The following is a 57,671-nucleotide window of genomic DNA, read 5'->3' as shown; positions in this document are numbered from 1 at the left end:
GCAGGCTCTTTCTCTTACTCTTACTCTTCCTCTTACTCTCCCAAACTCCGTCTCCGTCCGCCCGTCCGCTCCTCCATCGCCTCTGCGCCATGGCCCTCGCGTACGCTCTGCGAACCGCGGGTTGAGAGAACGAGATCGATTCCGAGAGAACGAGAACGTCCTTCGGAGTGAAAGTGAGCGTGAAGGTGAAAGTGAAGGTGGCGAGCCGCTGAGTGGCACGCCCCTCAATCCCTCAATCCCTCAATCCCTCAATCCCTCAATCCCTCAATCCCTCAATCCCTCAATCCCTCAATCCCTCGATCCTTCCGGGCAGGACACGAAGGCCACAGAGATCGGAGGAGGGGCACGGAGCGAATCCCCGGCCGGTTTTCCTCCGTGTCCTCCTCCGGTCTCCGTGTGCTCTGTGACGAGAACGATTCGCCCCGTCGGCGCTGGCGGGAGCGGGTAGGGTGCCGCGCTCCTATGGGGGCCACGGCGTACCGTTGATTTCTGCCTCGAACTCGGCGGGGTTGTCGCCGAAGTTGCTGTCGCCTGCACCCGATGAGCAACGACACGCCTGAAGAACTTCCCGATGACAGCGGTGGTCCGCGCCAGTCGTTCTGGTCGCACCTGGAGGAACTGCGGAAGGCGATCGTCCGGTCGCTGATCGCCATCGGGATCGCGGTCGTGCTGTGCATGGTCTTCACGCACAAGATCGTCGGTGTGCTCGAGCAGCCGCTGCGGCGGATCGACATCTTTCAGAAGCCGGAGCCGACGGTCACACTGCACATCGGCACGACGAAGCTTGGGCCGTACAAGGTGACGCGGGAGCAGTTTGCGGGATTGCCGGGCGGCGATGCGCCGCAGGTGGAGTACGAACTGGGCACGGCCGTCATCGGCGACCAGCAGGTGGCGACGTTGAAGACGCTCCCGCCGCGAACGGATCCGTCGGCCGGCCCGCTGCAGGTGCGGCTGCACAATTTCAGTCCGGCGGAGGGCTTCATCCTGGCGTTCCGGGTGGCGCTGTACGCGGCGCTAATCATTTCGTCGCCCTTCTGGATCTACTTCATGGCAAGTTTCATCCTGCCGGCGCTGCACCGGCGGGAGCGGCAGGCGCTCCTGCCGTGGGTGGGCTGGAGCTTCCTCCTGTTCATCCTGGGCGTGCTGTCGACGTACTACCTGCTCCTGCCGATCGCGCTGCGGGCGTCCGTGGCGTACTCGAACTTGCTCGGCTTTGAGGGCCTGGACTGGCGGGCGAACGAGTACATCAGCTTCGTCACACATTTCATCTTTGGCATGGGCCTCGGCTTCCAGCTCCCGGTGGTGGTGCTGTTCCTGGTGAAGCTCGGGATCCTGACGCACACGCAGCTGGCGAAGTACCGCCGCCACGTGATCGTGCTCTCCTTCATCCTCGGCGCGCTCCTGACGACCCCCGAAGTGATCACGCAGGTGGCGATGGCCGTGCCGCTGTACCTCCTTTACGAGATCTGCATCTGGATCGCCTGGTACTGGGAACGTAAGCGCAAGAAGCAGGAAGCCGCGCAGCTGATCGAATAAGCGTATGCCTCCCCGCCGCCGTACTCCTTTCCCCGCCGGCGGGCGCTATAGGTGGTTTTGTATAACGGATGACCCATAAGACGTATCATACGTTCATCGCGACCATCATGCTGCTCGTCCCATATGGTTGGGGACTGCCCAAGAATCTCGTGTTCGTTTCGATCTGCTCTGCAGCGGTGTTTGCTGTCGTTCGTTATTGGCTACTGCGGAAGTTTGATCGTGCACGGTTGCGCACCTCGCGTTGGCGGGCGGAGCCTGTGGCATATCTCTCGGCGGCTACTGCCTTGTTGATCGGGCACGCTGCCTTCATCCAGGCGATGAGTGAGTAATGACACCTGATCATGGTCACGTTTCTCAAAGCGCGATCCGGTTCGACCGCCCGCAGTGGTAGCAGGCTTTGGAGGACCTGAATGAAAGCCAATACCGCAGCACTTCTCTTGGTTGCTTCGGTTGTAGTGGCAGCACTCGTGCTTTATCGCCTCTTCAACCTTTGCACCTACTATTTTTGGCTAGCGAATCAGCGGATCGAAGGGCGCGAAGGTTACGAGCGCATCCTTTATGTCTCTCTAGCCACATTCGTTTTGGTTTTTGCCCTCGAATGCGTCGTGTTTTGGAAGCTTCTCAAGAAGGCCAATCGAGACAGGGAAGATTAGCCGCTCGCGCGCACACGGCCGGGAGGGGCTGATCGGGCTGCCAGGGACCGTGGCTCGTTGGTGCGGCACGCAACACGCGCCCCGCTGTTCAGGCTAGAGGGCAACGACGCCAAGGATGAGGTCCCCGGCGCTGAGGAGAGCCAAGGGGGACAGGAGAGCTAAGGGGGACAGGAGAGCTAAGGGGGACAGACACGCAAATGGATTGACTGAAAGGTAAAAAAACAATTGTCGGTAGCGCATGCGGCGCGCACGGATCAAAGTGAACTCGGAGCGGGAGCCGGGCGTGTACCACCTGATCAGCCGGACGGTGAACGGGGAGTGGATGTTTGGCACGACCGCCAAGGAGATCCTGCGGCGGCAGATGTGGCAGGTGGCAGACTTCGCCGGGGTTGAGATCCTCACCTACGCCATCATGTCGAATCACTTCCATCTGCTGGTGCGGGTGCCGCAGCGACCGGAGCTCTCGGACGCGGAACTGCTCCGGCGCTACGCGGTGCTTTATCCGAAACCGACCAAGCACCAAGTTGCGCGGCTGGAGGTGATCCGGGCCGGGCTGGCGGCGAACACCCCCGCCGCGGAGGCGTGGCGCGAGCGGCAGCGGGCGTTGATGTACGATGTATCTCAGTACATGAAGCTGCTGAAGGAGCGTTTCTCGATCTGGTACAACGCCCGACATCGGCGGTTTGGACCCGTGTGGGCGGATCGGTTCAAGAGTCAGTTGCTCGAGGGCAAAGAGCGGGTCGTCCAGACGGTGGCGGCGTATATCGATCTCAACTGCGTCCGCGCCGGAATCTCGAAGGATCCGAAGGACTACCGGTTCTGCGGGTATGCCGAGGCGGTGAGTGGTCATGTCCCCGCGCGCCAAGGCCTGCAGTCGGTGGTGGGTGGAAACTGGGAGCAGGCGCAGTGCAGTTATCGGCTGCTGCTGTTCACGAGCGGCGGCGCGCCGCGCGAGGGGAAGGCCTCGCTCCCCGCCGAGCAGGTACGGGCCGCGGTGGAGGCCGGAGGAAAACTGAGCCTGCCCGATGTGCTCCGCTGCCGGATCCGGTATTTCAGCGAGGGAGTGGTCCTGGGTGGGCGGGAATTCGTCGACGGGCACGTCGCGGCGTACCGGACGAAGCACAGCCTGACCCACCGCGTGAAGCGTCACGACCTGCCGGACCCCGGCTGGGGTGAAATCGCCGGCTTGCGACCGCTTCGCGGAGCCTTGTTGAGCTGACCGAACTTGTGGCGAGTGTGGCGGGGTGCTGCGTATCGGCGGGGCGGCCCCTTGATGCGCGGCTTGGGCCCGACGTTGGGCCAGCGGCGCCGACCAAAGCGCGACGAGCGCCGAACATACCGGCTGATGTGTGTGCGCTTCGAACATGTCCGTCCCCTCTAGCACCCCCGTCCCCTCTAGCACCCTCTAGCGCTCTAGCGTCGAACAGAACATGTCCGTCCCCTCTACTAGTCTCTGTGCGACCTGAACGCCGCGCTCAGCCGCAATCAGGGCAAACGGGCATGGCGTGGGACAAAGCCAAAGCCGCGCTTGGCGTGGGTTAGCGGCCGCGATTTGGCCCTTTGCCGGCGGCTCCGCGACTCGTTCCTTTTGCGCCTTTTGCGCGTCTTTGCGGTCCAACCTCGGCTCGGTCTTCTGCCCGGGTTTTGCGGCGTAACTCCGCGCCTTGGGCGCGTTTGCGCCCACTGTCGCCGGCTCACCGGGTTTTCGGCCTTGCCTAGTGGCGCGGCGTTTGCGGCCATGACCAGCTCTCCTATTTGACCATGCTCTCCCCCGAGACCTTCAGCCACATCGAGAACATCAAGAAGCGCGCCGGCCATCTATGGAGGTTTCTTTGACGTCGATCAGAAGACCCGCGAGATCGAGGCGATGGACGCCGAGATGGGCTCGCCGACTTTCTGGGACAGCAACGATCGCGCGCAGAAGCACATCGCCAAACTGAATGGCCTCAAGAAGGCCGTCCTCCCGGTCGTCGCCTTCCAGAAGAAGGTCGATGACGTCGGTGTGATGATCGAACTCATCGAGGCCGCCTCCGCCGGCGAGAAGGAGATGTACGAGCACGAACTCGAGGGCCAGGTCACCGCCCTCGTCGCCGAACTCGACCAGCTCGAGATCGCGTCCTTCCTCACCGGCCAGTTCGACCGCAACAACGCCATCTTCTCCATCCAGTCCGGCGCCGGCGGCACCGAGTCCAACGACTGGGCCGACATGCTCTTCCGCATGTACAACCGCTGGGCCGAGCGCCGCGGCTACGAGGTCGAGGTGCAGGACGTCCAGGTCGGCGACCAGGCCGGCATCACCAAGGCCACGCTCCTCATCAAGGGCGAGAACGCCTACGGTTACGCCAAGGCCGAGCGCGGCGTCCACCGCCTCGTCCGCATCAGCCCGTTCGACGCCAACAAGCGCCGGCATACCTCCTTCTGCGCGGTCGACGTGATCGCGGAGATCAACGAGGAGATCAACATCGAGGTCCCCGACAGCGACATCCGCGTCGACGTCTATCGCTCCTCCGGCAAGGGCGGCCAGGGCGTCAACACCACCGACTCCGCCGTCCGCATCACGCACCTCCCGACCGGCATCGTCGTGGTCTGCCAAAACGAGCGTTCGCAGATCAAGAACCGCGCCAGCGCGATGAACGTCCTCAAGGCCCGCCTGTATGAAAAGAAGCAGGACGAGCAGCGCGCCGAGATGGACAAGTTCTACGGCGAGAAGGGCGAAATCGGATGGGGCAGCCAGATCCGCAGCTACGTGCTGCAGCCCTACCAGATGGTGAAGGACCTGCGCACCGGCATCAGCACGAGCGACACCCAGGGCGTGCTCGACGGCGACCTCGACCGCTTCGTCAACGCCTGGCTCCGCGCCGGGTGTCCGCGGCACCGGAACAAAGAGATTCAGATGGAGGAGTAACGTCCGCCCGCACCGGACGCGTTGCCCTCGATGGGCGCGCGTCCACGCGCCCGGTCGCTACCCCTCGGCCGCTTCCCCGCTCGGCCCGGCCGCCCGGCGTCTTCGTTTGGCGCGTTCTCTCGCCATTCGCCCCCGGCGCGCCGCTGCAGCGCCCGGGCGCGACGTAACTCGCAGTTGCGTTTGAGGTTCTACCTCCAATGTTCGGGCCAGTCATGAGCACCGGCCTCACCTACGAGCAGATCCACTCCGCGCTGGCGGACCAGCCGCTGTTCGAGGCGAAGTCCTGGCAGCTCTCGCCCGACGCCTGGCCGCTCACGCCGGAGCAGGTGACGCAGCTCGAGGCCATCGGCGCGGCGTGTCTCGAGTTTCACCAGGCGCTGGAGACGCTCTATCTCCGTTCCGTCGCCGGCAAGAACCTCCTGCGCAACAAGCCCCTGCTCGCGCCCTGGGTCGCGGACTACCTCGACCGCGGCAAACCCGCCGCGCTGGTCGCCCACGCCCGCGATCCCCGCAACCGTGGCGCGTTTCCGCCGGTTCTCCGGCCCGACCTGCTGCTCACCGACGACGGCTTTGTCCTGACCGAGCTCGACTCGGTCCCGGGCGGCATCGGGCTGACGGCGTTTCTCAACCGGCTCTACGCGGGGGATCGCTCGGCAACCTCGTCGGCGACGCCCGCTTCGTCCGCCTCCGCCGCGACACCGGGCGATGCTGACGCCGGCCGGATCCTTGGTGCCGATGACGGGATGATCCGCCATTTCTACGCGGCGCTGGCGGCGCTCGCGCCGGCGGCGACGAACCCGCTGATCGCGCTCGTGGTGAGCGACGAGGCGGCGACCTACCGGCCCGAGATGCAGTGGCTCGCGCACCAGCTCCAGCTCGAGGGCAAGCGCGTCTTCTGCCTGCGGCCGGAGGACATTTTCCCGCTGGAGAACGCGCTGTTCTTCGATGCCGACGGCAACCCCGAGAAGATCGACGTCCTGTACCGGTTCTTCGAGCTCTTCGACCTCGAGAACATCCGCACGCAGAAGTTCATCTTCGAGGCGTGGGCGGCGGGCGAGGTGCAGATCGCGCCGCCGATGCGGCACTTCCAGGAGGAGAAGCTCGCGCTCGCGCTCTTCCACCACCACCTCCTGCAGGACTACTGGCACGAGGCGCTCAGCGGCCGCGCGCACAAGCTCCTGCGCGGGCTTATCCCGGCCTCGTGGATCATGGACCCGACGCCGATCCCTCCGGGCGCGGTGCTCGACGGCCCGCGCGCCGCCGGCCGGCCGCTGACCGACTGGCGCGACCTGGCCCACGCGTCGCAGAAGGAGCGCGACCTCATCATCAAGATCAGCGGCTACCACGAGACCGCGTGGGGCGCGCGCAGCGTGGTGCTCGGCAGCGACTGCTCTCGCGAGGAGTGGCAGGAGGGCATCAACCGTGCGCTGGGCGCGGCTGCGACCAACTTGCACGTGCTGCAGGCGTACCGGAAGCCGCGGCGGACCGAGCACCCGGTTTATGAAGACCCGGTGAATGCGGGTGCGCCGGCGATCGCCACCACCAAGGCCGGCCGGCTCCGGCTGTGTCCGTATTACTTTACTGTGGACGGACAAGCGCGGCTCTCCGGCGCGCTCGCGACGTTCTGTCCGCCGGACAAGAAGATCATCCACGGCATGCAAGACGCCGCCTTGCTTCCCTGTACGGTTTTGGCCTTAAAAGAGGCCCGTGCGTAATCCCGAAGCGGCCACCCGAAAATTCCCGATCTGGAAGCAGCGCCTGCTTATCGCCGCGCTGTTGCTTGGGCTGGCGGCGCCATCGATCCGGGCGCAGCAGGTGGACCTGGAAACGGTGCGGTCGCGGGCGGAGCGGGGCGACGCGGAGGCGTTGAATGCGCTGGGCAGTGCGTACGCGAACGGCCAGGGCGTGCCGCAGGACTACCGGGAGGCGATCCGCCTCTATCAGCAGGCGGCGGACCGCGGGCTGGCGACGGCGAGTTTCAACCTGGGGATGCTCACGGAGCTCGGCCGCGGCGTGAACGCCAACCCGGCAGCGGCGTTCGGGCACTACCTCAAGGCCGCGCAGCAGGGTTTCGCGCCCGCGCAGTTCAACGTCGGCAACATGTACGCCAACGGGACCGGCGTGAAACAGGACTTCTTCGAGGCGGCGCTGTGGTTCCGCCAGGCCGCCAACCGCGGCGTCCCGGAGGCGCAGTACAACCTCGCGCTCGCGTACGAACTCGGCCGCGGGCTGACCAAGGACGAGACCGCCGCGCGACGCTGGTACAACGACGCGGCGGACCAGGGCTACGACCGCGCCCGCTACAATCTGGCGCTGATGATGGAGGAAGGCCGCGGCGGGCCCGCAGATCCGACCGCTGCCGCCGAACTGTACCGCGCCGCCGGCGCGCACAACTTTGCCCCCGCGCAGAACAACCTCGGCATCCTCCTGGCCGAAGGCCGCGGCGTGATGCAGAACCTGCTCGAGGCCCACGCCTGGCTGTCGCTCGCCGTCGAGAACGGCGCGAAGCCGACCGGCCGCGACATCGTGGCCCAGCAGCTCACGCCCGCGCAGGCCACCCAGGCCCAGGTGGTGCTCGACACCCTCCGCGCGCGCCTTGCCACCGATGCCAAGGCCGCTGCGCCTGCGGTCGCCGCCAACGCATCCGCGGGTGCTCCGCCGGCCGCCGCGCCGGCAACGCCCGCGCCCGAGCTGGCGGCGGTCAACGCGGAGCTTGCGACCCTCAAGGCGGAGCTCGAGGCGTTGCGCGCGCAGAACACGAAGCTTTCCGACACCGCCCGCGATCTCGCGAAGGAGAAGGCCGATCTGGAGCAGCGCCTGCAGGCCGCGGCCGCGGCGGATGCCAAGGCCCGCGAAGAGGCCGCCGGCCGCGAGCGTCTCGCCGCCGATCTCGCCACCGCGCGGACCGCCCTGGCGGAGGCCCAGGCGACCGCCACCCAGCTTTCCAAGGAGAACGAGCGCCTGCGGACTGTCGCCCAGCCCTCGCCGGCGCAGTCCAACGCCGCCGCCCTTCGCGCTCAGGTCGACGAGCTCACGCAGCAGCGGCAGGCAGCCGAGCAGCGCGCGACCGAACTCGCGGCCCAGTTGGCGGCTGCGCGTCAGACCGCCGCGCCCGCGGCGGCCGACGCCAAGCCCGAGACCACGAACTTGACCGTCGCGCAGCTTGCCGAGGCCGACCCGCGCATCGCAAAGCTGCTTACGGAGAACGCGCGGCTGAACGACGAGGTGAAGTCCTCGACGATCCGCCTGACGCAGATGAACCGGCAGTTGCGCGCGCTCGAGGAGAAGTCCGGCGGCGCCAACGCCGCCGCTGCGAATGTCGCCGCTCCCGCCGCGCCGGCGGCGGATTCCGCCCAACTCGCCGCGTTGAACCAGCAGCTCACGGCCCTCCGGGCCGCGAACGAGAAGCTGGCGGAAGAGAACAAGCAGTTGCAGGCCCAGGCGGGCACCGGCGCCGAACTCGCCACGCTGCGCGTGCAGAACGCCCGCCTCCGGGATGAATTGGCTGGGGCCGCCGGTATCCAGGATCGCGTGACGCGCGCCGAGGCGGCGCTTGCCCTGGCGGAGAAGCAGCGCGAGACGCTCGCGGCCGAGAAGAGCGCGCTGGAACGGCAGCTCGCGGAGGCGGCGGCCAAGCGCGCCGACACGGAGCCGACCGATGAATTGCGCCGCCAGTTGGGCGACACCGCCGCCGAGCTTGGCACCGCCAAGCGCGCCCTCGCCGATCTGCAACCGCAGCTCGAGGCCGCCAAGGCCGCCCTGGAACAGGAGCGCGCCGACAAGGCCCGGATCAGCGCCGCGTTGAGCGAGGCGTCCGCCTCCGGCGCCGCCGCGCTGAAGCAGGCCGTCGCCGGGGCCGGGCAGGAACTTGAAGCCGCGCGGGCCGAGCGCGACCGCGCGGTGCGACAGCTGGCCGACGTGGAGCGCGCCGCGCGGGAGAAGCCTGCCGTCGATCCCGAGCTCGCGGCCCGGCTCGCCGCCGCCGAGAAGTCAGCGCAGGAGCAGCGCGCCTTTGTCGAGAGACTGGAGCAGACGAATGCCCAGTTGAACGAGCGCCTCGCCGGCCTGGCCGCGGAGCGCGACCGGCTTGCCGAGACCGCGCGCAAGCTCACGGAAATCCAGGCGGAGCTGACGCAGAGTCAGACGCAGCTCACGCAGAGCAAGGAGGCGCTCGCTGCCACGACGCGGGAACGCGATGCGGCGACGGCGGAAAAGCAGGCCGCGCAGACGCAGCTCGAGGAGCTGTCCAAACGCCAGGGCGATCGCGAGGGCTTCACGCAGCAGCTCGAGCAGACGAACAAGCAGCTTAACGAACAGGTGGCCGGGTTGCGCGCCGAGCGCGACCGGCTGGCGCAGACTGCGCAATCCGCTCAGGCGAGTGCGAACGAAGGGCGGACGCAGCTGGAGGGACTGACCGCGAAGCTGCAGGCGGCCGAGGCGGCGAACCGGGAGCTCACCGCGACGGCGGACAAATTGAAGCAGGGGCGGGCGGACGCGACGCGTCAGCAGGAGGCGCTCGCCGAGGCCACGAAGCAGCGGGACCAACTCGCCAACGAAAAGGCCGCCGCGCAGCAGGACGTCGCGCAGGAGCGGACGCGCGCGGAGAAACTGGCGGCCGACCTCGACGCGGCGAACCGCGCCAACACCGACCTCACCGGCACGGTCGCCTCGCTGCGCAAGGAACTCGACGGCGCCAAGCAGGGTGGGGCGGCGGCGATCGCGGTGCAGACCGCGGCGGCCAAGGCCGCCCAGGCCACGCTGGCGGCGCTGCAGGTGGAGGCGTCCGACGCCGGCAAGGCCCGCGACGCACTCGTCCGCGACAAGGCGACACTCGAGACGGAGCTCAAGCAGCAGCGCGACGCGCTGGCGCAGGCGCAGCAGGCCCGTACGGCGCTCGAGTCCGAAAAGACGGCGTTGGAGGCGGAACTTTCGAAACGCGAGCAGGCCCTGGCCGAAGCGGGCAAGGCGGGCGAAGCCCTCACCGCGGAGAAGACGGCCCAGCAACAGTCGCTCGCGCGTGAACAGCAGGCCCGCGAGGCGCTGGAGCAGACGAAGGCCGAGCTGACCCGACAGCTGGCCGACGTCACCGCCGAGCGCGACCGGCTCACGGCGGCGCAGCAGGACGCCGCGCAGGAGCGGACGCGCGCGGAGAAGCTGGCGGCCGACCTCGACGCGGCGAACCGCGCCAACGCCGATCTTTCCGGCACGGTCGCGTCGCTGCGCAAGGAACTCGATGGCGCCAAGCAGGGTGGGGCGGCGGCGATCGCGGTGCAGACCGCGGCGGCCAAGGCCGCCCAGGCCACGCTCGCGGCGCTGCAGGTGGAGGCGTCCGACGCCGGCAAGGCCCGCGACGCACTCGTCCGCGACAAGGCGACACTCGAGACGGAACTCAAGCAGCAGCGCGACGCGCTGGCGCAGGCGCAGCAGGCCCGTACGGCGCTCGAGTCCGAAAAGACGGCATTGCAGGAAGAACTTTCAAAGCGCGAACAGGCGCTCGCCGAAGCAGGCAAGACAGCCGATGCGCTGACGATAGAGAAGACGGCGCTTCGGCAGGAACTCGCGAAACGCGAACAGGCGTTGGCGGAGACGGGCAAGACCGCCGAGTCGCTCGGCGCGGAGAAGACGACCTTGCAGCAGGAGCTGACGCAGCGGACGCAGGCGCTGGCCGAGGCGCGCAAGAGTGCGGAGGATGCTGCCGCCGAACGCGCCAGCCTCCAGCGCGCGTTGCAGCAGCGCGAGCAGACCCTCGCGCAGGAGCAACAGGCGCGGGCGCAGGCCCAGCAGGCGCGCGAGACGCTCGAGCGCGAGCGGACGAACCTGGCGAAGCAGCTGGCCGACGCCGAAGCCGAGCGCGACCGGCTCACCGGCGTGCAGCAGGACGCCCTGCGCGCGCGGCAGTCGGTGGAGAAACTCACCGCTCAGCTCGAGGCGGCGAGCAGTACGATTGCGGAGCTGACGGCGACCAACGACAGCCTGCAGAAGGACCTCGAAGTTTCGAAGCAGGGCACGGCGGCGGCGCTCGCGGCCCAGGCGGCGGCGATCAAGGCGGCGCCGACCGACGCCATGAAGCTGGAGATGCAGACGCTCCAGGAGCACGTGCGTTCGTTGGAGTCGCAGCTCGACGCCGAGCGCAAGAGTTCCGCGCAGGAGCTCGCGACCTTCGCCGCGCAACTGCAGGGCGCGCGCGAGTCGAACCGGGCGCTGTCCGATGCCAACCGCGCGCTGATGCAGGTGAAGGCGGCGGAGGATTCGAATGTGAAGGCGGCGACGGACGACCTTCGGGCGCAGCTGACCGCAGCGCAGACCGAGTTGGAGCGGACCCGCGGCGCGCAGGCGAATCTCAACACCGCGCTCGAGACCCGCACCCGCGAACTCGAGCAGGCCCGTGAGGCGCTGAAGGCGCCGACGCAGGAACGCGACACGCTGCGCACGCAGGTGGAGCAGCTCTTCACGCGGCTCAACACGGCGGACCAGCAGCTCGCGGAACTGCGCCAGTCGGTGATCGCCGCCCAGGGCGAGACCGAGAAGGTGCGGACCGAGTACGCCGCGATGCAGGCAAAGTACGCCGACGCCGCCAAGGCGACCCAGCAGCAGGCCACCACCGTGGGCGAGCTGATGGAGGTGAACGAGAAGCTCGCCACGGAGAAGACCACGCTCGAGCAGCAGCTGGCGCAGTTGCGGCAGTCGACCGAAGGCTCGAAGTCCGAGCTCAACGACCTGCGCACGCGCTTTGCGGCGGCGAACCGCGTCGCCCAGGAGCAGCTCGCCAAGATCAACGATCTGTCCGAGGCAAACGAGCGGCTGCAGGGCAACGTGAAGGACCTCGGGGCCCAGGTCGCGAGTCTCCAGGCCGACAACACCCGGCTGACCGCGGCATCGGCGGACGCCGCCACCCTGCGCACCGCGGTGGAAGACCTGCGCGGCAAGTTCGCCGACGCCCAGTCGGTCGGCCAGCGCACCGCCGGCACCGTGGCCGAGATCACCGGAGCGAACGAGAAACTCACCAACGACCTGCGTGACGCGCAGGCTGAACTGGCCTCGCTCCGCGCTGAAAGGGCGCGCCTGGCGCAGATCGAGCAGGCCCGGCAGGAGGCCGAGCAGCGCGCGGCGAGCCTCGCTGCGGCCGCGAACCAACTTGCCGGGGCGCAGCGCGACCTCACCACGGCGCGCGCCGAGATCGCGCGGCTGACCGAGACGGTCCAGGCGCTCGATCGCGACCGGACCACCCGGGTAACCTTCCTACAGCAGGAGAATGCCGCGATCACGGCGCGCCTCAGGCAGGCGCAGGCGACGCTCGAGCAAATTGCCTCGGCCGCGCGGGTGCTAAATCCGAACGCCCCGAGCTACGTGATTCCGAGCGCGCCGCAGACGGTCGCGGCCCCGAGCGCTCCGACGACGGCCCAACCCGTCGCCCCCGCGCCGGCGCCGACGCGCATCCACGTGGTCGTCGAGGGCGATTCGCTCACGCGGATCAGCCAGCGTTATTACGGCAGCGGCAACCGCTGGCAGGACATCTACGACGCCAACCGCGACCTCCTCCGCGGCGAAAACTCCCTGCGCCCCGGCCAGCGCCTCCGAATCCCTTGACCACTGTTTGGCTGGGGTTCCGACCGACCGCGACCCCGACCCGAAGAGAAGGGAGCGACACAGAGTGCACTGAGGCCGGAGGAGGGCACCGAGGCCTGGCGTCGGGCTGTTTTCAGTTCGCGTGATCTCCGTGCCCTCGGGTCGTCTCTCCGTGTGCTCAGTGACCTACCCGGCGAGCGCGATCGACGACTCCGGACACAAAAAAGCCGCGCCAACAAGGCGCGGCTTTTTCGTGTGTGTGTGCTGAAAACGGAGCGAACTCAGGCTGCGACCGCCGCCTTGGTGGCAACCGGCTGGACGGCCTCCTTGCCGGCTTGGGTCGCCAAGTGGGCGAAGAAGGCATCGCGCCGCGTGCGGGCGACCTTCAGGTCCTTGGTGCCGAGCGAGCGGCGGACGCGCTCCTTCGTGAAGGGCGTCGGATGGATCGTGTAGTGGAGGAACCACGTGCCGTGGTTGTTCCACAAGTGATGGTTAGGGTTTTCCGCGCGGACGCGGAGACCGGACAACGAGCTGCTAGTGTTCATGTGTGCGTGATTTTCGGTGTGGGACGTGATCGCGCATCCGGTGAAAACAAAAAACCGACCTGGTGTGCATCAGGTCGGTCCTCATCTTCGGGAGCGTTCTTGGTTCGCCACCCTTGCGGGCGACGCACATCCGAGCTTTCGCTCGATCCACCGTGGCCGCTCCCGGCCCGGTTGGCGGAGCCAGCTTTTTTACGGCTGACTCGTTCCTGATGCGGGATCGACGGTGACACTCCAGATCCGCCGGTCCAGACTTTTTTCGACATAACTTGTCATAAGGACCGCGCTGGCATTTCGCCGCTCGGTTGCTATTCGCGTGGAGGAGGTTGGGCCGGCGGCAGCGGCCCGCGGCCGGTGTACGCCACAATTTTGATTTGAAAATTCCGACGTCGGGGTGCCTCTTACCCGTCACCTCGTTTAGGCGAGCCCGGGGCGCTGGGCTGAGAATGGAGCACGTTCCGCTCCTAAAGTCTTCGAACCTGATGCGCTTAACACCGCCGTAGGGAAAACAGGATCCGCTGCAAGTAGCGGGGAGCTGGCACCTTCGGTAATGATGAGCGCGGCAGGAGGAGGCCACATACCAAACCTAGCTCCCTCTCATGTCATCCAACCGCACTCCTGAAGCCGTCTCCACCAGTGGACACCGGCTCTTCCCGACTTCACGTCGCGTCTATGTGACCGGTTCCCGCCCTGACCTGCGCGTCCCGATGCGCGAGATCAGCCTGACTCCTACCCGGCTGCCGAACGGAACCGAGGTCCCCAACGAGCCGGTGCGGGTGTACGACACCTCCGGGCCGTGGGGTGACGCCGACTTTGCCGGCGACGCGAGCCGCGGGCTGCCTCTGATCCGCGCCCCCTGGATTCGCGAGCGCGGCGACGTCGACGAGGTGGCGGGCCGATCGGTGAAGCCCATCGACGACGGCTACCTTTCCGAAAAACACCGCGAACAGGCCGAGGTCGAGGGGCGGCGCAACCCGATCAAGTTCTTCGACCGCACCGGTCGTCCGATCCTCCGCGCGAAGCCCGGGAAGTGCGTCACCCAGATGCACTACGCCCGCCAGGGCATCATCACGCCGGAAATGGAGTACGTGGCGATCCGCGAGAACACGAAGCTCCAGCGCGCCCGCGACCTCCTCGAGATGACCGAGGACGGTCCGCGTAACTCGCTCTGGCGCCAGCACCGCGGCCAGTCGTTCGGCGCCGCCATCCCGCGCGAAATTACGGCGGAGTTCGTCCGCGACGAAGTCGCCCGCGGCCGCGCCATCATCCCGGCCAACATCAACCACCCCGAGTGCGAGCCGATGATCATCGGCCGGAATTTTCTCGTGAAGATCAACACGAACATCGGCAACTCCGCCGTCGCTTCGTCGATCGACGAGGAGGTGGAGAAGATGCGCTGGTCCGTGAAGTGGGGCGGCGACACGCTGATGGACCTCTCCACCGGCAAGAACATCCACCAGACCCGCGAGTGGATCCTCCGCAACTGCCCCGTGCCCGTCGGCACCGTGCCGATTTACCAGGCGCTGGAAAAGGTTGGCGGGCGGCCCGAGGAACTCACCTGGGACATCTTTCGCGACACGCTGGTCGAGCAGGCGGAGCAGGGCGTCGACTACTTCACCATCCATGCTGGTGTGCTCCTGCGCTACATCCCGCTGACGGCGCGCCGCATGACCGGCATCGTCAGCCGCGGCGGTTCGATCCTGGCCAAGTGGTGCCTCGCGCATCACCAGGAAAACTTCCTCTACACGCACTGGGACGAGATTTGCGAAATCATGGCCGCGTACGACGTGGCGTTTTCCATCGGCGATGGCCTGCGGCCGGGTTCGCTGGCGGATGCCAACGACGACGCCCAGTTCGGCGAGCTCAAGACCCAGGGCGAACTCACGCAGCGCGCGTGGAAATTGGGCGTGCAGACGATGTGCGAGGGCCCGGGCCACGTCCCGATGCACCTCATCCCGGAGAACATGGACAAGCAGCTCGAGTGGTGCCACGAGGCGCCGTTCTACACGCTCGGGCCGCTGACGACCGACATCGCGCCGGGCTACGACCACATCACGAGCGCGATTGGCGCCACGATGATCGGGTGGCACGGCACCGCGATGCTCTGTTACGTCACGCCGAAGGAGCACCTCGGCCTGCCTGACAAGGACGACGTTCGCGCCGGCGTGATCGCGTACAAGATCGCGGCGCACGCGGCCGACCTCGCCAAGGGCCACCCCGCGGCGCAGTACCGCGACAACGCGCTGTCGAAGGCGCGCTTCGAGTTCCGCTGGGAGGACCAGTTCAACCTCTCGCTCGACCCGGAGAAGGCCCGCGAATTCCACGACGCCACGCTCCCGCAGGACAGCGCCAAGACCGCGCACTTCTGTTCCATGTGCGGCCCGCAGTTCTGCTCGATGCGCATCACCGAGGACGTGCGCAAGTACGCCGAGGAGCACGGGCTCGAAAGCAACGAGGCGATCGAGGCCGGGCTGCGCGAGAAGGCCACGCAGTTCAAGCAAGCCGGCGGCGACATCTACGTCGAAGGCGCGCCCGCGAAATGAGCAGCGCGACCTCAGGTCGAGCGACCGGCGTCGTGACCGACGCCGGACCCGCCGGGTGCGCGACGATCGTGGTCAACGATCAGCCCCGCGTGCTCGGCGCGGATTGCACCGTGGCGGCGCTGGTGGCGGAACTCGGGCTCGCCGGGCGGAACGGCGTCGCGATCGCGGTGAACGATGCGGTGGTGCCGCGCTCAACGTGGGTGGCGCACGTGCTGGCCGCGGACGACCGCGTCCTCGTGATCCGTGCCACGCAGGGTGGCTGACGCCGCATGACGCTGGTGGTCATAAGTCCCGAGCGCGACCGCGCCGATGAGCTGGCCGTGCTCGACGCGCTTTGCGCGGCCGGACTCGAGCGTTACCACGTGCGCAAACCGCACGCATCCGCGGTGGCGCTCGCAGCCTGGCTGCAGGGGGTGCCGACGCGTTGGCGCGCGCGGCTGGTGCTGCACCAGCACCACGAACTCGCGGCGCGCTTTGGGCTGGGCGGCGTGCATCACAGGGACCCTGGCGCCGAGCCCGCGTCGGTCGCGGGCGATGCGTCCGCGGTCAGCCGCTCGTGTCATGACCTCGCGACGCTGCGAGCCGCAGCGGGCCGGTATCCGAGCGTGTTCTTCTGCCCGGTCTTTGCCTCGGTCTCGAAACCCGGGCACGGACCGGTTGCGGCGGGCGAACTCGCCGCGGTAAGTTCCTGGTTGCGCGCTCGGACCGGCGAGGAACGGAGGCCGGAGGTACTGGCGTTGGGCGGCGTCACGGCGGCGAACGCCGCTCAGGCGCTTGCGCTCGGCTTCGACGGCGTGGCGGTGATCGGCGCGGTTTGGGAGGCGCCGGATCCGGTGCAGGCCTTTCGCGAGCTGCAAGCGCGGGTCGCTTCGGCGAGCGGCGCCGCGGTGCGGCCGTCGCTGCCGCCGCTGATGTGCCTCACGCAGGACGGCCTCCCGCTGTCGCACGTGGAACAGGCGACGCGGCTGGTGGGCGCGGGCGCGCGGCTCCTGCAATTGCGGATGAAAGGCGCGGAGCCGGCGCGCTGGCGCGAGACCGCACGGCAGGTGGTGGACATCTGCCACGCGCGCGGGGCGCTTTGCCTGATCAACGACAGCGTCGAGGTCGCGCTTGCGACCGGCGCCGACGGCGTGCACCTGGGGCGGACGGACGGCGACTGGCGCGCAGCGCGAGAGCGGCTGGGGCCCGGGCGGCTCCTTGGCGGCACGGTGAACAATGCGGCGGACGCCGCGGCGGCGCGGGCGGCGGGCGCGCTGGACTACGTCGGCGTGGGCCCGTGGCGGTTCACGACCAACAAGCGGAAGCTCGCGCCGATCCTGGGCGCGGACGGTATTCGCGAGCTCGTGGCGCAGCTCGCGCCGCTGCCGGCGTGGGCGATCGGCGGCATCGGCGCGGCCGACCTCGCGGCCGTGCGCTCGACCGGCGCCGCTGGCGCGGCGGTGTCCTCGGTGCTGTTCCGCGACGGGCGCGTGGAGGCGAACTACGCCGCGCTCGTGGCCGCGTGGGAGCAGGCGGCCGTCGGCGCATGCTCGCGCGCGCCAGCGCCTGCGATCGGCTGATCGCCCCCGCCAGTTCCTTTCCCCAACCGCTCCGCAAGCCCCGCACCCATCTTCCCATGAAATCCAACCCTCTCGTCATCGCCGGCGTGGAACTTTCCTCGCGGCTCTTCGTTGGCACCGGCAAGTACAGCTCGGGCGACGTCATGCGGGCCAGCCTGGCCGCGACGGGGGCGTCGCTCGTCACCGTGGCGCTGCGCCGGGTGCGGACCGACGGCCGGCCGGACGACATCCTCGATTACCTCGAGCCCGGCCGGTACCGGCTGCTGCCGAACACCTCGGGTGTGCGCGATGCGAAGGAAGCGGTGCTGGCGGCGGAACTGGCGCGCGAGGCACTGGAGACGAATTGGCTGAAACTCGAGATCCACCCCGATCCGAAGTACCTCATGCCCGACCCGATCGAGACGCTTGCCGCGACGCGTGAACTCGTCCGCCGCGGCTTTGTGGTCCTCCCGTACGTCCACGCCGACCCGGTGCTGTGCAAGCAGCTCGAGGAGGCGGGGGCGGCAGCGGTGATGCCGCTCGGCGCCCCGATCGGCAGCAACCGCGGCCTCGAATCGCGCGCCTTCCTCGAGATCATCCTCGCCCAGAGCCGTGTGCCCGTGGTCGTGGATGCCGGACTTGGCGCGCCCTCGCACGCGGCGGCGGCGCTGGAGCTCGGTGCGGACGCCGTGCTGGTGAACACCGCGATCGCGGCGGCGGCGGATCCGGTGGCGATGGGCGACGCGTTCCGCCGCGGGGTTGAGGCCGGCCGGCTCGCGTACGAGGCCGGCCTGGCGCAGCACGCGCCGGGCAAGGCAAAGCTCGAGGCGAGCGCAACCTCGCCGCTCACCGCGTTCCTGAGCGAAGCCACCGCGTGAGGCGCCCATGAGCACGTTTTACGATACCTGGCAGCAGCACCGTTTCGGCGACGTCACGGCGAGCATCGGGGAGAAGACCGCGGCCGAGGTGGGCAGCGCGCTCGCCCGGGCCCGCGCGGGCGGGCGGCTCGGACTCGACGACCTGGCGGCGCTGCTTTCCCCGGCCGCTGTGCCTTTCCTTGAGGAGATGGCGCAGCTCAGTCACCAGCGCACGGTGGAGCGGTTCGGGCACACGATTCAGCTCTTCGCGCCGCTTTACCTGACGAACGTGTGCGCCAACGTCTGCACGTACTGCGGGTTCAGCGCGCAGAACCGGATTCCGCGCAAGGTGCTCAACGACGACGAGATTCGCGCCGAGGCGGCGGTCCTGCGTTCGCGTGGAATCGAGCACGTGCTGTTCGTCACGGGCGAATCGAAGCACGCGAGCCACGACTACTTCGCCAACGCGCTGCGGCTCCTGCGTCCGTCGTTCGCCAACCTTTCGATGGAGGTGCAGCCGATCAGCGAGGCCGAGTACGCGTCCCTCGCGCGCGAAGGCCTGAGCGCGGTGATCGTTTTCCAGGAGACGTATGATCCGGAGGCGTATGTCCGGTATCACCTGAAAGGCCCGAAGGCTGACATGCGTTTCCGGCTGGAGACGCCGGACCGGCTGGGCCGCGCCGGGCTGAAGAAGATCGGGCTCGGCGCGCTGTACGGCCTGAGCGAGTGGCGGACCGACGCGTGGTTTCTCGGCCTGCACCTGCAGTATCTGGAAAAAAACTACTGGCGTTCGCGGCTGGCCATCTCGTTCCCGCGGCTGCGGCCGCATGCGGGCGCGGAGATCCAGGTGACGCCGACGAGTGAACGCAACCTGGTCCAGGCCTTCTGCGCGTACCGACTGTTCAGCCCGGAGGTGGAGCTCACGCTCTCGACACGCGAGAGCCCGCGGTTCCGGAACCACGCCATCCGGCTCGGGGTGACCTCGATGAGCGCGGAGGCGCGGACGAATCCAGGTGGCTACGCGGCGGAGCCGGAGTCGCTTGAGCAGTTTGCGATCCACGACACCCGCACCACGCCCGAGGTCGCCGCGTACCTCCGCAGCCAGGGCTACACGCCGGTGTTCAAAGACTGGGATTCGGTTTTCGATTCGGATTCGGCTTTCGCTGGCGCGAAAACCGAATTGGCGGGGTAGGGGCCGCCGGCCCGGCCGGGGCCGGGCGGCGGGTTGGGACGGTGCGCGGCATGTGGTCGGGCGTTTAGGCGCCTTTTCGCCTATCGCCTAAAGCGTATCGCCTACAGCCGCCTCTGCTGCTTGCCCTTTTCGAGGGGCGAATCAGGTTCTCGGCTCGCTTCCCATGAAACTCTCCCACGACGAGATCGCGCGTTATCAGCGGCACCTTTCGCTGCCGGGCTTTGGGCCGGAGGCGCAGGAGAAACTCAAGGCTGCGTCGGTGCTCGTCATCGGCGCCGGCGGGCTGGGGTGTCCGGCGCTGCTGTACCTGGCCGCGGCCGGCGTGGGGCGGATCGAGATCGTCGACGACGATCGGATCGATGTGTCGAACCTGCAGCGGCAGGTGCTCTACACTGAGGCCGATGCCGGCCAGCCGAAGGCGGAATCCGCGGCGCGGCGGCTGCGCGCGCTCAACCGGTTCATCACGGTCACGGCGCACCCGATGCGGCTGACGCGCCGGAACGCGCGAGAGCTCGTCCGCGGGGTCGACGTGGTGGTGGACGGCTCCGACAACTTTGGCACGCGGTACCTGGTGAACGACGCGTGCGTGCTGGAGAACCGACCGCTCGTGTACGGCGCGATCCAGGGTTTCGAAGGACAGGCGAGCGTCTTCAACTGGCGCGGCGGGCCGACGTATCGCTGCCTCTTCCCGGAGCCGCCGGAGCCCGGCACCGTGCCGAACTGCGCCGAGGGCGGCGTGCTCGGCGTGCTGCCAGGACTGATCGGAACGGTGCAGGCGGTGGAGGCGATCAAGCTGCTCACGGGCATTGGCGAACCGTTGTCGGGCCGGCTGCTCCTCTGGGACGCGCTCGACATGGCGACGCAGGTCGTCCGCTTCGCGGCGGACCCGCGGAGCCGGCAAATCACCGACCTGCCACCGGAAGGCTACGGCGAAACCTGCGCGGTGCCGGGTCACGGAGCGCAGGCGACGTCCGACGCAAAGCCGGCGCACCGCGGGGTGAACGCGGATGCGCCGCTGCCTCGCGAGGTGGACGTGGCTGAGTTCAAGGCCCGGCTCACGCAGCGCGTGCAGGTCGTGGACGTGCGCGAAAGCTGGGAACGGGAACTGAGTGCGATCGAGCCCTCGGTCCTGGTGCCGCTGAGCGAGATCGAGCGGGGCACCGCCGATCTGGGCGCGCTGGATCCGGGGCGCCCGACGGTCGTGTACTGCGCCGGCGGCGTGCGCAGCCTGCGGGCGGCCGAGTATTTTCGCAGCCGGCACGGGTTCACGAATGTGACCAGCTTGCGCGGGGGAATAAAGGCGTGGGGCGCGTCCGCGCGCTGAAGCCGTCGCGGAAACAGGTAGGACACCGAGGGCACCGAGATCGGAGGAGGGGCACGGAGCGAAGACCTGCGTCGTGCCGGTATTCCTCCGTGTTCTCCTCCGGCCTCTGTGAGCTCCGTGACGAGAACGAGAACGCCTGCGGAGTGAAAGTGAGAGTGAATGCGGGGGAACGGATTGGGACGCGGCCTCAATCCCTCAATCCCTCAATCCCGCGCCGTGAGAGTATGAGAAAGAGGAAGAGCAAGAGAAAGAGTGAGTGTGGTTTCCTGACTGGCGGGAGGGGGCGGGACGTGTGACGTTTGGCGCATGCATCCTCCCCCCTGTGTCCTCACCATTGCGGGCTCTGACTCCGGCGGCGGAGCTGGGGTGCAGGCGGATGCGAGGACGATTCACGCGCGCGGTGGGTTTGCGTGCATGGCGATCACGGCGATCACGGCGCAGAACACGCGCGGGGTGATCGATTGGCGCGCCGAGCCGCCGGCGATGATCGCGGCGCAAATCGAGGCAGTCCTGGGGAAGGTGGTGGCACGCGGGCGAGCCGGCGGACGGCGAGCGGTGGTGCGGAACGACGGCGCGTTGCCGGTGCGCGCCATCAAGACGGGGCTATTGCCCGGAGCGGCGGCGGTGCGCGCGGTGGCTCGGGCGTTGGCGCCGCACGCCGGAATTCCGCTCGTGGTGGACCCGGTGGTCGGCTCGACCAGCGGCGCGCAGTTTCTCGACGCGGCGGGGCGCGAGGCGCTGAAGCGCGAGTTGCTGCCGAGGGCGATGCTGGTGACGCCGAATTGGCCCGAAGCCGAGGCGCTGACGGGCGAGCGGCTGCGTCGCTACGAGGAGGTTGAGCGCGTCGCGTTTGCCCTGGCGTACGACTGCGGCTGCGCGGTGCTGTTGAAAGGCGGCCATGCGCCCGGAGAGCGCTGCGCGGATTGTCTCATGACGCCGGACGGGCGCTTCCGCTGGTTCGAAAGTCGCCGGATCAAGACGCCCAATACGCACGGCACCGGCTGCACGTTGTCCGCCGCGATTGCCACCGAGTTGGCGAAGGGCGCAGCGCTGGATGTGGCCGTCGAGGCGGCGCGCGAGTTTCTGCAGCAGAGCCTGCGCGCGAACCGCAATGTGAAGTGGGGCGGTGCGGGCCCAGCGGCGCCGTGAGGGAACGACGACCGGTCTTTCTCTTGCTCCTACTCTTACTCGTTCTCCCAAGTCAGTTCTTACAGGAGCGCGCAGAGGGCGCAGAGGTCGATCCGGAGGATTGATCTCCTGATCGAATTCTCTGCGAGCTCAGCGAGCTCCTGTGAGAACGAAAACGGCCTTCGGAGTGAAAGTGAGAGTGAAAGTGAAGATGGGGGACGGAGTGGCTGCGATATCGGGGGACGGCCCTCAATCCCTCAATCCCTCAATCCCTCAATCCCTCAATCCCTCAATCCCTCAATCCCTCGAGAGTAAGAGAAAGAGGAAGAGTAAGAGAAAGAGTTGGGCGGACGGGCGTTGAGGAGATTACTGAGCTGAGATTTCGAAGGGGATGGCGGGGACACTCCCTAATGGGGTCCGCTGGGCGCGCTTGGCTTTGTCCTTCGCGTTGGTGCGTTCGCCAAAGGCGTTGAGGATGAGGTTGCCCTGCTGGCCGGGCTTCACTTTTGCGGCGTCGCAGGTGAGCTCCACCTCGACGATGTTGCCGGAAACCTTGGCGGATTTGACGGCGATGCCGGCGGGCGGGTCGCTGAGTTCGACGCTGATCTTCTCCACACCGCGGGCCGCGCTCGCGCTCAGCGTCAGACGGGTGGTGCCGCTGGGCGTGAGCGTGACGGGAGTGCGGGACAGGAGGCGGCAGATCGCGCCGGGACGGCCGGACGCGGAGAGCAGGAGTTCACGCACCGGCACCAGGTGATGGTAGGCGAAGGCCTGCATCATGTCCTCGGCTGGGATGGCCTCGCGGGCGACGGACTCGCCGGCGATCGTCGCCACGCCGAAGAGCAGCAGCTTGATGGGCTCGTCGGATGCGTTGGGGCCGGCGGCGATGGTGAACTGCACCTTGTCCTGGCCCGCGGGAATGCGCGCGCCGCTGAGAAAGATTCCGGGTGGCGGATCCTGCAGCGCGAGACGGATCTCGCCGTTGAAGCCGTCGTGCCGCAGTGCATACACCGTGACCGGCGTGTGCATGCCGCGGCGCGTGTTGATGGCCGAGGGGGCGATGCGCAGCTCGAAGTCCGGCCGCGGTGCGCCGACGCGCAGCCGATAGCCATACTCCGGTGCGCCGTGACCTTGGGCGTCGGCGAGCCGCACGAGGTAGGTGCCGTCGGCCGACAGCTTCAGGCTGACGCGCGAGTCGGCGTGGTGCGTCATCAAGCCCACGCCCTTGTCCTCGGTGTCGTCATTGCTGGCGAGCACCTGGCCGGTGGAGTTGGTGACGCGCAGGATCGAGTCGAGCGGCGAGCCGAGCCGGCGGGCGAAGACCTCGGCGATGACCTCGTCGCCGGCCTTGCCGGTGAAGGTGTATACATCCTCTTCGCCGGGGCGGCCGATCCGTCCGTCCACGACGGTCGGAAGCTGCAGCGCTTGGGCGGCGCCGGCGGTGTGGTCGGCCGCCTCGCGGACGGTCGGCGAAGCATCGAGCGCGAAGCGAACGTTGTTCGACAGCTGGCCGCGGTTGCGCACCGCGAGCATGAACGTGCCCGGCATCCTGTCCTTGGTGTCCATCGTGAGTCGCGACGCGGGCAGGTTCCAGCCGGTGAGTTCGAAGGTGGTGGCCTCATTCACGCGACCGCCGAGCGGGAAGACGCTCGTGACGAAAGGCAGTTCGCCGATGCTGAAGCGGTATACGAAGTCCTCCCGACCGCGGTAGATGGAGTCCTTGATCTCCACTGCGTAGGTGCCGTCGGCGGGGATGAGGAAACTGACGACCGGGTCGGGGCTGAAGCGGAAGCTGTCGCTGTAGGCGACCTCGCGGCCCTCGGGATCGTAGAGCGCGACGGTGGCCTGGAACCAGCCGGGGACGGCATCGGCGAGATAGGGGATCAGGCTGCGCGCGGCGACGGCGACGGTGATGTGCTGGCCGGCGCGGGCGGTGAACCGGTAGCGGTCGACCTCGCCCGGGAGAATCTGGCCGTTGACGGTGGCGGGGAGCGTGATTTCAACGGGCGCGGTTTGCGGGCGGTTGGGGCGCGGGCTGGCGGCCTCGCGCTTGCCGCGCGGTTTGGGCATCGACGCAGCGGTGACGACGGCTTCGGAGTACTCCGGCAGCTCGCCGATGTTCAGGACCATCGGATTGGAAACGCCGGCGGGGGATTTCAGGCGCAGGTCGAACGTGCCAGGGGCGGCCTCAGCGGGGACGGTGAGCTCGACGGTGACGGACTCGGCGATGGCGGGGTTGCCCTGGCGGGCGTTGGGCTTGGCCATCTGCCGGCGCAGCTCGGCGAGCTGGAGCTCGTCCGCTTCGGTCCAGGTCGGGCGCGGGCCGGACGGCGCGGCGGGTTCGGGCTCCTTGGCGGCCTTCTTTTCGGCGCCCTTGCGGCCCTCGCCCTTGACGCGTTCCGGGGCGGCGGTGCCGCGAGCGGCGGCGCGCTTCTCGAGCAGCGCCTGTACCTTGTCGCGAAGATCGTTGAGCTCCTTCTGCGTGAGCGGGCGGTCGTAGCCGGTGACCTTGGCCGTGATGGCCGGGTCGGTCGTGAGCGCCTGGTCGACGCCGTTGAGATTCTGACCGCCCACCGTGATCGTGACCGTCTGCCCCTTCTCCGCACCGGCCGGGTAGGCGTAGCCGAGGTGAGGCGGGGTGCGACCGGCGTTCTGGTTCTGGGCGCGCGCCGGGACGGTGACGAAGCATGCGGCCGCGATCGCGGTGGCGACGATGGCCGGTTGGAGCCGGGAGAGGAACGGGCGGAGTGACAGCGGGAGAGCCATGGCGGAGCAGGGAATCACATCAGTTCGGCGAGGCGGCTCACCGGCCGCGAGCCATCGGCGGTGGTGGGCATCGCGCGGACGTCGGTGCCCTCGGGGTGCGGCAGGCGGGCGTCGCCATCGATGCCGAGGAGCTCGTACACGGACCCGATGAGTTCGCTCGGGTGCACCGGATGATCGGCGACGGTTTCGCCGCGGGCATCGGAGGCGCCGAGGACGCGGCCGCCCTTGAACCCGCCGCCGGCGACCAGGGTAGAAAACACGGTGCCATAGTGGCCACGGCCGCCGTTCCACGGCGCCTCCCACATCACCTTCGGAGTGCGGCCAAATTCGCCGCCGGTCCACACGATGGTGCTGTCGAGCAACCCGCGTTGGGCGAGGTCGGCGAGCAGCGTGGCGAGACCCTTGTCCAACTCGGGCAGCTTCCGGCGCATGATGGGGAAGTGCTGCTTGTGGGTGTCCCAACCCTTGTAATTGATCGTCACATACGGCACGCCGCGCTCAACGAGCCGGCGGGCCATGAGGCAGGACTGGCCGAAGGTGTTGCGCCCGTACTGGTCGCGCAGCTTGTCGGATTCCTGGGCGAGGTCGAAGACCTTGCCGGCGTCGCCGAGGATCATCTCGTAGGCGTCGGTCTCGCACTGGGCGAGGGCGGCGAGCCGCGGATCGCCGCTGCGGGAGGCGCGCTCGAGGGTGTTGAGCTTGTGGAGCAGTTCGCGGCGGGCGCGCTGGTGCTCGTCCGTCACGCCCTGGGCGACGACGCCCTCGACGAGGAAGCGGCTGGCGGCGGGGTCGCCGCCGGTGGCGAAAGGCTTGTAGCGGGCGCCGAGGAAGCCGGCCTCGGAGAAGCGGCCCTGCAGCTCGGTGAGCACGATGTATGGCGGCAGGAGGCCCTTGTAGCCGGCGTCGTAGCCCTTGAAGAGCGACACCACGGCGCCGACGCCGGGGAAGACATCGCGGCCGCCCGAGGCGCGGCCGGTTTGGACGGTGTAGGCGGCGGTTTCGTGGGCGAAGACGCCGTGGCTCATGCTGCGGATGAGCGCGTACTTGTCGGCCTGTTTCGCCAACTCGGGCATGAGCTCGTTGATGCGGATGCCGTCGACGTTGGTGGCGAGGGCGGACCGGAACGGCCCGGTGTAGTCGGCGGGGGCGTCGGGCTTGGGGTCGAAGGTGTCGAGGTGGCACGGACCGCCCCAGAGCCAGATCTGGATGACGGACTTGGCGCGGGGGCCCGGCTTGGGCGCGAGCGCGGGCAGGGCGGCTGCGGCCGGCGCGGCGGGGCCGGCGAAGGCGCGGGAGAGGAGCGGGCCACCAAGCATGGCGCCGACGGAGCCGAGCAGGCCGAGACGGATGGCGTCGCGACGGGACATCGGGCCGCCGCGGAGCCCGAGCAGCCGCAGTTCGGCGTCGAGGTCCCACTGTTTCGGATCGTCGCTGTGATGGAGATTCATGGCGGGGAGTTGAGGCGGGGACGTTGAAACGGGAGGCGCGGGCGCGGCCGGGCTCAGTGGCGGTAGAGGAACTCGGTGCTGTTGATGAGCGCCCAGAGCACGTCGATCGTGGCCGTGCGCGAGTTGACGCCGGCGGCGTAGGCGGCGATGGCGGCCTTCTCGGCGTCGGTCGGCGGGCGGGAGAGGATGGTGAAGTAGATATCGGGCAGTTTCTCCTCGAGGGAGCCGGTGCGGAGGAGGGACTGCAGCTTCGGGCCGTCCTCGATCTTCTTCTGGACGTGTGTCGAGTTGAGAAGGTGGAGCCGCTGGTTGGCGGTGATGCGGTTGTTGCGCTCGGCCTCCTCGCCGGTGTCGCGGGAAGGCCGGCCGAACATCTCGAGGAAGGAGCTGGTGATGCTGCCGTCGGGCAGGGCGATGGAGCGCTGGTTCTCGGGGATGAAGGTGAAGGGCTCGGGGATGGCGCTGGAGTATTTCTCGGTGGTGCCGGTGATCTGGTTGAGCGCGTCGATGAGGACCTCGGCATCGAGCCGGCGGAGCGGGTAGGAGGCGAAGAGCGCGGCGGCCTCGGGGCGGTCGCTGTGGGCGACGGAGGACAGCTGGTACGTCTGCGAGGTGAGAATCAGGCGGAAGAGTTTTCGCAGGTCGTAGCCGCCGGCGACGAATTGCTTTTCCAGATACGCGAGCAGCTCGGGGTTGGCGGGCGGATTGTCGGGGCGCAGGTCGTCGGGCTCGTGGACGATGCCGCGGCCGAGGAGCCAGGACCACGCGCGGTTGACGAGGGCGCGGGCGAACCACGGGTTGTCGGGGCGGATGAGCCAGTCGGCGAAGACCTCGCGCGGGTCGCGGTCGCCGTTGAGCGTGGCGGTGGTGCCGTCGGGGAAGGTGATGGTGGCGGGCGTCGCGAGCTTGGTGCGGTCGAAGAAGACGATCTCCTCCTTCCACTCCTGGGTGGCCTTGTAGCCGATGGCGGAGAAGCACGGGGCGAGACCGGCGGCCTGGGCGGCGGGCCATTTCTCGGCGTGGCTGCCCATGAAGGTGAGGGCGGCGACCCGCGTGAGCCCCTGCGGGTCGCGGGCCTGGGCGGCGCGGTAGAAGTTGACGGGTCCGTCGCGGAAGTTGCTGCCGCTGGCGGTGAGGAGCGTGCGGGCAAACTGGTCGTAGGGCAGGTTGTCGCGGACCGCGGTGTACACCCAGCGCCGGTACGCCTGGGCGGCGTTGGGCCAGAGGTTGATGGGGAACTCGGCCTTCACGCGGAGGAGATCGCACCACTTCATCGTCCAGTAGTCGGCGAACTCGTCGCGGGCGAGGAGCGTGTCGATGAGCGCAGTGCGTTTGTCTGGGTTGCGGTCCTGCAGGAAGCGGCGGGCCTCGGTGGCGGTGGGGAGCGTGCCGATGACGTCGAGGTAGGCGCGACGGACGAAGACGGCGTCGGTGCAGAGGGGCGCGGGTTCGAGGCTGGCGGCGGTGAGGCGGGCGAGGACGAGCCGGTCGATCTCGGTGGCCGGCTTGAGGGTGGCGCCGCGTTCATAGATGGCGGCGGGGTTCGCCGGGGCGGCGGCGACTGCGGATGCCGGCGGGGGCGTGGTTTTGGCCGGCGCCGCGACGGGTGTGGTGGCGCCGGGCTTCTGCGCCTTGCGGTTGGGGCGCTTCTTCGGGGCGGGCGGCGTCGTCTCGGTGGTGGTGGTCGCGGGGCTGGGGGCTGGGGACGCGGCTTCAGCGGCGGGGACAGCCGGCACGGCCAGGAAAGCCAGCATGGCGGCGCCGAGCGCGACCGCGAAGCGGGGAAGGGAGACGCAATCGGAGAACTCGGACGGGACGCGAAGCATGGGATCGAGGAACAACGTCGCTTGAGACGCCGGCCGCAGCACCGCGCTACGGTAAATTGCGCATTAAACCGGGGCTAATGGCCAATGAAGTGAAAGTGAGAGTGGGCAGATCACGGAGTCGGGGGCGAAACTACGGACGAGTTGAGGTGAACCGCGAAAGACGCGAAGGGGCGCGAAAATCGGGGGTGGGCGGGGGCGAGGTGTGTCGGGACCGTGACAGGTTCGCAGGTTGCAGGTCGCAGGTTTCGGGGACCGCGGAGGGAGAAGACGGCAACCGCGAAAGGCGCGAAAACGTGGGGTGGGCGGGGCGAGGGGCGAAGGCGGGACCGGGGACGAGAACCGCGGGTTTTCGCGGCAGGGTTCGCGAGCGTTCGCGGTGTTCAGGTTTGGCGGACTGAGCAGTCCGGAGCGGGAGTAACCACGAATGGACACTAATGAACACGAATTATCCGGGACGGATTGCGGAGGCCGTGGCCGCAAAAGCTGCCTGCTCTATTCGTGTCCATTGGTGTCCATTCGTGGTTAACCGTTTTCAGGGGCGTATAGCGAACCGCAGACGGAGGCGGTGAACCGCGAAAGACGCGAAGGGGCGCGAAAACCTGGGGTGGGCGGGGGCGAGGGGCGAGGGGCGAAGGCGGGAGCGGGGGCGGAGGACCGCGGGATTTCGCGGCTGTTTCGCGAGCGTTCGCGGTGAGCGCAGGTTTGGGGGGCGAGAGGTTCGGAAGGCGTTCGCGGTGACTTTTGGTTCGATGAACGGAGCGAGCGTTCGCGGTCAGCGGCGGGCTTCGATGTCTTGAAGCGCGCGGAGGGCGCGGGGGTCGCCGGGGCTCAGTTGGAGGACCGTGCGGAAGTGGCGCTCAGCGCGGGCGGGCTGGTTGAGCATGAGGAGCACGAAGCCAAGGTTGCGGTGGGCGTCCACGAAGCGGGGGTCGAGGCGGACGGCTTCGGTGAAGTGGGTGGCGGCCTCGGGGTAGCGTTCGAGCAGGGCCAATGCGGTGCCGAGGTTGTGGTGCGCATGGGTGTAGCGCGGATCGAGGCGAAGCGCGGTCTCGAACTCCGGGATGGCATGCGCGGCGTCCCGCTTGGCCAGCCAGGCGGTGCCGAGGTCGAAATGCGCCTTGGCGTAGTTGGGACGGACTTGGAGCGCCTGGAGATAGAGAGGCATGGCGTCGTCGAATCTCCCCTGGGCGAAGAACTCGTTGCCGAGGTTCACGTGGGCCAGCCAGGCGCCCGGGTTGCGGGCGCGGACCGCGGACCAGTGCGTGACCTTGTCGTGGTACTCGCCGGCTTCGCGCCAGGTCAGGACGGCGCAGGCGACGAGGACGGTGGTGGCGAGCGTGGGGCGGACCCACGCGAGGGCGGAGACGGCGGCGCGCAGTCCCACCGCGGCGGTCGCGGCGAGGGCCGGGAGTACGGCCATGCTGGCGAGGTACTGGAAGTGGTCCGCGACATAGGAGAACAGGAAGTAGTAAACGTCGAAGAATCCCAGGACCGGGAATAGCAGCGCGACGAAGGAAGCGGCGACGACGAACGCGGTGCGGTGGCGGGCGGAGCGCGCGCGCCAGGCGAGAGCGCCGAGCGTGCCGACGGCGGCGGCGAAGGGCAGGTAGGACCAGACGGAGCCGACGGCGATCGTCCAGCGCGGATAGATGAAGACGAGCGGGTGCGGCCACAGCAGCTTGCCGAGGTAGAACCAGACGGCGCGGCCGGAGATAGCGAGCCGTTCGACGACGCTCTGGTTCCAGTCGGGGCCGAGGGCGAGCGAGTGATACTTCTGCTCCCACACCGTCCAGCCGGCGGTGAGGGCGGAGAGTGCGAAGAACGGCAGTAACCAGAGCGCGGCGCGCGCCCAGGACCAGCGCTCGGCGCGCCACCACCAAAGCAGGGCGAGGGCGACTGGCAGCATGACAGTCGAAGGTTTGCTAAGGAGCGCGAGGACGGCGCAGAGGAGAGCGAGTGCGTACGGCCGCCAGGAAGACGTGTTGGCGCGGGAATCGCGGGCACGTTGCCAGCGTAGGAAACAGGATGTTGCGAGCAGGAAGAAGACGGCGGATTGGGTGTTCTTAAGCTCGGAGATCCATGCGACGGATTCGGCCTGCACGGGATGGAGCGCCCAGAGCGCGGCGCCGAACCAGGCGCCGGGGAGCGCGAGCTGGCGCAGGACGCGCCACAGCAGGAGCGCGGCGAGGAGGTGGCAGGCGACGTTGGCCAGATGATACGGGAGCGGATTGAGGCCCCAAACGGCGTGCAGCGCCTTGAACGTGGTGAGGACGAGCGGAAAGTAGTTCGCCGCGGGCGTGGTCCAGATCTCCTTCAGTCCTTCGGGTCCGACGATCCGCGGGTTCTCGTACACGTGGTCATCGTCGTCCCAGATGAACCCCGCGTGCCAGACGGGCGAGTAGGCGAGTGCGACGAGCACAACGAGGACTGCCGCGAGCACGCCGTCGCGGCGCCAGAACGGACGCGCCGGCGGGAGGGCCGGCGCGGCAGGAGCGGGCGAGGACGGCGAGGGGGGGTTTGGCGGCGGGGGCTGAAGCGGGGGCATTCGAGGCGGGAGTGGGAGTGGCTGGGGAAGGACGAAGGGTTTGAGATGCAGCTCTTTCTCTTACTCTTCCTCATACTCTTTCTCTCGATCCGTGAGGCCGGCGGAAACCGGCCGACAACGAGAACGCCTGCGGAGTGAAAGTGAGGGAGCCACTGACTCGGTGAGCTGAGAGCGAGAGAAAGACGAAGAGTAAGAGAAAGACCTCGGAGATCCGTGGGTTCATGAGCCCTCAAGGGAAGAGGCGGCGGAGGCCGGCTTCGGACGGCTCGGCGACGCCGCGTTCGGTGATGAGGCCGGTGATGAGCCGGGCGGGGGTGACGTCGAAGGCGGGGTTGGCGGCGGGGCTGCCCTCGGGCGTGAGCGCGACGGCGGCGACGGAGCCGTCGGGCAGCCGGCCGGCGAGATGCGTCACTTCACGAGCACTACGCTCCTCGATCGGGATCTCGCGGACGCCGTCGTGGACGGTCCAGTCGATCGAAGGTGACGGGAGGGCGACGTAGAACGGCACGCCGTTGTCATGGGCGGCGAGGGCCTTGAGGTACGTGCCGACCTTGTTGCAGACATCGCCGGAGGCGGTGGTGCGGTCGGTGCCGACGATGACGAGGTCGACCTGGCCGTGCTGCATGAGGTGGCCGCCGGCGTTGTCGGCGATGACGGTGTGGGGGACGCCGTGGTTGAGCAGTTCCCAGGCGGTGAGGCTGGCGCCCTGGTTGCGCGGGCGGGTTTCGTCGACCCACACGTGAATAGGGAGGCCGGCGTCGTGGGCGGCGTAGATCGGAGCGGTCGCGGTGCCGAGGTCGACGGTGGCGAGCCAGCCGGCGTTGCAGTGGGTGAGGATGTTGACGCGCTGGCCGGCGGGCTTGCGGGCGGCGAGGGCGCGGATGAGGGCGAGCCCGGCGGCGGCGAGGCCGCGGTTGAGGGCGACGTCTTCGTCGCAGATCGCGATGGCGAGGGCGCGGGCGGCATCGGCGCGCTCCGCTTGACGAAGTGGGGCGAGGTGGGCGCGACCGCGGTCGAGGGCCCAGCGGAGGTTCACGGCGGTGGGCCGGGTGGCGAGCAGCGTTGCGTGCGCGTGGGCAAGGGCGGCGTCGGAGGGGTCGGCGCGCAGCGCGAGCCAGAGTCCCCAGGCGGCAGTGGCGCCGATGAGCGGGGCGCCGCGGACGAGCATGGCGCGGATCGCGTGGGCGGCGTCGTCGAGGGTGGCGAGCCGGGCGACGGCGAAGACGTGAGGGAGCTGCGTTTGGTCGATGATCTCGACGGCGGCGCCGCCGGCGGAGGGCCAGATCGTGCGCGTGGGGCGGCCTTGGACGTTCATGAAGAAGGGGGCGGGGGGAGGGGGGGCGCGGAGTTGGCGACGAAAGGAGGGCGGCGGCGACGAATGTTTGCAGCGAAGTGCGACGAGGCGGGAAGAAGTCGGGGTGCTCTTACTCTTTCTCTTCCTCTTTCTCTTACTCTCAAGCTGCATTCCTCGCGGGACGAAGACGGAGGGGGGCGGCTGGGCGATGGTGCAGCGGTCGGGCACCGGGCAAGCGAGCACAACGGGGCTTTCGGGCGGATTGGGGCGGATCGGACGGATCGGACTGATCAGTCGGATCCGTCTGATCAGTGCGATCGGTCGGAAAAGCCCGTGGTGTCCTCTCGGCCGGCGCGAGCCGGCCGAGAACGAGAATGAGAACGAGAACCGGGGGGCTGAGGCGACGGCGAGGTCGCGGGGGGCGGACGGGTCGTACGGCGGCGACTGGGGGCTGGGAGAAAGAGTAAGAGTAAGAGGAAGAGGAAGAGGTGGCGGGGTGGCGGGTGGGCACAAAAAAGGCGGGCCCCGCCGCTTTTGGGGGGCCCGCCGTGAGGGGGAAGGTACTCTCTTTTGCTTAGCCGAGTTTCACACCCTTCGCCTTGGCGGCGCGGATGAGGGCGTCGGCCATGTCGCTCGGGGTGGCGGCGACTTCGATGCCGCACTCCTTGAAGATGGCGATCTTGGCGGCGGCGGTGTCCTCCTTGCCGCCGATGACGGCGCCGGCGTGACCCATGCGGCGGCCGGCGGGAGCGGTGGCGCCCGCGATGAAGCCGGCGACCGGCTTCTTGCAGTTCGCTTTGATCCAGCGGGCGGCCTCGGCCTCGGCGTTGCCGCCGATCTCACCGATCATGATGATGCCGTAGGTCTCGGGGTCGTCGTTGAACATCTTGACGACATCGAGGTGGGAGGTGCCGTTGACCGGGTCGCCGCCGATGCCGACGGAGGTGGTCTGGCCCAGGCCGCGGGTGGTGAGCTGGTACACGGCCTCGTAGGTGAGGGTGCCGGAGCGGGAGACGACGCCGACGTGACCCTTCTTGTGAATGTAGCCGGGGGCGATGCCGATGCGGCAGCCGCCGGAGGAGTCCTTGCCGGTGCCGGGCGTGACGAGGCCCGGGCAGTTGGGCCCGATCAGGCGGGTCTTGCGGCCCTGCATGGCGCGCTTCACGCGGACCATGTCCTTGACCGGGATGCCCTCGGTGATGGCGACGGCGAGGTCGAGGTTGGCGTCAACGCACTCGAGCACCGCGTCGGCCGCGAAGGGCGGCGGGACGAAGATGGCGGAGACGGTCGCGCCGGTGGCGGCGGCGGCGTCCTTCACCGAGTTGAAGATCGGGACCTTGATGCCGTTGTGCTCGAACACCTGGCCGCCCTTGCCGGGCGTGACGCCGGCGACGACCTTGGTGCCGTAGTCGAGGGACAGCTTGGTGTGGCGCGCGCCGAACTCACCGGTGATGCCCTGGATCAGGATCTTGGTTTCGGAATTAACGAGAATGGACATTTTGGAACGGAGTTGAGCGTTGCGTCGCTTAGGCGGAAACGAGCTTCACGATCTTCTGGGCGGCGTCGGCCATGGAGTCGCCGGAGACGAGCTTGAGGCCCGAGGAGGCGAGGGTGGTCTTGCCGGCGGCGACGTTGTTGCCCTCGAGGCGAACGACGAGCGGGAGCTTGAGGCCGACTTCCTTCACGGCGTCGACGATGCCCTGGGCGATCACGTTGCAGTCCATGATGCCGCCGAAGATGTTCACGAGGATTCCCTTCACGTTCTTGTCGCCGAGGATGATCTTGAAGGCCGCGACGACCTGCTCGCGGGAGGCGCCGCCGCCGACGTCGAGGAAGTTGGCCGGGGTGCCGCCGAAGTGCTTGATGATGTCCATCGTGCTCATGGCGAGGCCGGCGCCGTTGACGAGGCAGGCGATGTTGCCGTCGAGCGCGATGTAGTTGAGTTCGTGCTTGGAGGCCTCGACCTCCTTTGAATCTTCCTCGTTGAGGTCGCGGAGTTCGACGATCTCGGGGTGGCGGAAGAGGGCGTTGTCGTCGAAGCCGACCTTGGCGTCGAGGGCGAGGACCTCACCGGCGGTGGTGGTGATGAGGGGGTTGATCTCGACCATGGAGGCGTCGGACTCCCAGAAGCAGCGGAAGAGGGAGCGGATGAGCTTGGTGGCGTTTTTGCCCTCGGCGGGGGTGAGGCCGAGCTTGAAGATGAGTTCGCGGATCTGGAACTCGGCGAGGCCGTAGGCCGGGTCGATGAAGACCTTGTGGATCTTTTCCGGGGTGTCGTGGGCGACCTTCTCGATCTCCATGCCGCCCTCGGTGGAGGCGACGATCACGGGGCGCGAGGTGGCGCGGTCGAGGAGGATGGCGAGGTAGTACTCCTTTTTGATCTGGCTACCGACCTCGAAGTAAATCGTCTGCACCTTGCGGCCGGCGGGGCCGGTCTGGAGCGTGACGAGAGTGTTGCCGAGCATCTTGGCGGCGGCCTCGCGGGCCTCGGCCTTGCTCTTGCAGACCTTGACGCCGCCCTTGAGGCCGTCGGTGAACGTGCCTTTGCCGCGTCCACCCGCGTGAATCTGGGATTTGACGACGGTGACACCCTCGGGAAGCTGCGCGAGGGCGGTGACGAACTCCTCCGGCGTCTTGGCTGGCGCGCCGCTCGGAACGGGCACGCCAAATTTCGCGAAGAGCGCCTTGGCCTGGTATTCGTGGATATTCATGACAAAGAAAAAGTCCGCCCAGTAAGCCACAGCGCAACCGGGGGTGGCACGCAAAAAAACCGGCGGGGCGGGCGGGGGTGGAACCAGGGAAATGCGCGGGAAAAGGCGGGATTGGGGGCCCGGGGGAGGGGCGCGGGGATGTTCCCTGCCCGGGGGTTGCGGCCGCAGCACGGCGGAGGGCGGAGTGCGGCCGCGGGCGGCGCAGACCGGCGCGGGCAGCAGGACCGGAGACGTTTTCGGACTGTTTGACGGTGCCGGAGCCTACGCGCGGGTGGAGGGGCCGCCGGGAAGATTGCCATCGGTCGGGGCGTCCCGCAGCGTGGAACTGCCATGCACTCCCACGAGGTGATGAAGGAGGTCCTCAAGAAAACCAGCGCGAAGCAGATTGCCGCGGACATGGGTCTGTCGCTCTCGCTCATCTACAAGTGGGCGGAGCCGCCGGACGGGGAGAGTGGCGCGAGCAGCCCGCTGGAGCGGGTGGGGCAGATGATTCGCATCACGCGGGATCCGCAGCTGGCGCAGTGGGTTTGCGAGCAGGCGGGGGGCTTCTTCATTCGGAATCCGCATTTGCTGCCCCCGACGCGCCCCCTGATCCCAATCACCAACGACATTGTGCAGGAGTTCGCGGACATGCTGGCGACGATCGCGGTGTCGTCGTCGGACAACGTGATCACGAAGGAGGAGGCGAGGAACATCCGCCGCCGGTGGGAGGAGCTGAAGACCGTGACGGAGGGATTCGTCACCGCAGCGGAGAGCGGGACGTTTACGCCGCCGGTGGAGCCGAAGGCCGACGGAAAGGCGGACGGGAAACCGGCCGTGAAGCCGGTCGAGCGGCGCTGACCTGGGGCGCGGAATGCGGTGGCCCCGCCGCCGCACCTACATCGCAAGCAGGGCGCGTGCGCCGCTGTCGTCGATCAGGAGCGCCTTGAGCAGGCCGCCGCGCATGGCGGCGGCAACGGCGGGGGCGCGTTCCGGGCCAGCGGCGACGCCGACGACTTGGGGAACCTTGCGGAGGCAGTCGAGCTCGACGCTGAGGGCGCGGGTGCGCCAGGGGGAGTTGCACTCGCGGCCGTTGCGATCGAAGAACCGGCCGCAAATCTCGCCCACGGCGCCGGCGGCGCGCAGCTGGTCGGCGTCGGTGGAGTTGAGGACGCCGCGCTCGACGTAGATTGTCTGCTCGAGCGGGCCCACGCCCACGAGGGCGGCGTCGGCCTTCTTGAGCCGCTGCCAGACCGAGCGGATCTGGGCGGAGGCCAGGAAGGCGTCGCGGGTCTTCTTGTCCGGCGCGAACGCGGGTGTGCTGAGGGTGAGAAACTCGCCGCCCCAGAGCTTGACGATGGTGCGGCCGAGTTCGAGGGCGTCGACGGAGGAAATGTTGGAGTCGATGCTCCCCATGGCCTGCACGACGGTGAGCCGGTGCTGGTCGGAGCGCCGGAGGCGGTTCACGACCTCGAAGATGCTGCGGCCTCCACCGAGCGCGAGGACGCCGGGGCTGGGCAGGAGGGAGGCGACGAAGGGGGCGCCGAAATGGCCGACGGTCTGGCGGGCGGCCTCGGCGGTGACCGGCTTGGCGGTCTTGATCACGGCGGCGTCGAGCAGGCCGAAGCGCTGCTTGAGGTCGGCCTCGAGCCGGGCGTCGCGGGCGTTGTACTGCTCGACCGATACCTTCACGATCCCGCGCTCCTGGGCAATGGCGAGCAGGCGCGACACCTTGGTCTGCGAGACGTGGACGAGAGCCGCGACTTCCTGCTGGCCCAGGCCGTCGATGTGGTAGAGCGTCGCGGCCATCCGCAGGATTTCGTCGGGGTAGATGACTTTCTTCGGCATGAGTCGGGCGCCCAAAGGGGGTACCGGGTTGTCGCATGCATGTCACGGAATTATTTATGCGCATAAAGTTTCTACTCGCCTAAAGGCTAGCCGCGGAGTGGGGTGGGCGAACTCGCCACATCCGTATGACTACACCCCAACGTTGCTGGTTGATTCTGGCCCTTACCCTTGCCTTGCCCGTCGCCGCGCAGACTGCGCCCGCGACGGAGCCAGCCAAGCCCGCGGCCGCACCCAACGAGGCCGAGCCGACAATCCAGCTGGAAGCGTTTACCGTGACCGGCTCGAATATCCGCCGCCTCGATGCTGAAACCGCCATGCCGATCTCGGTGATCGACCGGGCGGAACTCGATGCCCGCGGCGCCACGACCATGGCCGACCTGTTTGAGACCATGGGCGCCGCCGAAATCTCCGGGATCACGGAGATCAACAACGGCCCGCAGCTGGCCCGTGGCGACGTCGCCTCGATCGACCTGCGCGGCCTCGGCTCCGGCAGCACGCTCGTGCTGATCAATGGTCGCCGCATGGCTCCGCACCCGATCTCGATGGCGGAAAACGGCGTTCCCTCCCTCGCCGCCAACATCAACGTCGTGCCCCGCACGCTCGTCGATCGCGTCGAGGTCCTGCGCGACGGCGCTTCCGCCGTCTACGGCGCTGACGCCGCCGCCGGCGTCGTGAACAATTATGTCTCCCGCTCCTTCGTTGGTGCCGGCATTACGCTGCGCGGCTCGATGACCCAGCATGGTGGCGCCAACGAGACCGGCGTTTCGGCCTACGAGGGATTTAAGAAGGGCAAGACCCACATTTCGGTTTCGGCGGACTACTACCACCGCGATGCCCTGGCCGCCTCGCAGCGGGAGTATTCGCGCTATGCCGACCAGCGCACCCGGCCCGACATGCCTGCCCCGTGGACCGGTCAGCCGATGGTCGACGCCGCCGGCACGACCGTGCGCGACAACGACTTCAACAACAGCAACAGCGTCAATCAGTGGGGCCAGTGGCAGCGCGGCTTCATCCAGTCCAACTACCTGGATTTCATCGGCTCCCGCCCCGACAAGAACGTCGGCATCAGCACGAGCACCACGCCGCCCGCTGGTGTCGCCACCATGGCGAAGGACGGCATGTTCTACCTTTATCCGACCGCCGATGGCGGTGTGAGCTTCAAGCAGAGCGCGCCCTCCAAGAACATCGACAGCGCGGAGAACGCCACCTACTCGAACTGGAACCGCTGGAAGATGCTGATCCCGGCCACCGACCGCTTCCAGTTCTCCACCTTCATCGACCGCCCCCTCACTGAGAACGTGAGCGCGTTTGGCGACCTGATGTTCTACTCGGCCTACAGCCGCACCGGCCGCGAGCCCGTGAACTTCAAGGACTCGGATGATCAGGGCATCTACCTGCCGAAGGAGAATCCCTACAACCCGTTCGGTGTCCGCTTCTATCACCCGACCGGCGCGCCGAATGCCGATGGCACCCCGCGCCTTGTTGGCACGCCGGCCGACGTCACGATGCCGACCGGTGTCTCGCCCGGGCAGAATGAGGGCTATGGCTTCAAGCCCCGCGTGACCGAGGTCTTCTCCTATGCCTGGCGTGCCCTCGGCGGCGTCCGCGGCAAGCTCTGGGACAACTGGGAGTGGGAGACCGCCCTCCTGGCCTCCGGTGCCCAGACCCACGAGTACGAGCATTTCCAGGTCCGTGAGTCGCGGTTGCGCTACGCGCTGGCCCGCACCGACGCGACGGCCTTCAACCCGTTCCCCGTCACGTTCAAGATCGTCAACAACCAGGTCGTGGTGGACCAGAAGTACACCAATCCGACGGCGCTGACGGACTCCCTGTACGATGACGAAGACCGCTTCGGCCGCACGACGCTCCTGATGTGGGACGCCAAGATCAACGGCCAGCTCTGGCAGCTGTTCCGCGGCGGCAATATCGGTTTCGCGAGCGGCGTCGAGGTGCGCTACGAGAACTACGCCGACAAGCGCGCCGTGTATTCCGGCGTGAACCCCCCGGGTTCCGGTGCCTCGTATCCGTACCTGCGCGAGAACGACAACGACTTCCTGGCGCTGAGCATGAACATCCCGATCAGCGCCCACCAGACGATCTACGCGGCCTACGCCGAGACGGCGCTGCCGTTCATCACGCCCGCGAATCGCATTCCGTTCGTCAACTCGCTCGAAGTTTCGCTCGCCGGCCGTTACGAGAATTTCTCGATCTTCGGCGACACGCTGAAGCCGAAGGCCAGCGGCATCTGGAAGCCCGTGAGCTGGATCAAGGTTCGTGGCTCGATCGCCGAGTCCTTCCGCGCTCCCAACCTCGTCCAGACGAACATCTCCCCGCTCAAGCGGCAGTTCAGCTCCGACGACCCGTACCGCTATCCGGTTACCGCGCTCCCCGAGGACAGCTCGATGCAGCGCACCAGCTATCGCATGGGTAACCAGAACCTGCAGCCGGAAGAGGCGCAGACCTGGTCCTCCGGCGTGGTCGTCGAAGTCCCGAAGATCCGCGGCCTGTCGCTGACCTTCGATTACTTCAAAATCAACCAGAACAAGGTCATCGAGAACCTCGGCGCCGGCGCCTCCATCGACCGCGACGAGACCTACCTCGACCTCGCAACGCAGGCGGCCCTCGCCTCCGGCAAGAGCATCGACCAGATCGACCTCGGTTCCGGCACCGCCGGCTACCAGGGCTTCGATCGCGTCACCCGTGCCGCCGTCACCGACGAGGACCGTGCGCTGTTTGCCGCCTACAATGCCAAGCAGACGTCCAACGCCGCCAAGCGCGCGGTGGTTGGCAAGATCATCAGCGTCCGCGACGACTACATCAACCTGAGCGGCCGCGACATCCAGGGCTACGAGTTCGGCGTGCAGTACCGCACCCCGAAGACCCCGTACGGCACCTTCACGTTCAACGGCGAGGCCACGCACTACGTCGTGCGCAAGTCGCAGTCCGAAGAGGGCGCGATTCCGCTCGACGAGCTCTCCCGCAACGGCCGCGCCAAGTGGCGCGCCAACGCCTCGCTCTCGTGGCGCAAGGCCCCGTGGGGCGCCGGCTGGTTCGCGAGCTACTTCGGCTCCTTCGTTGATACGTCGGCCGCGACCACCGAGGCCGTGTACCGCGCGCTGGGTGGCCCGAGCTACATCAGCACCTTCAACGACAACGGCATCGTCAAGTACTACCTCCGCGTCGATCCCTACATCCAGCACAACGTCTGGGTTTCCTATAACTTCAAAGGCAAGCGCTTCGGCTGGGTGAGCGGCACGACGATGAAGGTTAGCCTCAACAACGTCTTCGACACCGATCCGCCGCTGGCCGACGAGCAGTACGGCTACCGTACCAGCGCGGCCAATCCGCGTGGTCGGCAGATCGCGATGGAGCTTTCCAAGAAGTTCTAAGGTTCGATCAAGGCAGGCCGGCGCCACCACGGCGCCGGCCTTTATTTTTCCCGCACTCACGTCCCTTCCCCTCTTTCCTATGATCAAGCGCATTCTCCCCCTCGTTCTCGCCGGCCTGGCGCTCACCTCCACCGGCCGCGCGGTCGATATCGTTGCCCATCGTGGCGCCTCGTACGACGCGCCCGAAAACACCCTCGCCTCCAACCGCCTCGCCTGGGAGCAGGGGACCGATGTCGTCGAGACCGACATTTACCTGACCAAGGACGGGCAACTCGTGGTCCTGCACGACAAGAACACGAAGCGGACGACCGGACAGGAGCTGGTGCCGGCCCAGAGCACGCTCGACGAGCTTCGCGCGCTCGACGCCGGTTCCTGGAAGGGCCCGCAGTTCAAGGGCGAGAAGCTCCCGACGTTTGAGGAACAGATCGCGCTCATCCCGGCCGGGAAGCGGATGTTCGTCGAGATCAAGGTGGGGCCCGAGATCGTCCCCGCGATCGCCCGCTGTCTCAAGAAGACCGGCGCGACGCCGAAGATGATCACATTCATTTCCTTCAACTACGACGCGCTGAAGGCCGTCCGGGAGGAGCTGCCGGAGTACAAGACGCAGTACCTCGCGGGCTACAAGGCGCCGGACTCCGCGCCGGCCAAGAAGTCGAAAAAGCCCGCCAAGCCGCAGCCGACCATTGACGAGGTCATCGCCCAGGCGAAAGCCGCCGGCTTCACCGGCCTCGATCTCCAGTCTACCTGGCCGCTCACGCCGGCCGACGTGAAGAAGATTAAGGACGCCGGCCTCGAGCTGCATGTCTGGACGGTCGACGACCCGGAGGTTGCCAAACACTGGGTCCAGCTCGGCACCGAGAGCATCACGACGAATCGCCCGGGCTGGCTGCGGGCCCAGCTCAAGGGCTGACATCGCCTCGCGTCACGCGTCCCGGAGCCGCCGCCAACGGCGTCGGCTCCCCGCGCCGGGCACCTGATGGGGTGCAAAGCAGGCGGCGCTGCCGGTGACATTCCGGCGGCCACGGCAGGATTAGCTTCCTTGGGTCGCCCGCCCGGCGCATAACCAGCGGAATTCCAGTTTCATGATCGACGAATCCAAATCGGCGTCCAACCCGGCCTCGGGCCGGGCGGGCGCCGCCCAGCCGACCGGCCGCCTTGCGGCGCCGTCGGGCAGTACGTCCAGGAGGCTTCCCTTTGGCCTGCATCTCCTCCAACCCGCGCCCCTGCAACCGCGCGTGCCGGCGGCGCAGGTGCCCGGGCTTTATCGACGGCTGCGCCTGCAGGTGTTCGTCGGCATCTTCCTGGGCTACGCCTCGTATTATCTCGTCCGCAACAACCTCGCCCTGGCGATCCCGAGCATCCTCAAGGAGCACCCGGAGTACACCAAGGCGATGCTCGGCACCGCGCTCACGGGCCTGTCGCTCGCGTATGGGTTGTCGAAGTTCCTGATGGGTTCGGTCTCCGACCGGAGCAACCCGCGGTATTTCCTGCCGCTGGGCCTGCTGCTGTCCTGCGTCATCATGGCGGCGTCGGGCATGTTCAAGGCGCTCTACGCGTCCTTCGCCTTGATCATCATCCTGCAGTTTATCAACGGCTGGGTGCAGGGCATGGGCTGGCCTCCGTGCGGCAAGACCATGGTGCACTGGTGGAGCACCAAGGAGCGCGGTCTCACCGTCTCGCTCTGGAACGTGGCGCACAACGTCGGCGGCGGCTTGGTCGCCTGGTTCGCCACGCTGGGCGTCGCCTGGTTCAACGACTGGGGCGCGACCTTCTATTTCAATGCGCTGATCGCCGCCGTGGTGGCCTTCCTCGTGTGGGGCCTGATGCGCGACACGCCGCAATCCTGCGGGCTGCCGCCGATCGAGGAGTACCGGCAGGACTATCCGCCGGGCTATTCGGCCGATCACGAACGCACGTTCACCTTCAAGGAGATCTTCTTCGGCCACGTGCTGAACAACGGCGCGCTCTGGGCCATCGCGGTCGCCAACGCCTTCGTGTACTTCGTGCGCTACGGCGTGGTGAACTGGATCCCCACGTACCTCGAGACGCAGAAGGGATTCTCGTTCAAGGACTCCAGCGTGGGCTGGCTGCTCTTCGAGTTCGCCGCGATCCCCGGCACCATCGTCTGCGGCTGGGTTTCCGACAAGGTCTTCAAGGGCCGCCGCGCCCCGGCCACGATCCTCTTCATGGCGCTCACGCTCGTGGGCGTGCTGGTCTACTGGGGCAATCTCCACGGTCCGCGCTGGATCGACTACGCCGCGCTCACCGCGATCGGTTTCCTGATCTACGGCCCGGTGATGCTCATCGGCCTGCACGCGCTCGATCTCGTGCCCAAGAAGGCCGCCGGCACCGCGGCCGGCTTCACCGGCTTCTTCGGCTACGTCTTCGGCTCGGCCATCGCCGGCACCGGCGTGGGCTGGATCGCCGACAAGTTCGGCTGGCGCGGCGTGTTCATCTCCATGGTCGCCTGCTGCGTTCTCACGATGGTCTGCAGCGCCGTGACCCTCTTCCAGAAGCCGAAGGCCGCGTGACGCCGCGGCGTTGAACGCGAGACCAGGCGATGCCGGAAGACCCCGAACAAGCCGGCTGGTTCTGCCAGTTCCTGCAGCCGCATGAGGCGATGCTGCGGAGCTGGCTGAAAAGCCGGTTTCCGGGGGCCGACGTCGACGACATCATCCAGGAGGCGTACGTCCGGGTCCTCGCGGCCCGGGCCACCACGCCCATGGATTCGCCCAAGGCCTTCCTCTTCGCCACGGCGCGCAACCTCGCGCTCGGGCGGCTGCGGCACGAACGGGTGGCCGGGCAGGGCGGTTTAGCGGAAATCGATGCGGACGGTATCTTGGATGATGGCGCGGACGTCAGTGAGTCCGTCGCCCGTGCCCAGGAACTCGAAATCTTGACCCAAGCCATCCAGTCGCTGCCGACGCGTTGCCGGCAGATCATCACTCTCCGCAAGATCTACGGCCTCTCGCAGAAGGAGGTCGCGGCGCGACTCGGGATTGCGGAGCACACCGTCGAGGCGCAGGGCACGATTGGCCTCCGCAAGATCGCCGAGTATTTTGAGCGCCTGGAAAGGGCGCGTCCTCCCCGCCATGGCTGAGTCACCTTCCTTCGATCGCGACGCCGCCCGCATCGCCGATGAGGCGGCGGCGTGGGTGCTGCGCGTCGACCGCGGGCTCTCCCCGCCGGAGCAGGACGCTTATTCGGAGTGGCTGGCGCAGGATCCGCGGCATGGGCAACAGATCGCGCGTTTCCGCCGGCACTGGCAGCGGCTCGATGCGCTCGCCCAATGGCGGCCCGAGCACAGCGCCCAGCCCAATCCCGACCTGCTTTCGCCGCCGCTGCGCCGCCGCGTCCTGCGCTTCTGGCCCGCCGCCGCGACGCTTGCCGCCGCCGCGATCGTGGCCGCCCTTTGGCTGCCGCGTCCCGTGGCCACGCCGCACCCCGCGGCCCCGCGGGTCGTGGCCGCGAATCCCGCCGCGCCTGCGGAGCCGGTGATGCGGCCGATCGTGCCCAGCGAGGGGGAGCGCGTGCTGCCCGACGGCTCGCGCGTCGAACTCAACCGCGACGCGACCATCACCACCCAGTTCACGGCGACCGAGCGTCGCGTGGTGCTGGAGCGCGGCGAAGCTCATTTCACGGTGCAAAAAGACCCGGCCCGGCCGTTCTTTGTCGTGGCCCGGGGACTCGAGGTGCGCGCGGTCGGTACCGCCTTCAACGTGCGCGTTGACGCCGCCGTGGTGGAAGTGCTCGTGACGCACGGCCGCGTGCAACTCGAGCAACCGACGGCCGCCGAGAACGCGCCGGGGCGACGGGAGCCAGTCGCCCTCGACGTGCGGCAGCGCGCGGTGGTCGCGCTGACGGCGCCGGCGGCGCCGCAGGTGGCCACACTGACGGCCGGGGAGATTGCCCGGGTCATGGCCTGGCAGCATCGGCTGCTCGATTTCACCGCCGTGCCGCTGCGCGAGGTCGTCGACGAGTTCAACCGCCGCAACGTGGTGCAACTCGTCCTGGACCCTGCGCTCGCCACGCTCCGCGTCAGCGCCGCCATCCGCTCGGACAACGTCGAAGGCTTCGTGCACCTGCTCGAGGCCGGCTTCGGTGTCCGCATCGAACGGCGGAGCGACAGCGAGATCGTGCTGCGGCCGCCGGAATGACGCGCCCTGGGCGCGGAGCGAGGGTGGGGACCGCGATTTTGCGGCCCCGGATGAAGTTTTTTTAACGGAGATTCGCGGCACACGCATCTTGGGAGGCGACACACCTCCGCCATGCCCTTGCCCCTGCCCCCCGACTGCCATGCTGCCGAATCCTTTCGTCGTTTTGTTGTGGAGTCGATGGGGACGGCGGGTGGGTTTCGCCCTGCTGGGGTGGCTGATGCTGGCGACGGCGTTCGCCGCCGACACCACGCCCCGGTCGTTCGATCTGCCCGCGGGCGAGGCCACGGAGATGCTCAAGCGTTACGCCGCGCAGGCGGAACGCGAAATCCTGTTTCCCGCTGAATCCATGGCGGGAATACAGACCCAGGCGGTGCACGGCACCTTCACCCCGCGGGCGGCGCTCGACCGGATGCTGGTCGGAACCGGGCTCGTGGTCGTGGAGCACCGGCGCACCGGCGCACTGCTCGTGCACCGGGCCCGGCGCCCTGGGACGGCTTTCTCTCCCCCGACCACCAACACCAAAATGCGCAAGAAACCTCTGGCCTTGCTCGGCGCGCTCCTGACCTTCGCGCTCGGACCCCAATCTCCCGCCCTCGCCGCGGACGGCTCGCCCACCGGCGGCCTCACCGGCCGGGTGCTCGACACCCAGCGTGGTGAATACATCGAAAAGGCCCTCCTCACGGTCGAGAGCACCAAGGAACAGGTGCTCTCCGACCGCGAGGGCCAGTATCGCTTCAGCAGCCTCCCGGCCGGCCCGGTGCAGCTGCGCGTTTTCTACACCGGCCTCGGCACCCAGGTGGAGACCGTGACCATCGTCGGCGGCCAGACGGTGGAGCACGACATCCTCATGCCCGCCGCCGGCGCCCCCCGCCGGGGCGGCACGGACCAGGTGATCAAGATGGAGGAGGTGGTCGTCAGCTCCTCCAAGGAGATGGAGGGCGCGGCCATCGCCATCAATGAGCAGCGCTTCGCGCCGAACATCGTGAACGTCGTCTCGGCGGACGAGTTCGGCACCATCACCGATGGCAGCGTGGGCGAGTTCATGAAGTTCCTCCCCGGCATCGTCTCGGACTACACCGGCGGCGACGCACGGCGTTTCTCGATGAACGGCGTGCCGGCCGACAACGTGCCGATCACGATCGGCGGCTTCGACCTGGCCAGCAGCGCCGGCGCCGGCACCCGCCGCGCCGTGGAACTCGACCAGGTCTCGATCAACAGCATCGCGCGCATCGAGGTGCTGCACTCGCCGACACCCGAGTCTCCCGGCTCCGCGCTCGCGGGCTCCGTCAACATGGTTCCCCGCAGCGCGTTTGAACGCTCCCGGCCGGTGACGACCTACAGCGTCCACGTCATGATGAAGGACGACGAGAAGGATTGGCACAAGACGCCCGGCCCGCGGTTCAAGGCGACGCGCAAGGTGCACCCCGGTTTCGACTTCAGCTCGATCGTGCCCGTGAACAAGCGCTTCGGCTTCACCCTTTCCGGCGGCTACTCGCTGCAGTACACCGCCCAGCCGTCCGCCACCTCCAAGTGGTTCGGCGCCGGCTATGCCACCAACGGCACCGGCCTGCCGGACACCACGCCGGACAATCCGTACATGGCGGAGTACGTGATCCGCGACAGCGGCAAGGAGACGGAGCGCTACTCGCTCGGCGGCACGCTGGACTTCAAGCTCTCGCCGTTCGACCGCATCTCGGTGTCGCTCCAGTTCGCCAGCCTCGAGGAGTCCTTCGGCACCCGCAACCAGACCTTCCTCGTGCAGCAGGTGAAGGACTTCAGCCCGACTGCGACGCACGGCGTCGCCGGCAAGGGCGAGGTCCGGCTCAACAACACTGCCCGTATCCGGCCGGGCGCGACGATCATGCCGTCGCTCACCTATCGCCACAACGGCCCCATCTGGGTGTCCGAGGTCGGCCTGGGCTACTCGCGCTCGCGCACCCAGTACCAGGACGTCGACGTCGGCGCGTTCAACGCCACGCAGGCGCGGCGCACCGGCGTTACGGTCTCCTTTGACGACATCAACTACCTGCGGCCGGGCACGATCACGGTGACGGATGCGGCCGGAGCGCCGGTCGATCCCTTCCAGCTTTCCAGCTACGCGCTCGGCACCTCCAGCGGCACGATGGCCAAGGTGTACGACGAGCGCCGCACGGCTTTCGCCAACCTGCGCCGCGACCTGGACGTCCGCGGCGTGCCGGTGGCGATCAAGACCGGCGTGGATGTGCGGCACATGGCCCGCGACCTGCAGAGCACAAATCCGACCTTCCAGTTCGTCGGCGCCGACGGGAAGGCGAGCACGACGCCCGTGGGGAGCGACGACAACGCCAGCATCGTGCGCGACGACCTCTTCTCGCAACGGGTGCCACGCTTCGGCTTCCCGCGGATCGAGTGGGAGAGTGGCGAAAAGCTCTGGGAGCTGTACCAGACCCATCCCGAATACTTCGTTTACAACGAGAGCGCGGCCTACATTGCCGAGGTGCAGGGCTCGAAGCGCGTCGAGGAGATGGTCTCGTCCGCGTACTTCCGCGGCGACGTGGCCTTCTTCAACCGGCGCCTGAAACTGGTGGGCGGCGTGCGCGCCGAGCAGACCAACATCAAGGCCGAGGGCCCGCTGAACGACAAGACGCGCAACTACCAGCGCGACGCCAGCGGGCACGTGCTGTACGACAGCACCGGCAAGCCACTGCTGATTGTGCCGACGTCCGATGCGCTCGGCGTGGCGAAACTCACCCGCGTCCACCGCGGCACGCGCGCGAGCAAGGAGTACCTGCGCTGGTTCCCGAGCCTCAATGCGAGCTACAACCTGCGCGAGAACCTGATCCTGCGCGGCGCGTACTACACCTCGATCGGCCGGCCCAACCTGAACCAGTACGCCAGCGGCATCACGCTGCCCGATCCGGACTCGCCGCCGAGCACGAGCAACCGGTTCTCGACCGAGAACGTCGGCATCAAGGCGTGGACGGCCCAGACCTACAAGGTGCGCCTCGAATACTATTTCGAGCGCGTGGGCCAGGTCTCGATCGGCGCGTTTCGCCGCGAGTTCGACAACTTCTTCGGCTCGACCGTGTTCCCGGTGACGCCCGAGTTCCTCACGCTCTACGGCCTCGATCCGGCCGTGTACGAGGGATACGACGTCTCGACCAAGTACAACCTGCAGGAGACGGTGCGCATGACCGGCCTCGAGTTCGACTACAAGCAGGCGTTGACCTTCCTGCCCAACTGGGCGCGTGGCGTGCAGGTGTTCGCCAACGCGAGTGCGCAGCGCGTCGTCGGCACGGAGAACGTGGCTTCGAACTTCTCCGGCTTCATCCCGCGCTACGGCAGCTGGGGCATCAGCCTCACGCGGCCGAAGTACAACGTACGCGTGAACTGGAACTATCGCGGCGCGCACCGCCGCGGCCAGGTCACCGGCCGCGGGCTGGAGGCCGGCACGTATGAGTACGGCTCCAAGCGGCTCTACATCGACGTCGGTGCCGAGTACTACTTCCACAAGCGGCTCGGCGTCTTCCTCGCCATGCGTAACCTGGGTGACGCGCCGGAGGACTCCAAGAAGTACGGTCCGAATACCCCGAAATGGGCGCGGTTCGAGCAGCGCGAGATGTACGGCTCGCTCTGGAGCTTCGGCCTCAAGGGCCGATTCTAGTTTTTTCATGCGTATCCCGATCCTCGTCCTCTCCCTTGGTCTAGCGGTGCCTGCCGCCGCGCCTTCGTTGCTGTCCGCCGCGCCGGGAAATCCGGCGCCGGACTCGCCGCCGGTCAACGCCACGGGGGAGGCCGTCGCCGCGGCCGAGGGGCTGATCCGACGCGTGCTCCCGGGGCACGCGGACGCGTTCGCCTGTGAGGTGATCCCGGCGGAGGACGGGCGGGATGTATTCGAGTACGAGGCGCTGCCCGGCGGGCGCGTCGTGCTCCGCGGCAACCACGGCGTGGCGCTGGCGGTCGCGTTCAACCAGTACCTGCGCCGCGAGGTGCACCGGAACTACGACTGGCAGGCCGTGGAGCCGCTCCTGTTGGCTGGACCGCTGCCGGCGCCGGCGGCGAAGGTGCGGGGCACGTGCGGCGCGGCGGAGCGGTTCTTCCTCAACTACTGCACGTTTGGCTACACCACGCCCTGGTGGGGCTGGAACGAGTGGCAGCGCTTCATCGACTGGATGGCCATGAACGGCATCAACCGGCCGCTCCTGCAATGTGGGCAGGAGGCGGTCTGGCTGCGCGTCTGGCAGAGCTATGGGCTGGGCGAGGATGAGATTCGCGCGTTCTTCTCGGGCCCCGCACACCTGCCGTGGCACCGCATGGCCAACCTCGACCGCTGGGGCGGTCCGCTGCCGCGCTCGTACATCGACGGTCAGCAGGCGCTGCAGCGGCAGATTCTCGGGCGCGTTCGCGCCCTCGGGATGAAGGCGATCCTGTCCGGTTTCGCCGGGCATGTGCCGCCCGAGCTGGCGCGCGTGCGACCGCAGGCAAAGCTCACGCGCATCGGCGCGAAGTGGGGTGGCATGGATCCGAAGTACGCGACGACCTACCTCGATCCGACGGACCCGCTCTTCCCCGAGATCCAGCAGCGTTTCCTGCGCGCGCAGACCGAGCTCTACGGCACCGATCACCTCTACGCGGCCGATTCGTTCAACGAGATGCTCCCGCCGAGTTGGGATCTCGACTATCTCCGCAAGGTTTCCCGGGCGATCTTCGACGGCATGGTCGCCGTCGATGCCGACGCCCGCTGGTACCAGATGGCGTGGACCTACTACTACCAGCGCAAGCACTGGACCCAGGGCGGCCGGCTCGAGGCCTTCCTCAACGCGGTGCCCACGGGCCGGCTCGTGATGCTCGATTACGTCTGCGAGGAGGTGGAGTTCTACCCGCTGACCGAAAACTTCTACGGGCAGCCGTTCATCTGGAATTATCTCGGCAACTTCGGCGGCAACACGCACCTCGCCGCGCCGCAGCGCAAGGTCGCGCAGCGCATCCCCCATGCGCTCGAGCGGCCCAACTGCATCGGCGTGGGCTCCACGCTCGAGGGCATCAACGTCAACCCCGGGATCTTCGAACTCGTGCTCGAGCAGCCCTGGCGGCCTGGCGCGACGATCGACGTCGATGCCTGGGTGCGCGACTACGCGGCGCAGCGCGCCGGCGGCGCGGATCCCGCGGTGGAGGAACTCTGGCGCGCCGTGGCGGCCAAGGTCCTCGTCGACGACACCAAGGTGATCGGCCGCCACGCCTCGATTTTCCAGACGAAGCCGCCCTTGAAGGGGCCTGGGCCCGACTCGCGCATCGAGAAGCAGACGCGCATCGACTATCACCCCGAGGACCTGGTCACCGCGCTCGCGGCCGCGTGGCAGGCCTCACCGGCAGCGCGGCAGACCGATGGCTACCGCTACGACGTCGTGAACTTCACTCGCCAGGCGCTCACCAACCGCGCGAAGGCGGTGTACGACGAGGCGGTCGCGGCGTACGGCCGCAAGGATGTCGCGGCCTTCCGCCGCGCCGCCGCCACGTTCCTGGCGCTCGGGCGCGACCTGGACGAGCTGCTCGCCACGCGCCACGAGTTTCTGCTCGGCCCCTGGCTGGCTCAGGCACGACGGTGGGGTAAGGACGCCGCCGAGGCTGATTACTACGAGGTCGCCGCGCGCGAGATCATTACGGCCTGGCACGTGCCCGGCGGCGGCCTCGAGGACTACGCATGCCGCCAATACAACGGGCTGATGCGCGACTACTATCTGCCGCGCTGGGAGAAGTTCTTCGCGCTCTGCACCGCCGCGCTGGAAAATGGCACGGCCTTCCCGCAGGCCGAGTTTTCCGCCTGGGCCAATGCGGCCTCCGCGCGCTGGATCCACGCCCACGGCGAGGGCTACGCCACCCGCCCCAGCGGCGACCCCGTGGCCACCGCCGAGCGCCTCTACCGCCGGCACCTGGCGCCGCCGTCTTCGGGATCCCAGTGAGCACCTGCGAAGGCCTGACATCGTCCCTCAGATCAACCACGCTCGACCCATCGCTTCTCTCAAATGACCCCCGAATACCGTCCTCTGTCCCGACGTGACCTGCTCAAGATTCTCGGCCTCGCCGCCGGTGCTACCGCGCTGCCGCGGTTCGCCTCCGCCGCGGATGACGCCGGGCGTCCGATTCTCCTGCCGAACCCGGCGCCGATGGGCGGGCGGGCGGTCACGGCGATCACCCTCGGGGCGGGCAGTCGCGGCAATGTGTACGGCGGTTTCGCCGCCAAGTATCCGGAGCAGTTGAAAATCGTGGGTGTCGCCGAGCCGATTGCGCTCCGCAACGAGCGGTACGCCAAGACCCACAGCATCCCGGCGAACCAGCGGTTCAATACCTGGGAGGACGTCTTTACCCGGCCGAAGTTTGCCGACGCCATCATCATCACGACGCCGGACAACCTGCACTACGGTCCCTGCATGAAGGCGCTGGCGGCCGGTTACGACGTGTTGCTGGAGAAGCCGATTGCGCCGACCGAGCAGGAGTGCCGCGACATCCTACGCCTGGCGAACGAGACCGGCCGCATCGTCGGCGTGTGTCACGTGCTCCGTTACGCCCCGTACTTTATCCGCCTGCGCGAACTCATCCGCAGCGGCGCGATCGGCCAAGTCATCAGCCTCCAGCACATGGAGCCGATCGAGCACACGCACATGGCCCATTCGTACGTGCGCGGCAACTGGCACAACAGCCGCGAGACGACGCCCATCATCCTCGCGAAGTCCTGCCACGACCTGGACATCATCCGCTGGCTGGTGGATTCGCCGTCGCGGAAGATCCAGGCGTTCGGCGACCTCAAGTGGTTCCGGAAGGAAAACGCGCCGGCCGGCAGCACCGAACGTTGCACCGACGGCTGTCCCGCGGAGGCCGGGTGTCCGTACTCGGCCGTGCGTCACTATCACGTGCGGCGGAAGCGCACCTTCGTGTTTGATCTGCCCGACGACAAGGCGCTGCACAGCGAGCACATCCTCCAGCGGCTCCGGACGACGAACTACGGCCGCTGCGTGTATCGGATGGATAACGACCAGCCGGACCATTACGTGACCAACATCCAGTTCGCGAACGGGGTCACGAGCAGCTTCAGCATGGAGGCGTTCACCTCGTACGCCGGCCGGCAGACGCGCGTGATGGGCAGCCACGGCGACATCGTGGGCGACATGCAGCGTTTCACGCTGACGAACTTCGTGACCGGCAAGAAGGAGGAGTTCTCGCAGACGACCGACGGCCACGGCGGCGGCGACTGGCGCCTGGCGTCGGCGTGGGTGCAGGCGGTTTCGCGCCACGATCCTTCGTACCTGAGCTCAAGCCTCGAGGCGTCCATCGAGAGCCACATCATGGGCTTCATGGCGGAGCGCAGCCGGCTCGAGAACCGCGTGGTGGATGTCGTGATGTCGTAGCATCTTGGCGGACGGTGTCCGCCAAGATGCTAAGCAAACTGGCTGCGCCAGTTTGGGAGGTGGAGTAGGGCGCCGGCAGCCGGTGGGCGAAGGCCTACAGGGTTGTGGAATGGAACGGAGATTCGTGGCGGCGGGATGCGTCCCGCGCCACGGCTATGTTCACGTGGCGACGGGCTCGGAGAGGGCGTTGATGCGGCGCATCACGTCGGGCGTGAGGCGGTCGACGACCTCGAGCGCGCCGAGGTTTTCCTGCAACTGCTCCACGCGGGAGGCGCCGAGGATGACGGTGCTGACGTGGGGATTCTTGAGGCACCAAGCGACGCCGAGGCGCGGGAGGGACGTGCCGAGTTCCTGCGCGAGGGCGGCGAGGGCGGGGAGGGCGGCGAGTTTCTTCTCGATGCCGGGCTGCTTGAGAATCGTGTCGCGCAGCCACTCCATGCCGGGCGCATTGAGCCGGGAGTCCTGGGGCACGCCGGCATTGTACTTGCCGGTGAGGAGGCCGGAGGCGAGGGGCGACCAGATGGTGGTGCCGAGGCCGGGCGCCTTGTAGAGCGGGGCATACTCGATCTCGATGCGGGAGCGATGGAAGAGGTTGTACTGCGGCTGCTCGACGACCGGCGCGTGGAGGTTGTGGGTGCGGCATTCGCGGTGGGCCTCGGCGATCTGGGCGGCGCTCCACTCGCTGGTGCCCCAGTAGAGCACCTTGCCCTGGGTGATGAGGTCGTGCATGGCCCACGCGGTCTCGGCGACGGGGACGTCGGGATCGGGGCGGTGGCAGTAGTAGAGATCGAGGTAGTCGACCTGCAGGCGTTGGAGGGCGGCGTGGCAGCCCTCGATGATGTGTTTGCGGGAGAGACCGGACTGGTTGGGGCGATCGTCCTCCCAGCCGAAGAAGACCTTGCTGGAGACGAGAAAGGAACTGCGGCGCCAGCCGGCGCCCTTGAGAATCGCGCCCATGACGCGCTCGGCCTGGCCGTCGGCGTAGGCCTCGGCGTTGTCGAAGAAGTTCACGCCGGCGTCGTACGCGGCGTACATGAGGTCCTTGGCGACGGGGTCGCCGATCTGTTTGCCGAAGGTGACCCAAGCGCCGAAGGAGAGCGCGCTCACCTTGAGACCCGTTTTGCCCAGCGTCCGGTAGACCATGCTCATGCCCGTGAACCTGCGCGTGCGGCGCCGAGCCGCAAGGTCGGAAAAGGCTGAAGGCCGGGAAAGGGCTAAAGGGCTGAAAAGCTGATGGGGGGGAGCGGACGCCGTCGCTGCAAATTCGGGGCCGCGGCAGCGCTGGCTAAAGGTAACAGGCAAGAGATGATCCCTTGTGACCCGTCCTGTAATGGAGCCCAACGTAGCTCAAGTCGTGCACCCGCGGATTTTGGTGTTCCTGAACATCGCACTCATGGTGCGGTGCTCGGAACCAATCACATTTCCCCGAGAAGTGCCTCTGGTCTTGCCATACGTTCTGCAGTCTGGAAGCGCTCGGATTGCCGCAGGAGCCATTCGCCGTGCGGGCTGATATAGGTGACCTGCTTGCCGCTTGAGTCCAACAGGCGATAGTCGTCGATACGTGCGCCCGGAGTCAGGGGGGGGAGCCCGGTCGTCACAGGGCCGGTGTCGGCTGTGCCCTCGGTGACGTTGACCGCGTAGGTGACGAGGACGCGAAGTTCCGACTTGGTTTTTGCTCCCGGCATGGTTGCGAATTCGAGTAGCCGGGCGCCCGAGGGTAACTTGACGGTGCCGTAATCTTTTGTCGGCAGCGCCTGGAACTGCGCTGCGACGTAACCCTTGTCGTAGGGCCGAGCCAAGTTGGCGGCATATTTTCCAGGGGGGATCGTACTGGGATCGACGCCCTCCCGTGAAACGACTGTCGCGTTTGCCGGCAAACCCCGAGCCCGCAATTCGTCAGGAGTAGGGCGGGAGGCGAAAATATATCCCGGGGCAACGTAGTCTATCTGTGACGTCTCGCCTTGAGCATTTCTCTGCACATCCACGTGGAACGCCTTCGAGGGGACAGACGGTTCACGAACGAACAACTCGGTCGGTAGAAACGAGGTGACGACCGATGCAGCCTTTTCATCGGGCATCACTCGGGGCAGGAAGGTCAGCCAAATCAGCTGCGGCGTGGCTGTGCTCCTTTCCAGGTGCGATGGTACGATGCCAGGGACAACCCGCCCTCTCGCAATCTTCTGACCAATTGGTGATGTGGTGGTCTCCTGTTCGGTTGTCGTGAAGGTGTCGATACCATCCGATCCGAGGTACGTGTCGAAATTGACACCATTAATCTTCCGATGGATGACCAGGAGGTACTTGGGGTAACTGACGTTCAGAGAGAATGTTCCGGATGTACTGTCGTGCGGAGCCTCCATATTGGAGTCCGGAATGCTGGCTTGGGCGGTGAGACGTTTGAGAGCCTTCCGTTGGTTCAGAGGGGGTGGACCTCAAGTAACGCGTTCTTCAAATTGGAAGGGGACGTGATCAACATCGGATTGGGCAGAGGCACGGCCCTCGAAACGTTCAACAATAACATCCTGACCTTTGGTCTTCCGAAATGACATCCGAAGAACGCAGTCTGTGCCGCGGCCTGGTAATCACTCCTCCAGGTGCAGGCAGGAAAATATCAAAGGAGGAATTTGCCAGCCGCCTCCCCTCAGCGGTTGAGCGCGGCGCCGTGGCGACGCGACTGCTTGAGGAAGCGCTACAATCAAAAAATTCCGAGGATGTGCAGTGCGTGCTCATCGTTGGACACGCCTTTGGGTTTGCTGCCGATCAGGTTGGCGTCTTGTCCCGGTTGCTCGAAGCTGACTGGCATGTCAGCCATGAAGATGTGGTGAGTGCGCTGGACAAACTGCGGAGCCCTGCGGCCGTGAGTGCGCTTGTCCGAGCGACCGAATGGATACCTGAGTATCTGAATTACGACGACAGCCGAGCGTTGGCAGGCAAAGCAATCTGGGCGCTCGGGAAAGTGCCGGGCGGGGAGGCCGAATCCGCGCTTCGGAAACTGGCCGCATCAAATGAATCCGTGATCCGGGACGCTGCGCTGCAGCAGCTGGAGCGGCGCAAGGCTTAGCCGCTCAGAATGTGACTGTATCTGGCATCGAGCGGATAGGGACGCTCGAAAAGATCGGGCGCATTTTGAGAGCGAACTCCCGATGCTGCGGCGTCTGCCAGTTTGCGAGCCGTTGGCGTCACGTCCTCGATGCCGACGATCCACTCGGTCACGAAGCGCTTCACAGCCTCCCCCGACAGTCCTATTTGAATGGCGCGCACGCCTTCGATTGCGTTTAGCTGCCAATCACGCTCGGGGTCCCATTGAACACGGACGCAATTTGTCTCCAGTGCGCTTGCCCATTGCTCTGGTGAGCCGTGCACAGTCGCGTTGAAGCAGGAGAGCGTTGCATGCTCTAGCGCCCACTCGAATCCGGTGCGTGTGATCTCGATTTCGAGAACAACCTCCTGACCTGGTTTAGTCGCGTAGCCAGAGCGATACATCATCCAGTTGAACGATGGCTTTATCCACGTCATCCGTCCCATTTTGAAGGGCGGCACGAAGCGTCCGGCTTTGAGTGCGGCAACGGCGATCTCGGGGCGATAGGCCTGATAAACGCGAACGGTGTGATCCGTGAATGCTGCTCTGACGACGTGACCGGACATTGCTGAAGAAGGCACAAAGTCCGACGTTTAGGCAAAACCAAGTCGCGATCTCAGGCCGCTGCGCCGCCGGACTTGTCGAGCCGGGTGATGGCGATGCTCGCGACCCAGGGCGCACGGGCGAGCAGACCGGCATGGCGCGCGTCCACGACGGCGACCCACTCCAGATCGTGCTCGTGGATCAGCTCGACCAGCTTGCCGAACCGCGCGCCGACGAGCACCACGTCGGCCGTGGAGAACGCGAGCGTCAGCCGCTCCGGGGTCTCGGCGTCGTCGCCGCGGTGCGGTTCGAGCGTGTAGTGGCAGAGCTGCGCCCAGGGGAAGCCGAGCCGCCGGTGGGCATCGGGCCGGAACTCGATGAACGCGCGACCGTGGCGCATCCCGCCCGAGTAACACGAAGGGGGGCAAACGGGGACAGACACGCAAATGGGTTGACTAAAAGGTAAAAAAGAATTGGCGTAGGCGCATGCGGCGCGCACGGATCAAAGTGAACTCGGAGCTGGAGCCGGGCGTGTACCACTTGATCAGCCGGACGGTGAACGGGGAGTGGATGTTTGGCACGACCGCCAAGGAGATCCTGCGGCGGCAGATGTGGCAGGTGGCAGACTTCGCCGGGGTTGAGATCCTCACCTACGCCATCATGTCGAATCACTTTCATCTGCTGGTGCGGGTGCCGCAGCGACCGGAGCTCTCGGACGCGGAACTGCTCCGGCGCTACGCGGTGCTTTATCCGAAGCCGACCAAGTACCAAGTTGCGCGGCTGGAGGTGATCCGGGCCGGGCTGGCGGCGAACACCCCCATCGCGGAGGCGTGGCGCAAGCGGCAGCGGGCGTTGATGTACGACGTATCTCAGTACATGAAGCTGCTGAAGGAGCGTTTCTCGATCTGGTACAACGCCCGACATCGGCGGTTTGGACCCGTGTGGGCGGATCGGTTCAAGAGCCAGTTGCTCGAGGGCAAGGAGCGGGTCGTCCAGACGGTGGCGGCGTACATCGATCTGAACTGCGTCCGGGCCGGAATCTCGAAGGATCCGAAGGACTACCGGTTCTGCGGGTACGCCGAGGCGGTGAGTGGTCAGGCCCGTGCGCGCCAAGGCGTGCAGTCGGTGGTGGGTGGAAACTGGGAGCAGGCGCAGCGCAGTTATCGGCTGCTGCTGTTCACGAGCGGGGGCGCGGCGCGGGAAGGGAAGGCGTCGCTCCGAGCCGAGCAGGTGCGGGCCGCGGTGGAGGCCGGTGGAAAACTGAGCCTGCCCGACGTGCTCCGCTGCCGGATCCGGTACTTCAGCGAGGGGCTCGTCCTGGGTGGGCGGGAATTCGTCGACGGGCACGTCGCGGCGTACCGGACGAAGCACAGCCTGACCCACCGTGTGAAGCGTCACGACCTGCCGGACCCCGGCTGGGGTGAAATCGCCGGCCTGCGACCGCTTCGCGGAGCCTTGCTGAGCTGACTGAACCTGTGGGCGAACGCGGCAGGGTGCCGCGCACGGGGCAGAGTTGCCCCTTGACGCGCGGCTTGGGCCCGACGTTGGGCAAGCGGCGCCGACCGAAGCGCGACGAGCGCGGGAAAATTCCAGCGGAAGCGCGCTAGCAGCTTCCAATGTCCGAAATCAAGTGGACCAACCAGCGGTCCCCGCGCAGCCTCGCATCGAACATGTCCGTCCCCTTTAGGTACTCCCCGGATGGGGTGAAATCGCCGGCTTGCGACCGCTTCGCGGAGCCTTGCTGAGCTAACCGAACTTGTGGGCGAACGCGGCAGGGGGCCGCGCACGGGGCGGGGCTGCCCATTGATGCGCGGCTTGGACCCGACGTTGGGCAAGCGGCGCCGACAGAAGCGCGACGAGCGCGGGAAAGTTCCAGCGGAAGCGCGCTAGCAGCTTCCAATGTCCGAAATCAAGTGGACCAACCAGCGATCCCCGCCCAGTCTCGCATCGAACATGTCCGTCCCCTTTAGGTACTCCCCTGGTGCGTGATTTGAAACGAAAACGACGTGACTAAGAATCGTAATTAGCAGCTAATGGAGTTCGGCTATGAATAGAACGCGTCTGACGAGAGTTGCACGATGGCTGAGTGTCTTCTCGATGGTGTTGGTAGTCCCGGAAATGAGGGCACCTGCAGCTCTTGATTTGGTGAAGCTTGCTGTATGGCTCATGTGGCCTCATGCGGTAAGTGCATTTCTCTGTGGGAGGGGCAGGGTGTGGGTCCCGTCGGTTGCGGCTAGTCTTGCTGTGTCGTTATTGTGGATTCCGTTCAATTTTGGCATCTTCTATAGTAGAAGCTCGGATGATTTTGTTGCAGTGCTGTTCTTTTCACCCGTACTGGTAACGTTTGTCTACTTAGCCACGTTCGCAGTATCGTTTCTTCTCTATGTGTTATGGCCTAAGAAAAAGCAAAAGGAGTAGATTGCCAGACTGGCTCCGGGGCACGTTGTCCACGGATAGCAGCTTGAAGTCGGAAGGGACTCCGCGGAGATAACCAACCCCGGAGTCGATCGTAAGGGCTCATCCCACGGCTGTCTGATTAAGGAGCCTCGGAAGATTCTTAAGATTCTGTGGAGTTGAAGGTAACGTCGATTCCGTGGTGTGATTGATTTGGATTTTTGCCGACGATTTCGCGGCAATTTCCGGAGTTTTCGGCTTGTGAACTCCGGAAAGACAATTCTGGCCCAAGTTCTCGCCGGTTTGAGCGGTGAAGAGTTTTCGCGCTGCGCGAAGCGGTATCCGTTGAGTCGCGACACGCGGGCGCTGTCGGCCTACGATCATTTTGCGACGATGGTCTTCGCGCAGCTCACGTACCGCGAGAGCCTGCGCGACATCGAGGCGTGCCTGACTGCGCGACGGTCGCTGCTGTATCATGCTGGGATTCGCGGCACGGTGAAGCGCTGCAATCTCGCGTATGCGAATG

Annotated in this window: 38 protein-coding genes and 1 riboswitch; of the genes, 25 read left to right on the top strand and 13 right to left on the bottom strand. The window is 67.3% G+C overall.

All coding sequences use genetic code 11. The features are described 5' to 3' along the window. Positions 1-540: 540 nt before the first annotated feature. From tatC to DB354_RS05270, 6 genes are all read left to right on the top strand, one after another. Positions 541-1,536, top strand: coding sequence for a twin-arginine translocase subunit TatC (tatC, locus tag DB354_RS05300; RefSeq protein WP_107834404.1), 996 nt, complete (start codon positions 541-543; stop codon positions 1,534-1,536). A 410-nt stretch (positions 1,537-1,946) separates the two neighbouring features. Then, entirely contained in the window at positions 1,947-2,189 is a 243-nt protein-coding gene (locus tag DB354_RS05290) for a hypothetical protein (RefSeq protein WP_146180116.1), read from the top strand. Between the two features lie 238 nt (positions 2,190-2,427). Further along, a complete protein-coding gene (locus tag DB354_RS05285; protein ID WP_107834401.1) occupies positions 2,428-3,408 on the top strand; it encodes a transposase in 981 nt (326 codons plus the stop codon). A gap of 542 nt (positions 3,409-3,950) precedes the next feature. Continuing rightward, a protein-coding gene (gene prfB, locus DB354_RS05280) for a peptide chain release factor 2 (RefSeq protein WP_199226801.1) occupies positions 3,951-5,094 on the top strand; the annotation gives its coding sequence in 2 pieces (ribosomal slippage) (positions 3,951-4,022 and positions 4,024-5,094; 1,143 coding nt in all). Positions 5,095-5,306: 212 nt separating this feature from the next. Then, complete coding sequence (locus DB354_RS05275) at positions 5,307-6,809, top strand: hypothetical protein (protein WP_107834399.1); 1,503 nt, start codon at positions 5,307-5,309, stop codon at positions 6,807-6,809. Beyond that, a complete protein-coding gene (locus DB354_RS05270) occupies positions 6,802-12,681 on the top strand; it encodes a LysM peptidoglycan-binding domain-containing protein (RefSeq protein WP_107834398.1) in 5,880 nt (1,959 codons plus the stop codon). The genes DB354_RS05275 and DB354_RS05270 overlap by 8 nt, the downstream gene beginning before the upstream one ends. Before the next feature lie 260 nt (positions 12,682-12,941). Here DB354_RS05270 and DB354_RS05265 read toward each other — a convergent pair whose 3' ends face one another. Then, positions 12,942-13,205, bottom strand: coding sequence for a hypothetical protein (locus DB354_RS05265; protein ID WP_107834397.1), 264 nt, complete (start codon positions 13,203-13,205; stop codon positions 12,942-12,944). A 406-nt stretch (positions 13,206-13,611) separates the two neighbouring features. After that, positions 13,612-13,725: riboswitch (TPP riboswitch) on the top strand. A 76-nt stretch (positions 13,726-13,801) separates the two neighbouring features. Here DB354_RS05265 and thiC point away from each other — a divergent pair. From thiC to DB354_RS05230, 7 genes are all read left to right on the top strand, one after another. Beyond that, positions 13,802-15,745: a phosphomethylpyrimidine synthase ThiC gene (gene thiC, locus DB354_RS05260; RefSeq protein WP_107834396.1), complete on the top strand. Its 1,944-nt coding sequence runs from the start codon at positions 13,802-13,804 to the stop codon at positions 15,743-15,745. Continuing rightward, a complete protein-coding gene (thiS, locus tag DB354_RS05255; protein WP_107834395.1) occupies positions 15,742-16,008 on the top strand; it encodes a sulfur carrier protein ThiS in 267 nt (88 codons plus the stop codon). The genes thiC and thiS overlap by 4 nt, the downstream gene beginning before the upstream one ends. A gap of 6 nt (positions 16,009-16,014) precedes the next feature. Continuing rightward, a complete protein-coding gene (locus tag DB354_RS05250; protein WP_107834394.1) occupies positions 16,015-17,304 on the top strand; it encodes a thiamine phosphate synthase in 1,290 nt (429 codons plus the stop codon). Positions 17,305-17,360: 56 nt separating this feature from the next. Next, positions 17,361-18,161, top strand: coding sequence for a thiazole synthase (locus DB354_RS05245; RefSeq protein WP_107834680.1), 801 nt, complete (start codon positions 17,361-17,363; stop codon positions 18,159-18,161). 7 nt (positions 18,162-18,168) lie between these two features. Beyond that, complete coding sequence (gene thiH, locus DB354_RS05240; RefSeq protein WP_107834393.1) at positions 18,169-19,332, top strand: 2-iminoacetate synthase ThiH; 1,164 nt, start codon at positions 18,169-18,171, stop codon at positions 19,330-19,332. A 163-nt stretch (positions 19,333-19,495) separates the two neighbouring features. Further along, a complete protein-coding gene (gene moeB / locus DB354_RS05235; RefSeq protein WP_107834392.1) occupies positions 19,496-20,656 on the top strand; it encodes a molybdopterin-synthase adenylyltransferase MoeB in 1,161 nt (386 codons plus the stop codon). Positions 20,657-20,962: 306 nt separating this feature from the next. Next, positions 20,963-21,805, top strand: a complete 843-nt coding sequence (locus DB354_RS05230; RefSeq protein WP_107834391.1) for a bifunctional hydroxymethylpyrimidine kinase/phosphomethylpyrimidine kinase — start codon at positions 20,963-20,965, stop codon at positions 21,803-21,805. Positions 21,806-22,150: 345 nt separating this feature from the next. Here DB354_RS05230 and DB354_RS05225 read toward each other — a convergent pair whose 3' ends face one another. The 7 genes from DB354_RS05225 to sucC all read right to left on the bottom strand — a co-directional run bounded on the left by DB354_RS05225 (position 22,151) and on the right by sucC (position 34,374). Continuing rightward, positions 22,151-24,550, bottom strand: coding sequence for a PPC domain-containing protein (locus DB354_RS05225; protein ID WP_107834390.1), 2,400 nt, complete (start codon positions 24,548-24,550; stop codon positions 22,151-22,153). Positions 24,551-24,564: 14 nt separating this feature from the next. Continuing rightward, positions 24,565-25,998, bottom strand: a complete 1,434-nt coding sequence (locus tag DB354_RS05220; protein ID WP_199226800.1) for a DUF1501 domain-containing protein — start codon at positions 25,996-25,998, stop codon at positions 24,565-24,567. A 53-nt stretch (positions 25,999-26,051) separates the two neighbouring features. Continuing rightward, positions 26,052-27,824 (bottom strand): DUF1553 domain-containing protein, encoded by a 1,773-nt coding sequence (locus DB354_RS05215; RefSeq protein ID WP_107834389.1) that lies wholly within the window; start codon positions 27,822-27,824, stop codon positions 26,052-26,054. Positions 27,825-28,596: 772 nt separating this feature from the next. Then, a complete protein-coding gene (locus DB354_RS05210; RefSeq protein WP_107834388.1) occupies positions 28,597-30,369 on the bottom strand; it encodes a tetratricopeptide repeat protein in 1,773 nt (590 codons plus the stop codon). 229 nt (positions 30,370-30,598) lie between these two features. Further along, the gene (mtnA, locus tag DB354_RS05205; protein ID WP_107834387.1) at positions 30,599-31,684 is read right to left on the bottom strand and encodes an S-methyl-5-thioribose-1-phosphate isomerase; all 1,086 of its coding nucleotides are present in this window, start codon (positions 31,682-31,684) and stop codon (positions 30,599-30,601) included. A gap of 553 nt (positions 31,685-32,237) precedes the next feature. Further along, the gene (sucD, locus tag DB354_RS05200; protein WP_107834386.1) at positions 32,238-33,161 is read right to left on the bottom strand and encodes a succinate--CoA ligase subunit alpha; all 924 of its coding nucleotides are present in this window, start codon (positions 33,159-33,161) and stop codon (positions 32,238-32,240) included. Between the two features lie 28 nt (positions 33,162-33,189). Then, positions 33,190-34,374 carry an ADP-forming succinate--CoA ligase subunit beta gene (gene sucC / locus DB354_RS05195; protein ID WP_107834678.1) on the bottom strand — a complete coding sequence of 395 codons (1,185 nt, stop codon included), beginning with the start codon at positions 34,372-34,374 and terminating at the stop codon, positions 33,190-33,192. 330 nt (positions 34,375-34,704) lie between these two features. On the opposite strand from sucC, the gene DB354_RS05190 reads away from it, so the two are divergent. After that, on the top strand, positions 34,705-35,214 hold the full coding sequence (locus DB354_RS05190) for a phage regulatory CII family protein (protein ID WP_107834385.1): 510 nt from the start codon (positions 34,705-34,707) through the stop codon (positions 35,212-35,214). Positions 35,215-35,250: 36 nt separating this feature from the next. Here DB354_RS05190 and DB354_RS05185 read toward each other — a convergent pair whose 3' ends face one another. Then, positions 35,251-36,201: a sugar-binding domain-containing protein gene (locus tag DB354_RS05185; RefSeq protein ID WP_146180115.1), complete on the bottom strand. Its 951-nt coding sequence runs from the start codon at positions 36,199-36,201 to the stop codon at positions 35,251-35,253. A 125-nt stretch (positions 36,202-36,326) separates the two neighbouring features. Here DB354_RS05185 and DB354_RS05180 point away from each other — a divergent pair, with 125 nt between their 5' ends. From DB354_RS05180 to DB354_RS05145, 8 genes are all read left to right on the top strand, one after another. Next, positions 36,327-39,590: a TonB-dependent receptor gene (locus DB354_RS05180; protein ID WP_107834383.1), complete on the top strand. Its 3,264-nt coding sequence runs from the start codon at positions 36,327-36,329 to the stop codon at positions 39,588-39,590. A gap of 79 nt (positions 39,591-39,669) precedes the next feature. Next, complete coding sequence (locus DB354_RS05175) at positions 39,670-40,500, top strand: glycerophosphodiester phosphodiesterase (RefSeq protein WP_107834382.1); 831 nt, start codon at positions 39,670-39,672, stop codon at positions 40,498-40,500. A gap of 172 nt (positions 40,501-40,672) precedes the next feature. After that, positions 40,673-42,121 carry a phosphoglycerate transporter protein PgtP gene (gene pgtP / locus DB354_RS05170; RefSeq protein ID WP_107834381.1) on the top strand — a complete coding sequence of 483 codons (1,449 nt, stop codon included), beginning with the start codon at positions 40,673-40,675 and terminating at the stop codon, positions 42,119-42,121. A 29-nt stretch (positions 42,122-42,150) separates the two neighbouring features. Beyond that, positions 42,151-42,690, top strand: coding sequence for a sigma-70 family RNA polymerase sigma factor (locus tag DB354_RS05165; RefSeq protein ID WP_107834380.1), 540 nt, complete (start codon positions 42,151-42,153; stop codon positions 42,688-42,690). Further along, positions 42,683-43,747 (top strand): FecR domain-containing protein, encoded by a 1,065-nt coding sequence (locus tag DB354_RS05160; protein WP_107834379.1) that lies wholly within the window; start codon positions 42,683-42,685, stop codon positions 43,745-43,747. The genes DB354_RS05165 and DB354_RS05160 overlap by 8 nt, the downstream gene beginning before the upstream one ends. A gap of 139 nt (positions 43,748-43,886) precedes the next feature. After that, positions 43,887-47,390: a TonB-dependent receptor gene (locus tag DB354_RS05155; protein WP_107834378.1), complete on the top strand. Its 3,504-nt coding sequence runs from the start codon at positions 43,887-43,889 to the stop codon at positions 47,388-47,390. 7 nt (positions 47,391-47,397) lie between these two features. Then, positions 47,398-49,686 (top strand): alpha-N-acetylglucosaminidase, encoded by a 2,289-nt coding sequence (locus DB354_RS05150; RefSeq protein ID WP_158277379.1) that lies wholly within the window; start codon positions 47,398-47,400, stop codon positions 49,684-49,686. Positions 49,687-49,749: 63 nt separating this feature from the next. Further along, positions 49,750-51,129: a Gfo/Idh/MocA family oxidoreductase gene (locus DB354_RS05145; protein WP_107834376.1), complete on the top strand. Its 1,380-nt coding sequence runs from the start codon at positions 49,750-49,752 to the stop codon at positions 51,127-51,129. Positions 51,130-51,288: 159 nt separating this feature from the next. Here the strand turns inward: DB354_RS05145 and DB354_RS05140 are convergent, their stop codons facing one another. Together DB354_RS05140 and DB354_RS05135 are read right to left on the bottom strand one after the other, a co-directional pair. Further along, a complete protein-coding gene (locus DB354_RS05140; RefSeq protein ID WP_107834677.1) occupies positions 51,289-52,272 on the bottom strand; it encodes an aldo/keto reductase in 984 nt (327 codons plus the stop codon). A 272-nt stretch (positions 52,273-52,544) separates the two neighbouring features. After that, positions 52,545-53,489 carry a hypothetical protein gene (locus tag DB354_RS05135; RefSeq protein ID WP_107834375.1) on the bottom strand — a complete coding sequence of 315 codons (945 nt, stop codon included), beginning with the start codon at positions 53,487-53,489 and terminating at the stop codon, positions 52,545-52,547. Positions 53,490-53,671: 182 nt separating this feature from the next. Here DB354_RS05135 and DB354_RS05130 point away from each other — a divergent pair, with 182 nt between their 5' ends. Further along, positions 53,672-54,190: a hypothetical protein gene (locus DB354_RS05130; RefSeq protein WP_146180114.1), complete on the top strand. Its 519-nt coding sequence runs from the start codon at positions 53,672-53,674 to the stop codon at positions 54,188-54,190. Here DB354_RS05130 and DB354_RS05125 read toward each other — a convergent pair. Both DB354_RS05125 and DB354_RS05120 read right to left on the bottom strand, forming a co-directional pair. Next, the gene (locus DB354_RS05125) at positions 54,187-54,774 is read right to left on the bottom strand and encodes a DUF4291 domain-containing protein (protein ID WP_107834373.1); all 588 of its coding nucleotides are present in this window, start codon (positions 54,772-54,774) and stop codon (positions 54,187-54,189) included. The two genes, DB354_RS05130 and DB354_RS05125, sit on opposite strands and share 4 nt — an antisense overlap. A 50-nt stretch (positions 54,775-54,824) precedes the next feature. Further along, positions 54,825-55,151, bottom strand: coding sequence for a hypothetical protein (locus tag DB354_RS05120; RefSeq protein WP_107834372.1), 327 nt, complete (start codon positions 55,149-55,151; stop codon positions 54,825-54,827). Positions 55,152-55,237: 86 nt separating this feature from the next. Here DB354_RS05120 and DB354_RS05115 point away from each other — a divergent pair, with 86 nt between their 5' ends. After that, entirely contained in the window at positions 55,238-56,218 is a 981-nt protein-coding gene (locus DB354_RS05115) for a transposase (RefSeq protein ID WP_107834371.1), read from the top strand. 1,131 nt (positions 56,219-57,349) lie between these two features. Further along, the coding region (locus tag DB354_RS05110; protein ID WP_343205552.1) for a DUF4372 domain-containing protein at positions 57,350-57,671 on the top strand (322 nt) is incomplete at its 3' end.

Source organism: Opitutus sp. ER46 (assembly GCF_003054705.1).
Classification (GTDB): domain Bacteria; phylum Verrucomicrobiota; class Verrucomicrobiia; order Opitutales; family Opitutaceae; genus ER46.
The sequence above is the reverse complement of the archived record's forward strand: the minus strand, read 5'-3'. Positions and strand labels throughout refer to the sequence as shown.

What these genes read in the sequence shown, in the direction of transcription:
- DB354_RS05135 (WP_107834375.1), bottom strand. Translation starts at nt 53,489, where the DNA reads ATGGAGGCTCCGCACGACAGTACATCCGGAACATTCTCTCTGAACGTC.
- mtnA (WP_107834387.1), bottom strand. Translation starts at nt 31,684, where the DNA reads ATGAACGTCCAAGGCCGCCCCACGCGCACGATCTGGCCCTCCGCCGGC.
- thiH (WP_107834393.1), top strand. Translation starts at nt 18,169, where the DNA reads ATGAGCACGTTTTACGATACCTGGCAGCAGCACCGTTTCGGCGACGTC.
- DB354_RS05160 (WP_107834379.1), top strand. Translation starts at nt 42,683, where the DNA reads ATGGCTGAGTCACCTTCCTTCGATCGCGACGCCGCCCGCATCGCCGAT.
- DB354_RS05115 (WP_107834371.1), top strand. Translation starts at nt 55,238, where the DNA reads ATGCGGCGCGCACGGATCAAAGTGAACTCGGAGCTGGAGCCGGGCGTG.
- DB354_RS05290 (WP_146180116.1), top strand. Translation starts at nt 1,947, where the DNA reads ATGAAAGCCAATACCGCAGCACTTCTCTTGGTTGCTTCGGTTGTAGTG.
- sucC (WP_107834678.1), bottom strand. Translation starts at nt 34,374, where the DNA reads ATGAATATCCACGAATACCAGGCCAAGGCGCTCTTCGCGAAATTTGGC.
- DB354_RS05230 (WP_107834391.1), top strand. Translation starts at nt 20,963, where the DNA reads ATGCATCCTCCCCCCTGTGTCCTCACCATTGCGGGCTCTGACTCCGGC.
- DB354_RS05180 (WP_107834383.1), top strand. Translation starts at nt 36,327, where the DNA reads ATGACTACACCCCAACGTTGCTGGTTGATTCTGGCCCTTACCCTTGCC.
- thiC (WP_107834396.1), top strand. Translation starts at nt 13,802, where the DNA reads ATGTCATCCAACCGCACTCCTGAAGCCGTCTCCACCAGTGGACACCGG.
- DB354_RS05275 (WP_107834399.1), top strand. Translation starts at nt 5,307, where the DNA reads ATGAGCACCGGCCTCACCTACGAGCAGATCCACTCCGCGCTGGCGGAC.
- pgtP (WP_107834381.1), top strand. Translation starts at nt 40,673, where the DNA reads ATGATCGACGAATCCAAATCGGCGTCCAACCCGGCCTCGGGCCGGGCG.
- thiS (WP_107834395.1), top strand. Translation starts at nt 15,742, where the DNA reads ATGAGCAGCGCGACCTCAGGTCGAGCGACCGGCGTCGTGACCGACGCC.
- DB354_RS05265 (WP_107834397.1), bottom strand. Translation starts at nt 13,205, where the DNA reads ATGAACACTAGCAGCTCGTTGTCCGGTCTCCGCGTCCGCGCGGAAAAC.
- tatC (WP_107834404.1), top strand. Translation starts at nt 541, where the DNA reads ATGAGCAACGACACGCCTGAAGAACTTCCCGATGACAGCGGTGGTCCG.
- DB354_RS05285 (WP_107834401.1), top strand. Translation starts at nt 2,428, where the DNA reads ATGCGGCGCGCACGGATCAAAGTGAACTCGGAGCGGGAGCCGGGCGTG.
- DB354_RS05245 (WP_107834680.1), top strand. Translation starts at nt 17,361, where the DNA reads ATGAAATCCAACCCTCTCGTCATCGCCGGCGTGGAACTTTCCTCGCGG.
- DB354_RS05225 (WP_107834390.1), bottom strand. Translation starts at nt 24,550, where the DNA reads ATGGCTCTCCCGCTGTCACTCCGCCCGTTCCTCTCCCGGCTCCAACCG.
- DB354_RS05150 (WP_158277379.1), top strand. Translation starts at nt 47,398, where the DNA reads ATGCGTATCCCGATCCTCGTCCTCTCCCTTGGTCTAGCGGTGCCTGCC.
- sucD (WP_107834386.1), bottom strand. Translation starts at nt 33,161, where the DNA reads ATGTCCATTCTCGTTAATTCCGAAACCAAGATCCTGATCCAGGGCATC.
- DB354_RS05220 (WP_199226800.1), bottom strand. Translation starts at nt 25,998, where the DNA reads ATGAATCTCCATCACAGCGACGATCCGAAACAGTGGGACCTCGACGCC.
- DB354_RS05145 (WP_107834376.1), top strand. Translation starts at nt 49,750, where the DNA reads ATGACCCCCGAATACCGTCCTCTGTCCCGACGTGACCTGCTCAAGATT.
- DB354_RS05130 (WP_146180114.1), top strand. Translation starts at nt 53,672, where the DNA reads ATGACATCCGAAGAACGCAGTCTGTGCCGCGGCCTGGTAATCACTCCT.
- DB354_RS05215 (WP_107834389.1), bottom strand. Translation starts at nt 27,824, where the DNA reads ATGCTTCGCGTCCCGTCCGAGTTCTCCGATTGCGTCTCCCTTCCCCGC.
- DB354_RS05155 (WP_107834378.1), top strand. Translation starts at nt 43,887, where the DNA reads ATGCTGCCGAATCCTTTCGTCGTTTTGTTGTGGAGTCGATGGGGACGG.
- DB354_RS05140 (WP_107834677.1), bottom strand. Translation starts at nt 52,272, where the DNA reads ATGGTCTACCGGACGCTGGGCAAAACGGGTCTCAAGGTGAGCGCGCTC.
- DB354_RS05120 (WP_107834372.1), bottom strand. Translation starts at nt 55,151, where the DNA reads ATGCGCCACGGTCGCGCGTTCATCGAGTTCCGGCCCGATGCCCACCGG.
- DB354_RS05125 (WP_107834373.1), bottom strand. Translation starts at nt 54,774, where the DNA reads ATGTCCGGTCACGTCGTCAGAGCAGCATTCACGGATCACACCGTTCGC.
- DB354_RS05165 (WP_107834380.1), top strand. Translation starts at nt 42,151, where the DNA reads ATGCCGGAAGACCCCGAACAAGCCGGCTGGTTCTGCCAGTTCCTGCAG.
- DB354_RS05250 (WP_107834394.1), top strand. Translation starts at nt 16,015, where the DNA reads ATGACGCTGGTGGTCATAAGTCCCGAGCGCGACCGCGCCGATGAGCTG.
- DB354_RS05190 (WP_107834385.1), top strand. Translation starts at nt 34,705, where the DNA reads ATGCACTCCCACGAGGTGATGAAGGAGGTCCTCAAGAAAACCAGCGCG.
- DB354_RS05175 (WP_107834382.1), top strand. Translation starts at nt 39,670, where the DNA reads ATGATCAAGCGCATTCTCCCCCTCGTTCTCGCCGGCCTGGCGCTCACC.
- DB354_RS05210 (WP_107834388.1), bottom strand. Translation starts at nt 30,369, where the DNA reads ATGCCCCCGCTTCAGCCCCCGCCGCCAAACCCCCCCTCGCCGTCCTCG.
- moeB (WP_107834392.1), top strand. Translation starts at nt 19,496, where the DNA reads ATGAAACTCTCCCACGACGAGATCGCGCGTTATCAGCGGCACCTTTCG.
- DB354_RS05185 (WP_146180115.1), bottom strand. Translation starts at nt 36,201, where the DNA reads ATGCCGAAGAAAGTCATCTACCCCGACGAAATCCTGCGGATGGCCGCG.